Origin of the sequence: Flectobacillus rivi (assembly GCF_030056655.1) — a bacterium.
Classification (GTDB): Bacteria; Bacteroidota; Bacteroidia; order Cytophagales; family Spirosomataceae; genus Flectobacillus; species Flectobacillus rivi.
Window position 1 is genome coordinate 173,015 of sequence record NZ_JASHIE010000010.1, and the last position, 57,671, is coordinate 230,685.

A 57,671-nucleotide genomic window follows, 5' to 3' on the forward strand; every position below is an offset into this window, starting at 1 on the left:
AAAATGAATATTTGGTAAGGTAGTATATTTGAGAGGTATTAGGCTCATGGCTATTAGCTTATGGGTTCAGTATTTCCTTAAACTTAAATATCATAGCTAAAAGCTCAAAGCCGTAAGATAATCTTATACAATAAAAGGGGAATAAATTGCAGTAATTTATTCCCCTTTTTCATTTCTGAATGAAGGTTTTACGTATCTTTGCGGAAAAATTCAGAACCTACAATGTTACGCATCATCATACTGACTGTTATAGTTGGTCTAATCTTCTTTTTGGCTCCATACATTGGTTTATCAGAATATATCCATGCTGATAAGTGGTTCATGTTGGCATTTTATGCCACACTTTCCTATTTCAATCATTTATTGATGCAACAAGGTTTTGCCAACGACCGAAAGCATTTTATTGAGTTTTACATGGGAAGTATTGGTGCTCGCTTAATTTTGAGTCTAGCATTTATTGGATTCTTCATATATAAGAACACTCCTGACATATATACATTTATTAGCAACTTTTTTGTACTCTATTTATGTTACACAGGTTTTGAAATCTACGATTTGTATCGTAACTTGCGACACTTTTCATAGGCCCTGTGTTAATAATTAGTATAAGTTGTTGATTTTCAGGTGGAGTAAAGCATACGAATAAGAAAGTCAAAATCATAAACCATTATACGTTCATCCCCCACGTCGAGATGAGAAAATTATATTTTTCAAATATTGTAGCATTTTTATTTTTATTTGCTACTTCAGTATTTGCACAATCCGAGCATCACTCAGCAACTTCCGCTACGGCTGATTCAACAGTAGCAGTTCATGGCGTAGAGGCAACAGCCGAACATGCTCCAGGTGCTGAAGCCCACGCAGAGGGCAAAGTTGACCTAGGTCACATGATTATGCACCACATTGCCGACGACCACAAGTGGGAGTTTGCACATGGCATCGGTGTACATCTTCCTGTGATTGCTTATACAAAGGATGGTGTAAAAGTATTTTCTTCTAGCAAATTGGAAGATGAGCACGGAAATCCAGTAGCTTATGAAGGATTAATCTTAGAGCACGGCAAGTTGCATGCTGAAGATGGTTCTCATGTATTGGATTTGTCAATTACCAAAAACGTAGCTTCTTTGTTGGTTAGTGCTGTATTGTTGCTTTTGATTTTTATTAGTGTTGGTAACGCTTATAAAGAAAGAGGAACTAAAGCTCCAAAAGGATTGCAGTCTTGGTTAGAGCCAATCATCATCTTTATTCGTGATGAAGTTGTTAAAAACAGCATCGGAGAAAAACATTACAGAAGATTCCTTCCGTATTTGTTAACATTGTTCTTCTTTATTTGGATTAATAACCTTTTGGGTCTATTACCAGGTGGAGCAAACGTAACAGGTAACATTGCTGTAACATTAGTATTATCAGTACTCACTTTGTTGATTACCAACTTAAATGGTAAAAGCACTTATTGGGGACACATTTTTGCAATGCCTGGCGTTCCGAAATGGTTGTTGGTGATCTTAACTCCAGTAGAAATTATCGGTGTATTTACAAAGCCAGTATCATTGATGATTCGTTTGTTTGCTAACATTACAGCAGGTCACATCATCATGTTGAGTTTTATTGGTTTGATTTTCATCTTGAAGATTTGGACGGTAACACCAGTAATTAGTGCATTTGCAGTATTTATGAACATTATCGAATTGTTAGTAGCATTCTTGCAAGCATTCATCTTTACGTTGTTGACTGCAAGCTACATCGGTTCAGCAGTTGAAGAGCATCACCACGATGATCATCACTAAGATTTAAGTTAGTGGGCAAAATAGAATTATTATATGCTTTAAGCGTAAGTTCGTATATTATAGTAGTTTTTTTTTGACCTAATGCCTACGGCATATAGCCTAAAGCACATTAATACTTAAATTCATATTTTTAATTAGTAAATAATTTTTTTCACTTACATAAACAAATAACAATCATGTCACTTTTGTCAATTTTAGCTGAAGTTTCTTTAGGTACAGGTTTAGCAGGTATCGGTGCTGGTTTAGTAGCTATCGGTGCTGGTTTAGGTATCGGTAACATCGGTGGTCGTGCAATGGAATCAATCGCTCGTCAACCAGAAGCTTCTGGCAAGATCCAAGGTGCGATGTTGGTTGTAGCTGCTTTCGTTGAAGCGGTTGCTCTTTTCGCAGCAGTTATTTGCTTCTTGGTAGCTAACAAATAATTCGTAGCTAACCAAGGATATCGGAATAGCCGTTTGATTGAAAATTAGTTTCTATCTCATTCTATTTTGATATAGCACAAAATTATCTTCGTGTTATTACGCATTAGGCCGATAGCACGAAGTTTTTTGAGAAAATTCATTTTCCAAATCATATAGTAAACCCTGATAAAAGCACTTCCTAATTACACAATACAAGAAATGCTTTTCAATCGCAAAAACATTTATTTAATATGGAATTACTTACTCCTGATTTAGGTCTGATCTTTTGGCAGTTGGTAGTTTTCGGCCTTTTGTTCTTCGTGTTAGCAAAATTCGCTTGGAAACCAATCATTGCTTCTTTGCATGAGCGTGAAGAGTCTATCGAAAGCGCTTTGGCTTTAGCTGCAAAAACTCGTGAAGAAATGATTGAGTTGAAAGCTGGTAACGAAAAGTTGTTGGTTGAGGCTCGTGCTGAACGTGATGGTATCTTGAAAGCTGCAAAAGAAGCTTCTGATAAAATGATTGCTGATGCTAAAGCTGAAGCTCAAAAAGCAGCTAGCGCTGAAATCGAAAAAGCTCGCGTAGCGTTCGAACAAGAAAAAGCTAGTGCTGTAGCTTCAATCAAGAAAGAGACTGCTGCTCTTTCATTGGAAATTGCTGAGAAAATTCTTCGTACTCAATTGGCAGATCGCTCTGCACAAGAGAAATTGGTTACGGATTTATTATCTGATGCTAAATTAAACTAATTCAGTGATGAGCTTAACAGCTCGCAACTCAAAGCGTAAAGAGAAATGTCAGAACAAAGTGTAGCTTTCCGATATGCTAAATCATTGATTGGTTTGGCCGCTGAAAAAGGTGTAGTTGAAAAAGTTCATGAAGATATGAAATTCTTCGACCAAGTTTGCGACGAAAACCGCCAGCTTGTTTTAACCTTGAAAAGCCCAATCGTAAAACACTTACAGAAATTAGGTATTTTGACTGCTATCTTCAAAGATAAAGTTGACCCTGTAACGTTTTCGATTTTTGAAATTATCACTAAGAAAAACCGTGAAAAACTTCTTCCTGCTATCGCTGAAGAGTTCCAACGTCAATATGCTCTCTATAAAGGTATCCAAAAAGCTGAGGTTACTACGGTATCTCCTTTGACAGATGCTCAAAAAGCAGAATTTATTCGTTTGGTAACTGAAGCTACAGGTAAGACTGTTGAATTGGTTGAAAAAGTGAACCCTGAATTGATTGGTGGTTATGTACTTCGTATCAACGACCGTCAAATCGATACTTCAGTAAAAGCAAGATTAAACGACTTGAAAGTATCTTTCCTTCAATAGTTTTAGAAAGAAAGTACTTATTAATATCAAAAACGACAGCTTCTGTGATTCACGGAGGCTGTCGTTTTTTTATATTTGAGGTAAAATTAATAGAGGCTGAATGTCTTTTGTTTTTCTTCAAAATTCTAAATCATCCCCAACACGATGACAGTTCTAGACGAATTAAGTCAGGTTTCGATATTAGAGGTAGCGCAAGATCTAGGATTGGAGGTAAACCGCAATCGTATGGTTTGCCCTTTTCATGAGGAAAATACCCCATCTTTGGTATTGTATCCGCATACCAATAGTTTTTACTGTTTTGGCTGCGCCAAGACGGGTAACTCTATTACGCTATTTTCTGAAATTCGACAGTTGAGTATTAAAGATACAATTCAAACGATGGCTCAGACGTATTTGTCTGGATATTCGCCTCAACAGTATCAGAAAAGTGCTAAACCTCTTCCTGCAAAGAATACATTACAAACTGTAGATGTCAAAAAGTTACAAGAGAAAGAAAAGCCTGTAGAAGAAATACACTCCCAGATTTATGAGGCTTTCAGAGATTGTTGTTTGCAGCAACCCTCCAACGAGCTATCCAAATCGGGTCTGGAATATATAAAGTCAAGAGGATTTACGGATAAAACAATTCAGGATTTTAGGCTTTTTATGGTTAAAGATTATGCAAATGTAAGTTGGTATCTTAAACAACGTTTCTCGACGCTAGACTTGCAAGAATCAGGGCTTTTTAACGATAAGAATAACTTAATCTTCTATGCACACCCCTTGATTATTCCGTACTACCGAAATGGTAGGATTGTGTATCTTCAAGGGCGCGTATTAGGTCCACCGCCCGAAGGGCACGGACGTTATCAGTTTTTGTACAAACATCCTCTTACCTTATTTAATGCTGATGCTTTAGACAAAATCAAACTAGACCAAGATGTTTATATTACCGAAGGAGCTTTTGATTGTATGCGATTGGTGCAGGCGGGCAAAACTGCCGTAAGTTTAGGAACAGCTAATGTTTTCAAGAAAGACTGGGCAAAACTATTTAAGCGTGCGAATGTGATTTTTTATCTGGACAATGATAAGGCTGGACATAAAGCCGCCGATGAACTAGAGAAGATATTTAGCCACTTTGGACTTACTTGTTCGCGAAAACAACTTCCTGACGAGTACAAAGACGTAAATGACTATTATACCGATAAATTGGGTAGTAATGAACAGTTAAACCTTTTCTAAGATGAAAAACTAAAAATCCGAAAGCATCGTAGTGCTTTCGGATTACTTATTACTTTGTTGAGTCTTTTTTGGCAGGTTGAGGTTTTTTGAAAATACCATCAAGTACTCCTTTCTTCTGACTTTCTAATAGCTTTTTGGCTCTTTCTAAGGCTGCTTTTTTCAAGCTATCTGCCGTTGCCTTGGCTTGCGCTTGAATATCTCCTTGACCTGTTTTAAGCTTATCCTGTGCTTCTTTTAAAAGCTTTTCTTTTTCTGCCTTTAGTAAATCTTCCGCTTGTTGGACTGCTTGATTTTTGGCATTATCAATTTGAGATTTGATTTCGGAGGTAACAGCATCTTTCAAATTTTGTGCTGTACTGCTGTTATCAAAACGGACAATAGGCGATTTTAGCGTGCCTATTAATGACAAATCAAACTTGACTCTAGGAACATTATTCAGGGCTTTTCCTGTCCATTGTGTGAATAAATTATTAAAGCTTTGTCCAGCTTTGCCACTAGGTATATCGAAGGCTAATTTGTAGTCCATATCGCCAACGATGCCATGTTGTCCGCCAATATTAACTGCATAGTCATTCCACTTAACAGTAAATGGCTTAATTTTTAGAGTACCGTGGTCGATTTGAACCTGCATAAGTGCATTGTTCAATTGCAGGTCTTTTAATTGGGTCAATTTCGTATTTGCTACTAACTTTTCGATTAATGGACTATTTTGTAAGCTTGCTTTCAAGAGTTTTAATAAACCTGAACCGTTTAATGTGGCAAAATTCGGCATCATATCTTGTGTTAACTCACCATTGATTTTAAATTGAGAAGATACCTCTCCAACCATAAACTGCGCTAAAGGCATAAGGTATTTCACGACACTTAAATGCTGATAAGCCTCCGTGAAATTTACTTTCTCCAAATTTAATCCAAAATCAAATTTAGGGTGTGAAATATCACTTGGGTCATAGCTACCTGTTGTGGCAAAACGTCCTCCTAATGCATCAAAATTGGTATTTTCAAGACGAATAGTACCGTTATTGATTCTGATAATCCCTTTTGCATTATTCATGGCCATTTTGTCATAAACAATCTCGTTAGCTTGTGTATTGAGGCTTAATTGTAGGTTTTTAGGAACCTCCACGACACTAGGATGTGCATTGGGATTTGGTGCTTGACCCGAAGTAGTGGCTTTGGGCTCAGAACTCATCCATTCATTGACATTAAAATGATTTGATTTGACCTGAAAATTTCCTTTCAAAACATCATTCGTAAGTGCATAAGCCATGTAGTTATTCATCGTACCTGTTGCCTCGAAATCACTACTTCCTAGATATCCTTTGGACTGAGTAATAGTAAGACTGTTGGGAGAAAGCTTCGCTTGTCCTTGATCGATTTTAATACCTTGTGGTAATTCTTTTGAACGGTATTCAAAATTGGATACAGCCATTTGTCCATTTGTATTCAAACTACCATATCGTTTCGCTTTCAAATCTTTGAGATTCCCTTGCGTACGAATATCTGCATCGATTTTGCCTTTGAGTGTTGTGTTTTCTACAGGAAAAATCTTTGTGATTTGTGTTAAATCAAGCTTGCCTTTAGCAGTGATATCCCACTTAAATGCATCAAAGTCTTGTACCGAACCTTTAGCTTGGAAAGTTTCATCTAAAACATGAAAAGTTGCTTCCTGAATTGCTAATAGGCTATTTTTAAGTGTTCCGTCTTGGTTGGTTAAGTTTGCTTTAAAGTGAATATCTTCAATGGGCTTGGCAAATTGCTTTGAAAGGATATACCCATTTTCTAAAAGCATTTGAGCATTTGTTACAGGAAATTGCCCTGTAAGTGAGTCATACGTGCCTTTACTATGAAGATCAACACCAAAGCGACCTTTCAGCTGAGTACCTTCGATAGGGAATAATTTTGTGAGTTCTTCTAGCTGAAACTCACCCTTTACGTCAGCATCAATGATACTGCGAGATAGCCCCTTGATTTTAGCTTTTGCTTTGATAGGATTTTTACCAAAGTATAAATCAAAACGATTAAGAGCAATTTGAGTACTATCAAGTTGATTACTGGTGTTGTTAATGTCGCAATCTACCCAAACCTGACTAACGCCAGTTGGAAGAGAAGGATATTGGAAACTGCCATTTTTTACCTGTACATTCAAATGGAATGACGGAATTGATTGAGAAGCATATAACCCCTTCACTTGTCCAGTACACTGAATATCTCCCTCTGCTTTCAACGCATCAAACTGATTTTGATAAATCATAGGAACGAGTGAAACCAGATTTTTAAAATTAGTTTCAGGAGTCTGAAATGCTACATTCATCGTGTAGGTAGAATCCTGTTGTTGAACTTTTCCTGAAAACGATAATTCAAAATCGTTGAGACGAATGCGAGTATCTTGAAAAGAATAACTTTTGGCAGATTGATCAACCTGAATTAATGATTGCCATGCTAGCTTACGTTGGCTAAAATAGTTTTTCCCTTCCCAAACTACCGAGGCCTGATTGATTTCAGTATTGGTAGCCAAGTCAAAAATCTGTTTGTTGATATCGCCACTACCATTGTGTTCAATATCTGTCAGCAGTATTTCCGAGTCTTTTTGAAGGTCTTTGTATAAAATCGTTCCTTTTACAATTTGCCAATTTTGGATTTGTAACTGAACCCCTTCCGAAGGTTTTTCTGAAGTAGTACCTGTATCTTTAGAAGGCACAAAAATGTCATAATTCGCCTGACCATTTTTTAGGATTTTGACGTAAATCTTAGGTTGCTCTAGGCGGATGTTTTGTATGATTTTTTGTCCTTTGATTAAACTCATTACATCAAAAGATAGCCCAAAACCTTTAGCCTGAGCTAACGTATCCTGAGAAAATGGGGCAAGACCAACGATTCCAAAATCTTCGATAGTGATAGCCAAGTAGGGAAAATGACGAAACAAAGATAGGTTCAAGTCTGAGTAATAAACTTTACCCTTTACCTGTTTGATAATGGCTTTATTGACTTGTTCCTGAATCTGATCCTTAAAAAAATAGGGTAAGGTATAGGCAAGACCTAACAATCCTGTTAAGACGGCCAATAGGGTAAGGCTTAGCTTTTTCATAGTTGTTAGATAAAAACATGTACTTCGTTGTACATGCAAAGTAAGTAATAATGATTATGTGTTAGGCAAGAAGCCATAAACCTTAGGCAAAATGAATAAAAGGACTAAATTTTGCCTATAGTGATACTGAATAATTGAAGCACTATTACTTTACAACGAATCATAAGTTAAAAATTGTGAGTTAATTGAGCAAATGGACGCTCGATATTTAGTGAATTAGTGATTGGCGAATGAGTGATTATTTTTACTTGTAGAGACGCAATGTTTGCGTCTAAGGAAGTATCAGGTTAAAACCATGGAATCAAAAAAGCGGTCAGAAAATATTTTCCAACCGCTTTTTGATGTTACTATGCTAGATTTCACTTGGCTTGAGACTCAAACATGGCGCATCGACTGCTAGCGTACAAATTTTTCGAATAACCACTAACAATTAACAGATAACTACTGCCCAATAACCAATTTCTCGATAAGTAAAATCAAAATATGAATTACCTTGATATGTACTTCTTGAATACGGTCGGCATAGCCAAAATGCGGAACAATGATTTCTACATCTGCTTGTCCTGCTAGCTTTCCACCATCTTTTCCTGATAAAATCACGATTTTCATGCCTTTGGCTTTGGCAGCTTCTACGGCACGAATCACGTTGGCAGAGTTGCCACTGGTAGAGATACCCAATAGCACATCTCCTGTATTACCCAAACCTTCTACAAAGCGAGAAAAAATATATTCAAAGCCATAATCATTACCTACGCAAGAAATATGGGAAACATCTGATATAGCAATGGCAGGCATCGAACGGCGTTCGTTACGATAACGACCCGAAAGTTCTTCAGCAAAGTGCATGGCATCGCAATGCGAACCACCGTTTCCACAAGAGATAATCTTGTTATTTTGCTTAATAGCATCAGCCATTAATTGTGCTGCGGCTTCAATTTGCTGAATATTATGTTCGTCCGATAAAAACTTCTGGAGAACAAGTTGAGCTTCGTTAAGCTCTTGTGATATGATATTTTTTAGCACTGATTCTCAAAAATTTAATGAAGCCTAATGGCAATTTGGAGACTGATTTGGGATTTTTGAGAAATATCCGTAGCCCTGTGGCTAGTTACATTTCTCGCATAATTTTATTTTGTGTACAAAATTACAAATTCCCCATCGAGTGGTCTACGAAGGATTGAAAAAATTTCGGATGTCGGATTAGGGTTGTACGAAGGATTTCCAATAATTGCGGATTTGGGATTTCTGATTTCGGAAATTAAGGAAAATACCTTTGCTTTTACAAAATAAAAAAGATTACACTTCCGAAATCCAACATCCGATATCCCCAATAAACGGTTTTTAAAATCCTTCCTAAAACCCTAATTCACAACTCACAATTCAACACTCATACTTAATAGTCTCCGCCAGCGCCACCGCCACCGAAGTCACCACCGCCGAAGCCTCCGAAGTCAAAACCACTGTCGCCTCCGCCACCACCGCTACGATTACCCCATGACGAGCCGCCAGTAATGATAATTGGAGGTGTCCAGCCACCGCCTCGGTAGCCTCCACGACCACCGCCGCCGCCACGTTTTGAAATAATGATAGAAATAACGATAAATATAATGACGAGAATAACAATGATAAAAAAGCCCAATGGACTGTCATCATCTGAGGTCGCATCAGATTTGAATTCACCGCTTGCACGCTGAATCATTTCATCGGTAGCCTCGTTTAGACCTTGATACCATTGTTGTTGCTTGAAATTCGGAACAATAATCGTATTGATGATTCTTTTACAGATAGCATCGGGCAAAACATCTTCGATACCTCTACCTGTTACGATGCGAATTTTACGAGTTTCGGTAGCCCACAAGAGCAATACCCCATTGTTTTTATCTTTAGCCCCAACTCCCCACGTTTTGGCAATTTTCATGGCATAATCATACGGATCAGACTCACCTGTATTTTTTACAATGACAATTGAAATTTCTGTAGAGGTCGAATCACGATAGCCTCTAAGTTTTTGTTCTAATGCGTTACGCTCTTCTGGCTTGAGTTTCATCACGAAATCACTTACCATAAGAGGAGGGTTAGGCTGTGCAGGAATATCTTGTCCAATCGCTTTTACAAAAAATGATAAAGACAAAATAAGTACTGCCAAATATTGTTGTATTTTTCTAGACATGACTGATTAGATAGGATGGCATGTTATAATTAATCACCAAATGAAATTTCATCAGAAATCTCATTAATATCATCCGATTGATAGGGAAAGAATTGCTTGAGCGCAACTCCCGATTTTTGAATACCTACAGCAAAACCTGCCGCAAACTGATTCATGACAAAATGAGATTGCATATCATTACGTATGTCTTGCCAAAAATTGGCAGGAACAACGTCATTAATGCCTTTGTCTCCCAAAATAGCAAATTTGCGGTCAACGATAGCTAAGTAAAACAACACCCCATTTCGTTGTGCGGTTTTGTGAAGTTCGAGCTGAGCAAACACGGCTTTAGCTCTCTCGAGCACGTCTCCAGGACAGAATTGTTCAACATGAACTTTGATTTCGCCCGAAGTTTCTTTCTCAGCAGCTTTGATAGCTTCGACAATGATACTTTGTTGTTCTTCAGAAAGTAGCATAAGAATATTGGAAAAAAGAAAACAGCTAAATTTAAGCACTTTCTCAACAATAGTATAGCTGAGAAGTTACTTAAATTTAGCTGTTTCGGAGGATTATTTAGAGAAATCTACCGATGGTGCTTTTTGAGCAGAAGCATCAGCTTCGAAATAGCCTTTTTTGCTAAAACCAGAGAAACCTGCAATTAAGCTGTTCGGGAATGTCACCACTTTATTGTTGAATTCCTTTACAGTATCATTAAAACGGTCACGTTCTTCTTTGATTCTATTTTCTGTACCTTCCAATTGTGCTTGTAGCTCAGAGAAGTTTTCAGTTGCTTTCAACGTTGGATAGTTTTCAGCTACTGCCATTAATCTTGAAAGAGCACCGCTCAATTGGCTTTGAGCTTCTTGGAATTTCTTCATGTTTTCAGGCGAAAGATCACTTGCGTCTAACTTGATTTGAGTCGCACTAGCACGAGCACTGATTACGTCTGTTAATGTACTTTTTTCAAAATTTGCTACTCCTTGTACTGTTTTTACAAGGTTTGGAATAAGGTCAGCACGGCGCTGATAAGCAGTTTGTACTTTTGCCCAAGATGCTTCTACATCTTGTTCGCTTGTAGCCATTCCGTTTCTTACACCGATTCCCCAGAATACTAAAACTGCTGCAACAACTAATGCAATGATGGTTCCTTTTGACATAGTCTTGGTAAATTTTAAAGTTAAAATTGTGGATAAACTCCGAGTGGATAGGTTACCCCTTGGAAGTGCCTCTTAGACGACACAAGCCAAATATAAGTCTCGATTTAGATTTGACAAGTTAAGTATTTTATATCAGGAAAAAAAAGCTTTCTCCAAAACCTAATGTCATATTAATCTCGATTCTTTGTCAAATGTATAGTAAAAAAGACTAGCCAAAACGATTTCTAGTTGAGACGCTTTTTTTGTGGATGAATGGTAACCTGTTTATTTGAAATGCGAGAAATACCAACAACCTAACTAGGAATCTCAACTACTTTTTTCGCCAACGATTTACATCAAACAATGCTTTTGGAAAGTTTACACCTATATGTACTTGATACTTTTGTTGCTCTAAAGGTGGCAATGCCGAAATCAAGTGAACCTTATCAGCTGGAACCGAAGCTAATGCTGGTAGCCAATGTTTCACATATTCACCTTGGCTATCGTAACGAGTAGCTTGTGTCAAAATATTAAAATAGCGATTTTCGCGAGGATCATTGCCTACGCCTGCTACATAATTCCAGTTGCCCCAGTTAGAGCATACATCATAATCGAGTAGTTGACTCTCAAACCAACTAGCGCCCCAAGTCCAATCTATTTTTAAATCTTTTACCAAGAAACTAGCCACATTTTGTCGTCCGCGGTTTGACATAAATCCTGTAGCAAGGAGCTCTTTCATATTAGCATCAATCAAAGGAATACCTGTCTCTCCGTTTTTCCAAAGCTCAAATATTCTCTTATTTCGACTCCACTGCACGTGCTGATCTTGTTTGATACCTTTTGCCGAAAAAATTCTATTGCCATATTTCATCGAAACAAAACGGAAGTAGTCACGCCAAAGAAGCTCAAAAATCAGCCAATACGTTGAATCATTTTTGACACGCTGGTATTCATACTCTTGGACTTGCTGATAAATATGCCTTGGCGAAATACAGCCGTTTGCTAGCCAAACAGAGAACTTTGACGAAAAGTCCATACCAAGCATTTCGTTGCGGGTTTCTTTATAAACCTTTAGTAAATCTTGTTCCCAAATGTATTCTTTCAAACGTTGATTTGCTGCATCTTCACCACCTACATAATGAGTAGTAGCATCAGAGGAGTATCCTAGCAGACTTTCAGCCGTAGGCATAGTACCAATGCTTACATTAGTTTTGAACAAAAGAGCATAAGGGGTATCAAAGCAAGAGCGTACGTTACATGACTTTTCTACTCTATTTCTAAATTGTGTAAAAACGTCTGGCAACTGGTCAATATCGAAAGGTAAATCATCAATGTGAAATAAGGTCGAAGTCCAGAAAAAGGACATTGATTTACCCATCGTCTGCAAGGCTTCTTCTACTTTAGCATCAACATCTGTTTCTTCGGAAGTTACTTCTTCTGAGCAGTAGACCGCCTCTGCTTCTAGTTCAACTGCCAACTGAGGGAGAATTTCTTCTGGCTTTCCAACTCTGACAATCAAACCTGAGCTGATAGATTGAAGGTTTTTTCGAAGATTTTGAACGGATTCTATTAAAAATTGGGTTCTAAGCCATCCTGTTTTCGAAAAACCTACAGATAGCTCCTCAAATTGCCTAGGGTCAAAAATATATACAGGGAATACGTTTGTGGTTTTTTGAGAGGCTTTCCACAAAGGCTCATGATCGTGTACTCTTAAATCGTTGCGATACCAAACTATAATACTCATTTTAATATGTTTTTTAGTGTATAACTTTCTGCGGGAGTTTTAGTTTTAGGAAAATTATTATTGGTTAGTTTCCACGACCACTTCCCAGCGAAATGCCCAGCGCCATCGGATACGGTAATGACGAATGCCAGCTCTTTCAAGCAATGAAACTATTTCCGACTTTTTGAAGGCTCGCCAGACAGAAAGTTTGGCATCATGCTTCACAAGATAAGATTTGAGGAAAAGCTTAGTAATCCAAGCAATCGAATGATAAGCAAACCAATGGCGATGAATATCATTGATGACAAAACCCAAACGGCATTGTTTTTTGAGCAATTCAAAAAGTCGAATGAGCTGTTCGTCTGTAAAATGATGACAAAAAAGCGTCATACCCACAATGTCAAAAGTATGTTGTTGAAAACTTTCAGCAAAAACGTTTTCATGTAAATAGCTAATGTCGTGAAAGGATTGAGTTCTTTTTTTTGCAAAATCAATCATAAAATCGTTGGCGTCTATACCAATGAGCTTACTATTATATCCCTTTTTCTGAAGCCATCGCGCCATTAATTTTAGCATATCACCACCGCCACAGCCCAAATCACCAATTACCATAGTTTGAGCTTTATCATGATTTTTCAAAAGGGCTCGTAACCCTCCAATAGTAACTTGATTTCCCCCTAGGTATTGATTGATGAGTGCCAATTCCTCTAAATTCTGGCGAAGAGCATCGTTATCAAGCTCAAAATCGTCGATGAGTTCAGGCTGATTGCTTCGATATGATAAGTCTGGCATAAGGGAAAGGATGAGTTTTTGGTAGAGACCGAAGTCTTTTGGACGATAGTCACTTGAAAAGAATTTCTATAGGTAATTATCTAGTAAACGTAAGATATATTGTATCTACTGTATAAAGAGATATTTGCCATTTTTGTTTTGTAAAAAGAGCTAAGAATACATCAGCATTTGTAACAAGAATATTGGAATGCTAATTTCAACATCATAAACTGTAACTAAAAGGAAACGAGAATGAATTTAGATTTAAGACATAAAAATGCCATCGTATGCGGAAGTACACAAGGCTTAGGCAAAGCGTCGGCAATAGAGTTAGCATTATTGGGTGCCAATGTAACGCTCGTAGCACGTAACGAAGCTTCTTTACAAAAAACACTTATTGATTTAGATACTAGCCAAGGACAACAGCATCATTATTTTGTAGCTGATTTTTCTAATCCTGAGCAAGTAAAAGTAGGAATACAACAGCTCCTAGACAAGTTTCCAGAGGTACATATTCTCGTCAATAACACTGGAGGACCTAAGGGTGGTCCTATTTTAGAGGCGACCATTGAGGAGTTTACTCAAACGTATTCCAATCATCTGGTTTGTAATCATATCCTCGTACAAGCATGCGTACCTGCGATGAAAAAAGCAGGATTCGGGAGAATCGTCAATATTATTTCTACCTCTGTCAAACAACCCATCAGTGGACTTGGAGTATCAAATACTACAAGAGGAGCTGTAGCATCATGGGCAAAAACTTTAGCAGGTGAGTTAGCCCCCTTTGGCATTACTGTCAATAATGTATTGCCTGGCTCAACCAAAACGGCTAGATTAGACTCGCTGATAGAATCGAGAATGAATCTTACAGGAGCACCTAGAGAAGAAGTAGAAAAGATTTTGCAGGTAGATATACCAGCCAAAAGGTTTGGCGAACCAGAAGAGTTTGGCGCTGCTGTGGCATTTCTATGTTCACCAGCAGCTTCTTATATTACAGGGGTAAGTTTACCTGTAGATGGTGGAAAAATCTTAGGACTATAACCTTAAAGAGTGCTGAGTTTTGAATTTTGAGTGCGGAGTTATAAAACCATATATTGGGGATTTCGGATGTTGGATTTCGGAAGTGTAAATTTCTATATTTTGTAAAAAATAAAGGTATTTTTCTTTATTTCCGAAATCAGAAATCCCAAATCTGCCATAGCTTGAAATCCTTCGAGCAGTCCCAACTCCACACTCAAAATTCAAAACTCAACACTAATCAGTGCCACTTCTGGTTTATTTTGCCAACGTATTTCCCTAGTTGATTCTGAAAAAGGACGTCTTGTAATTCTGCTCCAACGTTAGGGTACATTTCTAATTGGTTGATCTCAGAAAGAGGAATCCATTTGATTTCTAAAGCACTGGTCTCTGAAGGGTTCAATATCGGAATTCCACCAATAACCTGCGCGATAAATACACAGTGCAACACATCTGTTTTTTGTTGGGGTAGAATTACCTCTCCTGTTAACAACATTGGACCTACCTCTATTTCTATCCCTAGTTCTTCTCTCAGTTCTCTTTCCAAAGTACCGACCAATGTTTCACCGGGGTCAGTATTGCCGCCGGGTAAATTATAAACTTGGGTACTACCATATTCATAACGCATTAATAGTAGGTGGTTGTTTTCGATAATTGCTACACTTGGCCTTACTTTCATAAACTACTTGTTTTAAGATATTGAGATTCAGTATGAATAGAGGTATGTTTTGACTAATGAGAAGAAAAGCCCCTATTCACTTTTTTCTTAATGAAATGTTAACGTATAAAATATTCTAGGGGTAAAATACGATTGATTTGTCAGTAAGACAAATGAACCTCAGAAAAACTTCTTAATCAAAACGCCCTTAAAAAAGGCATAAACACGTATAGTTATTATGAAAACTTCAAAGAAAACTCTATTCCTAAGTCTGTTAAGTCTGATGATACTAACCTTAACAGGATGCTTTGTTCGTGTGGATGACGTAAACCCTCGAGGCTATGAAGTTGAGCAGGAAGTTCGCCTCCGCAATTTTGATGGTGTTGAAATGGGTAACGCATTTAAGGTAAATGTAAGAGCAGGAAATACCTATAGCATATATGTTCGTGGAGATGAAGTAGATATAAACGACCTCGATATTTATGTGAATAACGGGGTACTCATGGCCAAATACCGCAACTATCGCAGTCGTCGCTATCAAGTAACTTTCGACATAGTAATGCCATCCTTGCGCTCTATTGAATTGTATGGTGCAAGCACTGGCAAGGCGTATGGTTTTGACGAAAGAGATATGTATGTAAATCTTTCGGGTTCATCGTATCTGGATTTAAACTCAGACGCACAATATTTTACATTTGATTTATCGGGTGCATCAACTATGGATTTATTAGGAGATACCCAAAAAATCTCTGGTGGAGTCTCTGGCTCATCATTAGTAAATGGCTTTTCGTTCCGAAGTGAGGAAGCCTATTTAAATGTATCTGGAGCTAGTAAAGTAAGAGTAATGGCCTCTCGTTATCTCAATGTGGTAGCATCAGGAGCAAGCTCGGTATATTTTAGAGGCACTCCAGTCGTAGATGCTAAAACTTCGGGAGGCAGTGTCGTGAGACAAGACTAGAAATCTTCATTTGACAGTATATATTTGTGGCGATTTAAAGAAGGCGGGATTTTCTCGCCTTTTTTCTTTGTTGATAGAAGTAGATGAATTTTCCAGTAATTTTGAAAAAGAAATACTCTCCATTTAAGTTATTATGACTTTTGGAGAATAACTTACTCTTAGATAGTCCACTTAGTGAGTGAATTTATTCACCCGTGACGAAAAAGATTAAACTGCTTTTTGTAAAACAACTTGATATGAATCAACACATTGCCCATATCGCTATTGTCGTGGATGACTACGACCAAGCGATTGAGTTTTATACCCAAAAATTACACTTCGATTTAATCGAAGATACTGTCATGAGCCCAGAAAAACGTTGGGTTTTGGTAAAACCAAAAGGAGCTAAAGAATGTGTCATACTACTAGCAAAAGCAGCCAATGAAGAGCAGCAGACTAGAGTAGGCAATCAAACAGGAGGACGAGTATTTATGTTTTTATATACCGATGATATTGAAAGAGATTATCAAAACCTATTAACACATCAAATCAAAATCGTAAGAGAACCAAAACAAGAAGTGTATGGAACAGTAGCCGTATTTGAAGACTTGTATGGTAACCTCTGGGATTTGATACAGCCCAAAAGCTTGATTGTATACTAGTTGTATACGAAGGATTATGAAAACCATTATTTCGGATATTGGATTTCGAAACTGTAACCTTCTGTATTTTGTAAAAAACAAAGATGATTTTCTTTAATTTCCGAAATCAGAAATCCCAAATCCGCAATAGTTGGAAATCCTTCGTACAGCCCTAATTCACAATTCATCACTCGTACTTAATATGACTTTAATAAAAGATATTACCAATTATATGGAGCAATTGGCTCCACTGTCCTTACAAGAAAGCTATGATAACGCAGGGCTTATCGTGGGCGATCCTAACGAAGAAGTAAAAGGTGTTCTAAGTACACTCGACTGTACAGAAGCTGTGGTTGAGGAGGCGATTCAGGCAGGCTGTAATTTAATTATTGCGCATCATCCGATTGTTTTTAAAGGTTTGAAAAAACTAAATGGTAAAAACTACGTTGAAAGAGTAGTCATCAAGGCCATCAAAAATGATATTGCTATCTATGCCTCACATACCAATTTGGACCATGTAGAAGGAGGCGTAAATTTTAAGATTGCAGAAAAATTAGGCTTACAAAATGTAAAAATATTACAGCCTAAAAAAAATCTTCTTAAAAAGCTGGTAACCTTTGTGCCTGTAGAGCATGGTCAAAAAGTGTTGGATGCTTTGTACGAGGCAGGAGCTGGACAAATTGGGGATTATAAAAACTGTAGTTTCAGAGTGGAAGGAACAGGTACCTTTCGTCCTACAGGCGGAGCAAACCCCTTCATTGGTACTGTAGACAAAGATGAGGAGGTAAAAGAGTTTAGAATAGAAGTCATTCTACAAGCACATCAGGAATATGCGATTTTGCATGCATTAAAAAAAGCGCATCCTTATGAAGAGGTTGCTTATTATTTGTCTAACTTAGAGAATGATTTAGCACAAGTGGGAGCTGGTGCCATCGGAAGTTTGGATGAAGCCTTAGAGGAATCATCTTTTTTACAATACTTAAAAGAGTCGATGGCTTTATCTACTATTCGCCATACGCCACTTTTAGGAAAAAAAATCCAGAAAGTAGCGGTATGCGGTGGAGCAGGTGGCTTTTTAATCAATGATGCCATTCGACAAGGTGCAGACGTGTTTGTGACGGCTGATTACAAATATCATGAGTTTTTTGATGCCGAAAACAAGATTATCATCTGTGACATTGGACATTATGAGTCAGAAGTTTACACAAAGGAATTAATAATTAGTTATTTATCTGAAAAATTTAGTAATTTTGCGATTCTCAAAAGTCAGGTAAATACGAATCCTGTACAGTATTTTTGAACAGGCGTTAGGAGTAGAGGGTAATCATTACAACATAGAACTTAACAAATAACGTTTAACGCATAACGAATAACGTATAACGAAAATGGCAGTAGTAGCTAACGAAACAACCATTGCTCAGAAATTAGAAGCACTTCTGAAACTTCAGACCATAGATTCATCTTTAGATAGTATCAAAAAAATGCGTGGCGACTTGCCAGAAGAGGTTCGTGATTTGGAGGATGAGATTGCTGGTATCGAGACACGTATCGGAAAATTCAATCGTGAGATTGCTTCATTAGAAGATGAAATTTCGAAGAATAGAAATACGAAAAAAGAATCAGAAAAGCTTGTAAACAAATACAAAGACCAACAGATGAACGTTCGTAACAACCGTGAATACGACGCCATCTCGAAGGAAATCGAATTACAACAATTGGAAATCGAATTAGCAGACAAACGTATGCGTGAATTCGAATTCAAAATCTTAAACAAACGTGATGATGTTTCTGAAACTGAAACTCGTCTTTTCCACCGTCAAAAAGACCTTGATGCAAAACGTAAAGAATTGGACGTTTTGATTTCTGAAAGCGAAGACGATGAGCAACGTTTGTTGAAAGATCGTGACAAGGCAGTAAAATTCGTTGAAGAACGTTTGTTGCGCCCTTACGATAAATTAAGAACAAACTATGCAAACGGACTTGCAGTAGTATTGGTTAAGCGTGGTGCTTGTGGTGGTTGTTTCAACGTAGTTCCTCCACAACGTCAGGCAGACATCAAAGACCACAAACGTATTATCGTATGTGAGCACTGCGGTCGTATCTTGGCTGGTGTTGAAGACGTTATCACAGCTTCAAAACGCTAAGAAATCTGCTGAAAATATATCTAAAGCCCATGACTGTTGAGTTATGGGCTTTATTTGTTTATGGCAACTCTACAGGCTAGATTAACCTTTTTGCAACTTAATCATAGTATTGACGTTATAAAACTTTCAAATAAAGGTTTCCAATAAATATGCGAAGATTAATCGTTGTCTTTCTGGTTTTGATAAATTTTCAAAGTAAAGCAAATGACTTTGACTGGAATCCAGTATTACAAAGGGCTTATACTTCACTTTGGAAATTACGCTTGCAGGAAACCAGAGCCTTATTAGCTTCACAAAGAAACACGTCAGGTATTAAGTTATATCTTCAAAGCTACACAGATTTAATAGAGTTGATGGTTACAGAAGATAAGACCAATTTTGAGCAGTTCCTCGATGCTCAATCTTCTAGATTGACTTTACTGGAAGATTTCCCTGATACTGCTCCCGAAAAACAATGGATTATTGCCGAAATGTATCTTCATTTGGCTACTGCAAAGCTCAAATTTGGGCATGAGGTAAAAGGGGCTTGGAATTTGATAAAGGCCTCTAAATTGCTCGAAAATAACTACAAGAAGTTTCCCAATTTTATTCCACAACAAAAATCACTTGGTTTGATTCATATTATGGTTGGGTCTATGCCTCAGAATTTTTTGTGGGTAGCCAAACTATTGGGACTTAAAGGTTCTGTTAAGAATGGTTTGCAGGAATTGAAAAATGTAAACAAAAATGAACCTCGCTATGCTACCGAAGCCAGCGTAATGTATTATTTGACACATGCTTATATTCTTGGTTTTACCCCCGTAGTTTTTCAGGATTATGAGCAGTTTTTGGATAAAAATGATGAAAGCCTTTTAATACAATTTTTAGGAGTCACCACCTACATGAAAGAGGGCAATAGTAGCCAAGCCAATGTATTGCTCAAAAAATGTGACACCTTGAATGCTCAAACAGGTTATTGGGCGTTTCCGTTTTTGCAGTATCTACATGGTGAAATAGAGATTCAGAAAGGGAATTATACTTTGGCAAGTCGACACTATCAAGTGTTTTTACAGCAATACAAAGGCTTTAATTTTATCAAGGATACCTATTACAAACTGTTCTTATGTTTATGGCTTAGTAATGAAGATTCTAAAGCGGTAAACTACTTAGAAAAAGTAAAAACACAAGGTTCAACCATTGTGGAGTCTGATCAGTCTGCGTTACGATTTGCTGAAAAGTTTAAACTCTCTACCAAAAGCAATGCTTCAAAAATCTTAATGAAAGCTCGCTTAGCTTTTGATGGAGGGTATTATCAAAAAGCAAAAGAAGGAGTTTTAGACTTGAAAGAAAGCTATTTTTTTGATAATGCCGAAAAAGCAGAATATAATTATCGCAAAGGACGAATACATCAGAAATTACATGAAATAACCTTGGCAGAAGAACACTTTGAAAGAGCTATTGTACTTAGTCAAAATGCCTCGATAAGTTATGGCGCATTAGCTTGCTTACAGCTTGGATATATCTTTCAGGAGAGCGGACAAAAAGTAAAAGCAAAGTATTACTTCGAAAAAGTACTGACTTATTCAAAACATGAGTATAAAAACTCGGCAGATAACAAGGCCAAAGCAGCCCTGAATACTTTAATTTAGTACTTTGTGAAGGATTAAAAAAACATTCATTTCGGATATTGGATGTTATAGGCAATTATAGACGATGGCAATATTAAAAAAAATAGAAGGCAATGAACTGTATTTGTACATGAACGGAAAGCTCATATACAAACGCTGGCTTGACACTGGACAATCAAAAATATTTGATGTAATGGCGTATGACAAATATACTTTGACAAGCATAAGAGACTTAGAATATGAAAACAACGGTGGACTGTTGACTGTCAAGGCAATATTAAAACTCAAATCGACAGAAGAAGGTGGACGACAAACTGGATTTATTAGCGGTTATAGACCCAATCATGTTTTTGAATACAACGACAAAGGACAATTATTACAAACTTATATTGGCGATATAGTATTTCAAGACAAACCGACTATTGAACCAGGAGAAGAAAGAGAAGTAACGGTTCGCTTCTTAATGAATCAACCAATTGAAAAATATTTAAATAAAGGACGAGTTTGGTGGATACACGAAGGCGACAGCCAAATTGGACAAGCTGAAATAATATGATGACAGAAATAACTGCCAATAACAGCACCTACCCACAAGGCGGGGTTTCGTTTTCCAAAGACAGCTTTGTAGTCAATCAAATATTAGTTTTTCAAATCAAATTTTGTGGTAAAAATCCCGCCCTTCGTGTAGTTGCAAACCGTTAGTTAAATATAGTATCAAAAAAGGCGTTCGAAAAACTAGTTTCGAACGCCTTTTTTGATACTATATTTCGAATGACACATCTTTAGACGCAAAGCATTGCATCTCTACTAGTGAAATTCATCTTAAAATAATCACTCAATAAAGTAATGTTTATTTCAACATATTGAACAAAGCTGTAAGCTTATCTTTCAAATCTTTTCTATCTACGATAAAATCCAAGAAGCCGTGTTCTAATACAAACTCAGCACTTTGGAAACCTTTTGGAAGGTCTTTACCGATAGTTTCGCGGATAACGCGAGGACCCGCAAATCCAATTAAAGCACCTGGCTCAGAGATATTGAAGTCACCCAACATTGCGTAAGAAGCCGTAACACCACCAGTGGTAGGGTCTGTCAACAACGATACGTAAGGGATTTTTGCTTCAGCAAGTAACGCTAATTTGGCTGATGTTTTAGCCATTTGCATCAATGAGAAACCAGCCTCCATCATACGAGCTCCACCAGATTTTGAAATCATCAAGAATGGAATTTTGTGCTTTAGAGAATAGTCAATCGCACGAGCAATTTTTTCGCCTACTACTGAGCCCATCGAACCACCAATAAATGAAAAGTCCATGGCTGCGATTACAACCTCAACATCATTCATTTTACCGTGCGCAGTACGAACAGCATCTTTCAAGCCAGTTTTCTTTTCTGTAGCTTTGATACGATCAGGATAGCGTTTGGTATCTTCGAATTTGAGAGGGTCGCCCGACGACATAAAGGCATCTAGCTCTGTATAACGTGATTGGTCGAAAAGTAGCTCGAAGTAATCTTGTGAACCGATTTTTTCGTGGTAGTTACACGACGAACAAGTCCAAGCAAATAGGCGATGTTCGCGCGTATGCATTACTTTTTTACAAGAAGGACACTGATACCATAGACCATCTGGTGCTTCTCTTTTAGCTTCGGTTGGGGTCAAAATCCCCTTATCTTTTCTGGTAAACCAAGACATATTTCTTTTTCAATTAAAGATTTTACGTGTTTTTTAGGAAAAGAAACACTAGGTAAAATACTCGTTGTGAGTGATAATGAATCGCAAAGATAAAACTTAAGCAATCGAGAATTAACAAAAACTTGAATTTTATCTAAGCTTTTTCGTTTTAGTAGTTGATTTTAAGTCCAGAAATTTACAGATAAAGTGTTGATTTTGACAACATTTTCCGTAATTTATTGGTCTATATAACTAAAAACACAACAATCTAAGTTCTTTTGAAATGAAAAAAATAGCCTCATTTTTGATAATCTGCTTTTTATCTTATCATACTAAAGCCCAATCCTACCTTGAAACTCCCGATGGGAGAGTCTTGTTCGATGGACATGAAGTCAATGTAGAAGGTACGGTTTATATTCCTCAGGAGTTTAAAAAAGGATATTTGAAGTTTTCGAACGAAAGGAAAATGACAATCCCTCAAGTCCGATTTAATTCTTACGACAATCGCATAGAGTTTAAAGAGGGTAAGGAAGAAAAGGTCTTGACCTTACCAATTGTAGAATTTGGGTTTGAGGAGGCTGCTGGCAGTATGCGTGTATTCAAAAAAGGATTTCCTGCTATTGACCGCCAGACTGATGGTACTTTTTATGAAGTGGCGTATGATGGAAAATTCAAATTACTAAAATATTTTAAAGCCCATAAGTTTGATGTTTCGGGCTATAATTCGGCAACTAAAACGATGAAATTTGATATTAATGAGACCTTATATCTCTTGAAGTCAGATAATACCATCGTGAAAGTAAAGAAAGACAAAAAATCTTTACTGGAAGCTTTAGGCAAAGATGAGAGTGTAGTGAAAGAATGGTGGAGTAAGGAAAAGCCTAATCTAAAAAATGAAACAGACTTAAAAGCATTCTTAACTTATTTGGATACTTTGTAAAGCATGAGTCATTCCTAATTTAGCGATTTAGTGATTGAGCGAATGAGTGATTATGTTAAAATTTGTATTCCATCAGTCTCAAGCCATTCATATCTAGCATAGTAGCATTAAAAAAGGGGTCGAAAAATATTTTTCGACCCCTTTTTTGATACTATATTTCAGAATGACACTTCCTAAGACGCAAATTATTAGGTTGTTACAGGTGATTTTTCTTAAAATAATCACTCATTCACTGAATCTCAATTCACTAAATTTAGCGGTGGCTAATCAATTTTTTGACATACAATTTATCATCAACCATCATGCGGAGGATATATGTGCCTGAGCTTGCTGAAGATAAATCTATGATTTGAGAAAATTCCGTTCCTACTTTTTCGAAACTAGCTTGTGATATTTCCTGACCAAGCATATTAGCTACACTCAAGCGTAATTTTGTTGCTGGTTTTTCGAAAGTAGCTTTCAGTAAAAATTGACCCGTATTGCTTGGATTAGGGCTTACCGTGAACAATTGAGTTTCATCAAATTCTGTTCCTAGCACTACCACTTTAGGAGGATTTGGGTTAGGACCTTGGATATTTAAATTATCAACAGCCCAGCCCCAGCCGTGTGCACCAACATCAGCCAACAAACGGAAGCGAATCAAGACTTGGTCTCCAGCTTTAAAATCGCCAGATTTGAGCATATCGATTTCACGAGGCTTGAATAAGGATTGAGTTCCTGCTGCTAATGAATTACCATTGGCATCCGAAGAGCTATTCCAAGCAGCTAGCCATGCCGAATTACTTGCTGCATCCCATCCGTCTTGAAACCATTTCCAGGTATTTCCTCCATCTTTAGAGCCTTCGACAATTACATAATCATAGAAGTTTCTATTAGGAACACCATTACTTGCAAAAGAAACACCTTTGTCTCCTGGCTCAACAAGCGCAATTTCATCGAAATAAATTTTGGCAGTATCACCTCTTAAAATGATAGGCTTTTGCAAGTTGAAGGTAAAGTTGCTATAAGTATCTGAAGGATCAGAGGCCGTAAATGGAAATTCTGTTCCGTCTTTGTAAGGATGGTCAGAGTGCATCCCTTTACTAGTAAAACCAGAAGGCTGTGTTACGCTAAAGCCTTTGGTATAAAAATCGTCCGTAGCAACACTTTCAAAGGTTGTAATATATGAGTTAACAGCAGCAAGAATTTTTTGTACACTAAACTCATAGTAACCTGTGCTAGGAGAGTAGGTTGTGTTTTTTGCTTTTGTTTTATCTTTTACCACAATTCTGTATTGAATCTTTTCACCCCCTTTAAACAAGCCACTTGCAAAAGCAAACTTACCCGTAAAAGGATAAGCAATACCACCGCTCAACAAATCACTAGATTGACCTCTTGTTAGACCAAAGGCTGTTTGAGCTTTTCCGTCAATCAAATATTCAACATAAACCGTATCAATATCGATATTATCGGCTACGGTTAATGACGGCAAAGTTACTTGTGTATCAGAAGGCTTTACCAATGAGATATTATTTACAAAATCGATAACTGGCTTAACGGTATCTGCTGCAATTTTAACTTTATAGAAATTAATATTGGCAATATTTCCCGATGCTTCTGCTGGTGTGGTAAATGTTTTCTTTTTACTATCTATAGCAGTAAAATAATAACTCAAAGTTTGGTCACTGCCCTTGTTGGGTAGCGTAAAATTATAAGTGCCTGTTGTACCACTTTTAGTCATTAATACTTCCGTTTTGTCTTTGGTAATATCACCATAAGAGTAAATTAATTTGACGGAGGTAGAATCATAACCATTATCACCAAAAACCTTTACCGCGAAAGAAAGCGGATTAACTAAGTCTTCTGTGTCTTTTAGGCGTTTATGGCTAATGGTATTGCCAATCCATCCCATGTCATTGAAAAAGCCTAACATAATTGGGCCAGGGTTGTGAATTGCTTCAGCTCTGGCAAATTGTGGAGACATCAAGGCATTGACTGTGCCTGTACGGTAAGTAACTTCATCCCAGTGGCTATAGCTAGAACCTTGGTCATAAGGGTTTGGTGCATATAATCTGGCTCTCAAACTATCATTCACAGCAATAATAGAAGGTGAATTCATATAAAGTTGCCCTCCAACCACTTGCTGATGAAGTTCTACTGAGGGATTTTTGAAAACACTTGAATTGAGTAGTCTTTGTCCACTTTGACTCTCTGCAAATACATCGTAGATATAAGGAATACCACCATCCGTAATAACACCAAGCGTTGCATCTGAGCTTGCTTCGCGCAACGAGCCAAAAAATCCTAGACCATGCCCAATTTCGTGGAGAACAACAGAAATGAGGTCATATTTATTAGCAGGAACGACTCCATCTGTACCATAATACCATGCAAAGTCGCCATTGAATTGAGCAACAATATCAGGATTATTACCATTAAGGTTGGTATGTGCCATTTTTTCAGCTAATGCAACGGCGTACCAAGTTTGAGCTTTGGTAGCTCCTGGGAAGTCTCTATAGGCACCTGTGGTAGAGGCAGAGCCTAAAACACTAGTTCCTAAACTTTGCCAATTAGCAGTTATGCGAACAGGTACATCTGAAATCAGTATAGACTGCCATATATCTACAGCCTTTTGAAAAGCGGCTTTTGCATCAGCAGGAAAGTCATTATAAGTAACAATAAATTGAGATTTGTCTGCTGTAACTTTTGCAGCCCTATTTTGCTTGAGCAAATACTCAAGTGGTGGAGCTACATAGCTTTTTACGGCAGGCGCATTTGGATCTGAAGGAGGGCAATAAATGCTTCTGCCGGGGCCTACAAATTTGTCAAGCTTTGATTGAGCCCGAATAAAAGGAATTGAAAAAAGCGTCAACAAAAGTAGTAAAAGTTGCTTTTTCATAAGTCTAGGATTAAGTGAGAATGGACAAATGTTTTCAAGTGGAATCAATGTTGATTACAAAAATTAAGAAGATATTATACTTATTGTAAAGACCAACTTAAGAAGAAATTAGTTGCACTAAATCACAAGGATAGCATAAGGTCATCAAAGCAACATTTCAAACTTGAATAGTTTAAAATTAGTTTTTTTTATATAAAAAAAGAAGCTTCCTTCTTGATAAAGGAAGCTTCTTTCAAAGATTATAGTATTCATGATTAAATCAAATAAATAATCATGATATATATATCAAAAATTGATTAATACCCTGGGTTTTGAGTCATGTTAGGGTTTGAATCTCTTTCTCTTTGTGGAATTGGCAATAATGCTTGTGTACTTGCCCAGTTGCTAAGTGTAGCCGCTGCACGACCAGTACGAACCAAGTCAAAGAAATAATGACCTTCCAATGCTAACTCTAATCTTCTTTGTGTAAAGATTTCGGTTTTCAATGCTGTTGGGTTCGATACCAATGTTGCATCTGCATCACCAATACCAGCACGGTTACGAATCAAGTTCAAAGCTGTTAAAGCTTCAGCATTTCTTCCTAATTCTGCTAAAGCTTCAGCTCTGTTCAAAATAACCTCAGCATAACGGAAAAGTACAGGGAAGTCAGTACCATTAATTCTGAAGTATTTCAACTGAGCATCGTAAGAAGTCGTCAAAATACGACGAGTATCTGTTGCTGAATAAGCAGACGCCAAAGTGGTATTTGGACGAATCTCATTTCTACCACCCAAAGCCGTAGAGAATAAGAAGAATGCCAAAGTATTACTGTTTGTCGTTTCAAAACTAAGCTCCCAGATACTTTCAGACGTTCCTTGTGTTGCAAAAATATTAGAGAAAGTAGGCACCAAAGAGTGCTGTCCTGAAGCAATAATTTGATCACACAATGACACTACCGCAGCATAATCTTTTTGGTAAAGAGCAGCTCTTGCTTTCAATGCCAACGCTGCATTTTTCGTAGCTTTTCCTTTATTTGTTGTTGGCAAATATGGAAGTGCTGCATCAATATCAGCATAGATTTGCTTGTACACATCGGCAGTTGAGCTACGAGATACTTTCAACGTTTCGTTTGCTTGCTCAGTTGGATCTAATACCAATGGCACATCGCCCCACCATCTTACCAAGTTGAAATAGTTAAACGCTCTCAAAAATTTAGCTTCTGCTACAATTTGGTTTTTAGCAGCGTCAGTAAAGCCTGATTCGTTAATCGATGGAACATACTTAATCAAGAAGTTGTCACGCAAAATAGACGTATAAATTTGCGTCCACATACCTGTTACCGACGTGTTGTTGGTAAGGATTGAGCGGTTAGCAATCTCAGCAAAATCAGAGAAAGTACCAGTGTGACGAAGGTTTCCTGATTGCAAATCTGGTAATAATTGGTAGCGAGTTCCAATATAGTTAGCAGATTGTAAACCATTGTAAGCACCGTTAAGTGCAGCACGTGCCGTCGAAGCATCCTTAATTTCGGATACTACGGAAGTTTGGGGAAGTTGGTCTAGTACTTGTTCACAAGCTGTACTGCCCAAAACAAGAGTACTAAATATAAATATTTTTAGTTTATTCATGGCTTCAAAATCTTTAAAATGAATAACTTACTGTAAAACAATAATACCTACAAATCAAGTGGTTGTACTACTAGAAAGTTAAGTTTACACCAAATGTGATTGTTCTAGGTTGTGGGAAAGTCAAGAAATCTGTACCTAAAGCAGCATTGGCTGATGAGTTACCATTTGCACCTGCTGTAAAAGTACTTACTTCTGGGTCTAAGCCTTTGTATTTAGTAAATGTCAACAAGTTTTGTGCTTGTGCATAAACTCTTACACGCTCAATACCAACTTTGTTTGTTACAGATTTAGGTAATGTGTAACCCAAAATCACGTTTTTCAAACGCAAGTATGAACCATCTTCGATGAAACGGTCAGATACACGACGGTTGTTGTTAGGGTCACCATATACAGCTCTTGGAATATCTGTGTTTGTATTAGTTGGAGTCCAACGGTTCAATACAGCATCTGTTTGTCCAAATACACCGTTCATACCTTCAGAGAAGTTACGAGTATAATTCAAGATTTTGTTGCCATACACAAACTGCGCGAAAATTTTCAAATCGAAACCTTTGTATGTGAAGTCGTTTGTTAAGCTACCAAAGAATTTTGGTTGAGCAGAACCCAAAACTTGCTGATCAGCCGAATTGACAACACCATCTCCGTTCAAATCTTTGAACTTAATATCACCAGGAGCCGTAGCTGCTACTTGATAGTAAGTAAAACCTTTTGCTTTTGCCGCAGCGTTAGCAGCAGCTACTTCATCAGCAGATTGGAAGATTTTGTCTACAACATATCCTCTGAATGCACCTAGCTCTTCTCCTTCAGCCAACCAGCTCGCAAAACCGTAAGGAGTTGGTGTTCCGTTGAAGATTTTCATCACTTTGTTTTTGTTGAAAGTGATATTGAAGCTAGTGTTCCAAGTGAAGTCTTTACCTTTGATATTTTCAGTAGAGATACCCAATTCAAAGCCATTGTTCTGCATTTCACCAATGTTTTGGAGTACCGAAGTAAAACCAGAAGTAGCAGGAATCGTAGCATTCAACAACAAGTCATTAGTGTATTTGTGGTAATAACCAGCATTGATTGTAATACGGTTTTTAAGTAAACCTAAGTCCAAACCAATTTCTGAAGTAGTTGTAGTTTCCCATTTCAAATCAGGATTTGATAATTGAGAAGGAACTAATGCACCGTTTAACTGGTACGCAACACCACTACCAAATAGACCTAAAGAACCAAAGTTAGTGATTTCAGAGTTACCTGTTTTACCATAACTAGCACGGATTTTTAAGTCACTAACAGCTGGTACTGATTCCATGAATTCTTCTTTAGAAGCTCTCCATGCAAACGAGATAGAAGGGAATGTTCCCCAACGGTTGTTAGCACCAAATCTTGATGAAGCATCTGTTCTGAATACCCCTTGTACTAAGTATTTACCATCGTAGTCATAGTTCAAACGACCATAGTAAGATACCAAGCCCCAAGATGTAGCAAATGATGTAGCATCAGTTTTGTTTGCACCAGCAGATACTTTTTTAATCGCATTGCCTGGGAAGTTTGTTGCAGAAGCCAATACATAATCATAAGAAGATTGTTGGTAGTCTGCACCTGCCGTAGCCGAAATAGAGTGGATATTGTTGAATGAGCGATTGTATGTCAAGTAGTTACTTGTTGACCAGTTCAATTCACCACCATTAGTAGCTGTAGCCGAACCATTCAAACCTGAAGCTGCGTTCAATGTGTTTGGCAAGAAACGATCTTCTTTGAATGACACTTGGTCCATATTCCAGTTTGTTCTTACTTTCAACCCATCTAGAATAGTTGCTTCTGCAAATACAGTTCCTAACAAACGACCACTAGTTGACAAGTTATATGGTTCAACAGCTGCAGCCAATGGGTTTTCTGTAGATGAAGAAGCATCTTTACCATAAGAACCATCAGCAAAACGAACAGGAATATCAGATGCCATCAAAATAGCAGTACTCAATACACCATAAATGTTGTTATCGTTGTTGATACGGTTTTGCAATGAACGAGTATATGCCATTTGCGCACCTGTTTTTACTCTTTTGCTGATTTGGTGCTCTAAGTTAATTCTACCTACCAAACGCTTGTAGTCAGAACCCAAGATAATACCTTTTTGGTCAAACAATGAACCCGATACAAAGAAGGTTGTTTTGTCGTTACCACCCCTTGCTGAGATATCGTATTGGCTAATTGGAGCATTTCTGAAAATCAAGTCTTGCCAGTTAGTACTAATTGCTTGCGATGGGTTTTGGAATACATTTACCGTACGAATTCCTCTAGCTTTTGATGTTGCAGATTCGATGGTATATAATTGTCCTCCTGCATTTACACCAGCGTTACTATCTGATTGCCAGAACCAAGCTGCTGCATCAGCTGCCGATGCCCATACACTCGTACCAGTACCAAAACCTGGAGTTGTTAAACCACCTGCACTGTTGTAAACACCATAACGGTTGATTACCATTTCTTGCAATAACTTTGTTTCTTCAGCACCAGAGATAGGACTTAATCTGTTGCTAGCTTTCTGACCAAAACCAGTGTAGTAGTTAAAGTTAACTTGAGTTTTACCAGCTTTACCTTTTTTAGTCGTAATCAATACAACACCGTTCGCTGCACGAGAACCATAAATAGCTGCTGCTGCTGCGTCTTTCAAAATGTCGATTGATTCAATATCGTTTGGTGCAATATCATTCAAGGCATTTGATGATTGGTTACCAAATCCTAATTGAGAGTAACTACCTGTGTTGATTGGAATACCATCTACAACATATAAAGGCTCGTTACTTGCAGTAATAGAGCTACCACCACGAAGACGTACCGTAACACCACCACCAGGAGTACCTGAGTTTGACGTAACCAATACACCTGCCGCACGACCTTGCATAGCTTGGTCAACCCCTGTAACAGGAAGGTTTTTTAATTCATCACTTTTGATTGAGGATACCGAGTAAGTAGCTTTATTTTTTGCCTGAGTACCATAACCTACAATTACAACCTCGTCAAGGTCAGTAGTAGATGATTTCAAAGTAACATTGATGATAGTTTTTGAACCAACTGCAATTTCTTGAGAGTTGAATCCTACAAAACTATAAACCAAAACAGACTTTGCTGGAGCACTGATACGATAAGAACCGTCTGAAGCAGTGGTGGTTCCTTTCGAAGACCCTTTGATAGTAACATTGACACCTGCTAGTGTCGAACCATCTTCTGATGAAGTTACCTTTCCTGAAATTGCTATGTCTTGGGCGATTGTGCTAAATATAAGCGACAACACCAAAACAAAGCTCATTAGTAGCTTTCTTTTCATGTGACAATTTTTTAGTTTGTTAATACTAAACTGACAGTGGATTAATTTCCAATTTAAACAAAAATACAAACAGAAAAACTTTTAAACCAAATTTTATATGTTGGAACATTAGATTTCGGTCAGTAACGTTTCACATATTTTACGTTTCGCCTAAAAAAGTGATTCTCCTTTCATAACACTAATAAATAATATTTTGTTTACAAAAGCCTCTGATAAAAGATAAATATATCTTTTTAGAAATAATGACCAATTAGCAAGAATTTACATTTTATAATACAATTAAGAGGATAATTATTGGATTTTTCAAATGTAATGCCATTTGCAATTCCTCTAATGTAACACCTGAAAATTTAGAGTTAAAGCTTTACAGAGCCTTGAAAAAGTACTATTCAAAAGGATATTTATTTTTTTTGAAAAATTTGAAATGTGTAGACGTAACTGTAATGAACTGTTGATTAATATACGTAAGTTTTTAGTCTCTGATGCTTAATTAAGCCTATTAAAATAGTATGCTTCTGGGGCACAGTAATCCTTAATATGCTTTATTCTCAAATGGATTCTTCTTGGAATATTCTTAATAACTTCTTAATTTCATAAAAGTGTAGTACCCAAATTTGACATTGCACATGGTATAATTGTCATCACACAAACCTTAACACATTTCATGAAAAAAATAGTACTTTCTGGTGCTTTGCTCTTAGGCGCCTATATGTCATTTGCCCAGACCGCAGCCCTCAAAGCTAAAGTGGCACAAAAAGCTCAGTCGCTTGAGTCTAAAGTTGTAACTTGGCGTCGTGACTTTCACCAAAATCCTGAATTGAGTAATCGTGAATTTAAGACCTCAGAAAAAGTTGCGGCTCATCTTCGTTCGCTGGGTATTGAAGTACAAACGGGCGTAGCAAAAACGGGTGTTGTGGGAATTTTGAAAGGAGGCAAGCCAGGTCCTGTAATTGCATTACGTGCCGATATGGACGCTCTTCCTGTAAAAGAAAGAGTGGATATCCCTTTTGCTTCAAAAGCAATGGGTGAATATAACGGCCAACCTGTAAGCGTGATGCATGCCTGTGGTCATGACTCGCACGTGGCCATTTTGATGGGTACTGCCGAAATTTTGGCTAGTATGAAAAGTGAATTGAAAGGTACCGTAAAATTCATTTTCCAACCTGCCGAAGAGGGCGCTCCTGAAGGGGAAGAAGGTGGTGCTGGTTTGATGGTAAAGGAGGGTGTACTTGAAAATCCTAAAGTTGATGCTATTTTCGGACTTCATATTAGTGCACAAGCACCTGTTGGAACGATTCGTTACCGCCCTAAAGGTACAATGGCTGCTTCTGACTGGTTCAAAATCAAATTGAAAGGCAAACAGGCTCATGGTGCTACTCCTTGGCAAGGTATCGACCCTATTGTAACTGCCTCACAAATCGTGATGGGTTTACAAACAATTGTCAGCCGAAATGCTCCCCTTACAGAATCAGCGGCTGTTGTGACGGTTGGTCAAATTAATGCTGGGGTAAGAAGCAATATCATTCCTGAAGAATTGAATATGAATGGAACCATTCGTACGCTTGATACGCAGGTTCAGGACATGATTCATGCTCGAATGAAGCAAGTGGCTACAAATATTGCCGAAAGTGCTGGTGCCATCGCTGAAGTAAGTATTACTAAAATGTGCCCTGTAACTTTTAATGACCCTTCTTTGACAGAAAAAATGGTTCCAACATTAGAAGCGGTTGCTGGAAAAGAAAATGTATTCTTGACATCGGCGGCTACTGGCGCAGAAGACTTTGCATTTTACCAAGAAAAAGTACCGGGATTGTTCTTCTTCCTTGGAGGTGCTCCAAAAGGAAAGAAAGAATCCGAAACAGCCTCGCATCATACGCCTGACTTCTATATCGACGAAGGTGGTTTTGTGTTAGGTATGAAAGCCATGACAAACTTGACGCTTGACTATATGGAAATGAATGCTGGAAAAGCTGTTAACGCAACAGGAAAGTAAATTCATGAATTCGAACAATCGATAAAGAAAAAGGGGATAATGACATCATTATCCCCTTTTTCTACTTTATGATTTTTTTAATCGTAAAGTCTTGTAAACGAAATTTGGAAAGAAGCGTTTGAGATACACACCCATTACTTCGTACCATCCACCGATATATACTTCTGATTTTTTAGCAATAATCGCTCGGACAATTTGGCGAGCACATTCATCTGGAAGCATTCCTTTTGCCTGATTAGCATCCATTTGATTATGTTTACTACCATCTCCCGAAAGCGCATTAAACGAAATTTGCGTTTTGATATAGCCCGGACAAATAACAGTCACATCAATATTGTCAGGAAAAACTTCTGCTCTCAACGAGTCAAAAAAGGCAATTACAGCATGTTTTGTGGCGCCATAACCACCACGTAATGGAGTTCCAATTTTACCTGCCACACTACTGATTGCTACAAAATGTCCTCTTTGTCTTTGAGTAAAATGCGGTAAAACAGCCTGTGTCAATGCTACAATGCTAAAGAAGTTAATTTCCATCAAATCTCGATATACCTGAAAAACGGTATCCTTCACCATCGAACGCTGAGACACTCCAGCATTTTGTATTACGATATCAATATTCCCAAAACGTTGTATTACATCCTCTACTTTTTGCGACATCGAAGATATATCCAACATATCCATGGGTAATACAAAAAGGTCTTTGGAAGACAACCCTGTCAGTAATGCCACTCGTTCTAGCTCATCTTTTCGACGAGCCGACAGAACTAATTTGACTGGAAATTTTGCTAATTCTAGCGCTAGCGCTTCTCCAATTCCTGAAGAGGCTCCTGTTATCCAAATGACTTTCTGATCGAGATACATAGTTTTGTATAGGTTAGCGGGTAAAATTGAAAGAGTTTTACCTGCCATAGGCATTAAGCTATATGCCGTATGCTGAAAGTATAAAAGTGTTTATAATAAAACCATGAATACATTTTTGCCTAATGCCTACGGCTTATAGCCTAATGCGTATTAATGCAATTTTATTTTACATTAATATATAATAGTAGTAAGCATATAATTGAATTGAGCTGTCACAAAATACTAGAAGCATTTCTCTCTTATATCAAGCTATTAGTATCTAAAAACTATTTCCTTACCTTACACTAAATTCAAAATAAAGGCATAATCTCTGGCAACTTCTTTAAATCTTTGGAAGCGTCCTGATGCTCCTCCATGCCCTGTCGACATATCGCAGTGCATAAGCAAGATATTATTGTCGGTTTTCAACTCTCTTAGTTTAGCTACCCATTTGGCCGGCTCCCAATATTGAACTTGCGAGTCATGCAAACCTGTTGTGACCAACATATTTGGATATTGCTGTGCTACCACATTGTCATAAGGAGAGTAAGATTTCATATAATCATAATACTCTTTTTCTTTAGGATTACCCCATTCTTCCCATTCGCCTGTGGTAAGTGGAATTGTTTCATCCAACATGGTCGTAACAACATCGACAAAAGGAACAGCTGCTAGTATACCCTTATATAAGTCTGGGCGATAATTGATAATAGCGCCCATCAATAAACCACCAGCCGAGCCACCATTGGCAAAAAGTTTATCTTTCGAAGTCCATTTTTCTTGAATCAAATACTCTGAAACATCGATAAAATCAAAGAAAGTGTTTTTCTTTTGAAGCATTTTCCCATTTTCATACCAAGGACGCCCCATTTCTTGTCCCCCGCGGATATGGGCAATGGCAAAGGCAAACCCTCTATCTAATAAGCTCAAACGTGCAGCCGAGAAATATGGGTCAATAGAATAGCCATACGAGCCATACGCGTATTGCAACAAAGGTTGTGAGCCATCTTTTTTGAATCCTTTTTTATAAACAATCGAAATAGGTATCTGTACGCCATCACGCGCAGTTGCAAAGAGTCTTTCTGTCTGATAATCTTCTTTATTAAATACTCCAAGGACTTCTTGCTCTTTCATAAGCGTTTTCTCTTGCGTATCCATATTATAATCGAATACCGAACTAGGGGTAGTCAATGAAGTATAATGAAAGCGGAGTAAATCAGTATCAAAGTTGGGATTGTATCCAACACCTGCATCGTAGGCAGGTTCGCCAAAATTCAAATAATGTTCTTTTTGTGTACGTTGGTCGATTACTCTTAAATGAATTAGCGCATTACTACGTTCTGTTAATACCAAATGATGACGAAAAACATCTATGCCCTCCAAATAAGTATCCTCACGGTGTGCGATTACTTCTTTCCAGTTTTTAATATCATACGACTCATTTTCAGTAACTTCCATTAGTTTGAAGTTGGTCGCATTACCCACATTTGTTCGGATATAGAATTTGTCCTCAAAATGTTCTATCGAATATTGTAAGCCATGCTGGCGAGGGTAAAATGCCTTGAAGTCACCATCAGGGCTTGATGCCTCTAACAAGCGATATTCTGTAGAAACACCATTATGATCAGAAACCGAAACAATGTATTTTTTAGATTTCATACGCCCCAATCCCATATAAAACTGAGGGTCTTCCTCTGTATATACCAAAACATCCTCTGAGGCTGAAGTACCTAATTTATGGCGATAAACCTTTGATGCTAATAAAGTTTGAGGGTCACGTTGCAGATAAAAAATAGTTTGATTGTCGGCAGCCCAAGCATAAGCCCCACCTTCGGTATTCTCAATTGTTTCTGGATATAACTCGCCAGTTTGAAGGTTTTTAAAATAAAGCGTATAGTTACGACGGCTGATAGTGTCGATACTGTAAGCTAATATTTGATCGTTGTCCGAAATATCATAGCCACCAATCGAGAAATACTCATGTCCTTCGGCAAGAGCATTACCATCTAAAAGAATTTCTTCTTCTGCTTCCATTGAGTGTTTTTTGCGACAATACAACGGATATTCTCCACCTTCGATATAGCGAGAATAATAGTAGTAATCTCCATCACGGTAAGGAACAGATTCGTCCTGCTCTTTTATTCTCCCTTTCATTTCTTCAAAAAGCTCTTCTTGAAAAGCTTTTGTTGGAGACATAACCGTTTCTGTATAAGCATTTTCTGCTTCAAGGTAGGCAATTACTTCTGGATTTTCACGGTCATTTAGCCAATAATAATTATCAACACGAGTATCCTCGTGGATGGTCATAGGATAAGGTTTGATAGGAGCCTTTGGCGCTGGAATACCTTGAATGTTCATAGAATTTATGGAATTGTCAGACTGAGTAAAAACGGTAATGTTTTCGATAAATAAAATAATTTGTATTTAACCTCAACGTAGGTCATTAGCTAAACGCATTGCTCAAAGATAAAGTTTTCTTAGAGAAATCTTAAACTAGATACAGGCAAGTTCCAATTACACAATATTTGGACCTAATATTTTAAAGATAAATTGACTACTAAAAAAATGACCTTTAGGGCTTAGTGATTAGTCTAAAGAGGTGCAAATCAATCTAGAAGAAAAATTGAAAGAATAGGCTTTTATACGAAAATTTTCCTTGTAATTATTTGTATATCGTCATGATATTCAGTAATTTTGCATTCCCATTTTCGACTGGATGCCCGTTCAGAAAGGAAATAAGGCAAAATCATTGAAAATCAGGTGTATTCCGTCATCTGTAAAAGATGATTCATAACATTAAAACTTAGAACAAAAGTGGATACTTTAAGTTACAAAACCATCTCAGCTAACAAAGCTACCGTAGAGAAGGGATGGGTAATCGTAGATGCAGAAAACCAAATCGTAGGTCGTTTAACTTCTGAGATTGCTAAAATCTTACGTGGTAAACACAAGCCAAGCTACACTCCGAATGTTGACTGTGGTGATAACGTTATCGTAATCAATGCTGATAAAATCCGTTTTACTGGCAAGAAATTAACTGATAAAGTTTACACTCGTCACACTGGTTATCCAGGTGGACAGCGTTTTGCTACTCCAAGAGAAGTGTTGAGCAAAAACCCTAGAGGTGTAGTTGAAGCAGCAGTAAAAGGTATGCTTCCAAAAAACCGTTTAGGTCGTCGTTTGTTCACAAACTTGCACGTTTATGCAGGTACTGAACACCCACACGTAGCTCAACAACCAAAAGAAATTAAATTCTAATAATCGTTATTAGTTGTAGTTGGGAGCGCCACTATGACCGATAACTTCTCTATAAAACAATGGCAGAAGTAACTAATACATTAGGAAGAAGAAAAACGGCTGTTGCGCGTCTTTACATGACTCCAGGTAAGGGCGAAATCATCATCAACGGTCGTGAAATTAAAGAATATTTTCCATCAGAAATTTTACAAATCATCGTTAACCAACCTTTCGCTTTAACAAAAACTGAAGGTGCTTATGATGTTAAAGTAAACGTTGATGGCGGTGGTATCAAAGGACAAGCAGAAGCAATCCGTTTAGCTATTTCTAGAGCATTGCAAGAAATCGATAGCGAATTGCGTCCTCCATTGAAGAAAGAAGGCTTCTTGACTCGTGACCCTCGTATGGTAGAACGTAAGAAACCAGGTCGTCGTAAAGCACGTCGTAGATTCCAGTTCTCGAAACGTTAATATTTTTACGGCTTTTGGCTTACGAATTTCAGCCCAGCAATGGGCTGCTTGTTATTCGTATGCCAAATGCTTATTGCTGTTAGGCTTGCAGTGACCGATGCCGCAGCGATTATTTACTCATATTTTTTTCATCATTTAGTGTTGAATTTATTTCAACAATACACAAATGGCACAATTAGAATACAAAAACTTATTGGATGCTGGTGTTCACTTCGGACACTTAACACGTAAGTGGGATCCAAGAATGGCTCCATACATCTTTATGGAGAAAAATGGCATTCACATCATCGATTTGAACAAGACTTTGGCTTGTTTGGACGAAGCTTGTACTGCTATTAAAGCAATCGTTCGTTCTGGACGTAAAGTAATGTTCGTTGCTACAAAGAAACAAGCTCAAGAGATCGTTTCTGAAGAAGCACGTCGTTTGAAAATGCCTTTCGTTACTGACCGTTGGTTGGGTGGTATGTTGACAAACTTTGCAACTGTTCGTAAATCTATCAAGAAGATGGGACAGATTGAAAAGATGTTGAAAGACGAAGAAACTTTCAAGGCATTGGCTAAACGTGAGCGTTTAATGATGACTCGTGACAAAGAGAAAATGGAAAGAGTTTTAGGTGGTATCACTGATTTGACTCGTCTTCCTGCTGCTTTGTTCGTAGTTGACGTAAAGCGTGAGCACATTGCAGTTGCTGAAGCAAAACGTTTGGGTATCCCAGTTTTCGCTATGTGCGATACTAACTCAAACCCTGATTTAGTAGACTTCCCAGTTCCAGCAAACGATGACGCTTACAAATCAATCGCATTGATTACTTTAGCTATCGGTAAAGCTATCGAAGAAGGTTTGATGGAGCGTAAGCAAGATAAAGACGATGCTCGTATGGCTGAAGAAGAAGAGGCAAAGAAAGTTGCAGAGGAAGAAGAAGCAGCGCGCGAAGCAGCGAAATTAGCAGCTAAATACGAGAAAGAAGAAGAAGCTTAGTAGCAAATGGGGCTATTAGCCTATAAACTTTCTTTCGTAGATTGACACCAATACTCTTAAGTTGTTAAGTGTCAATGAAATAATTATTACCATTTGAATAGCCCATAGTTTTCTGTGGGCTATTCTGTTAGTTTTGGGAGGCTATTAAGAAATGAGTAATTGTTGCAGATAAGCTATTACCAATAGGTACTAGTACTTTCAAAGCTTAGAAGTTTAATAGAAATTTTAATCTTAAAATATACAAAACGATGGCTATTACAGCAGCAGACGTTAATAAACTAAGACAAATGACAGGTGCGGGCATGATGGATTGCAAAAAAGCCCTAACTGAAGCTAATGGCGATTTTGAAGCCGCTATCGATATTCTTCGTAAAGCTGGACAAAAAGTTGCAGCTAAACGTGCTGACAATGCTACTAATGAAGGAGTTGTATTGATCTCTATCAGCGAAGATGGTTCAAATGGTAAATTGCTTGCTTTGGCTTGTGAAACTGAACCAGTATCTAAAGTAGCTGATTTCAATAACTTGGCTTCTGCTTTGTTGGAAGCTGCAGTATCAAACAATGCTGCTACTAAAGAAGAAGTATTGGCTGCTACATTGTCTGACGGACGTACTGCAGAAGAAAATATTATCGAGTTGACTGGTAAAATTGGTGAAAAAATTACTATCGCTGGTTACGAAAATGTAACTGCAGAGAAAGTAGTTTCTTACATTCACTCAAACAACAAAATTGGTGTATTAGTAGCATTTACTAACACTTCAGGTATTGATGTTCAAGAAGTAGGTAAAGATATCGCTATGCAAATCACTGCAATGAAACCAGTTGCTTTGGACAAAGACGGTGTTGATGCTGCTACAATCGAGCGTGAAATCGAAATCGGTAAAGACCAAGCTCGTGCTGAAGGTAAGCCAGAAGCTATGTTGGAAAAAATCGCAGTAGGTAAATTAGAGAAATTCTACAAAGAATCTACTTTGTTGAACCAACAGTTTGTGAAAGATTCTTCTATCAACATCAAACAATTGTTGGAACAAACTCAAAAAGGTTTGACAATCACAGAATTCAAACGTATTGCTTTAGCTTAATCGCTTGAATACCATATTTTTAATAAGAGCCTCTCAAAAAGAGGCTCTTATTTTTTATCATAAAGACTAGACTTATTTATATAAAATTCAGAGTTTTTATTTCTTTTATTCTACATTTATCAGTTATATTCAATGATCAACTACTTTGTTAGATATAATTGTAGCATAATTGGTATTTTTAACGTCAATAGCTTTATAATCAGTAAATTAGGAGTTGCTTAGTGATTAAACAACAGGTGTATTTGATTATTTTCATGTGAATACTCGTAGGATAGAGTGACGATTAATAAGATTTAGGGAACGCCACCCTATTTATATAAAGTTTTTTGTTAACTTGCCTACCTTAATATTATGTAGACAAATGATAATAATTAAGTAATAAACACTATCTTTTTCAGTAAAACTATATGAAACCCGCCTGAGCTAAATCAAAGTCTGCTAATGAAAGCTAACCTTAAAAAAGAAACGGATGAAAAGCTTGTGAAGCTTTTTATCGAAACTCAGAAGAATATCTATTTCGAGCATTTATATGATAGGTATTCAGATAAAGTATATCGCAAATGTCTCTCATTTGTAAAAGATGAAGCACGTGCCGAAGACTTCGCACATGACATCTTTCTAAAGCTAGTGATGAATATATCATCGTATAAAGAAACTGCGAAGTTTTCAACGTGGCTATATTCAATCACTTATAACTACTGTATAGACCAAACTCGTTTGGCTAAGCGCTATTCAGAAACCTTAATGGATGAAAACTTCGATGTAGAAGATTACGACGAAGGAGCAGAATTGGCTGAAATGGAGGCAACAAAGCTTCGTAAAGCCTTATCTCAGATGCAACCAGAGGAGAAATCTATTCTGATGATGAAGTATCAGGATGATTTGTCTATTAAGGAAATTTCATCTACCCTAGACATATCTGAAAGTGCCGTGAAAATGCGCTTGCTTAGAGCCAAAGAAAAAATCAGAAAGGTTTACCTTGAATCCACTCTCATTTGGGGAATAATTATCGCCAAAGCACTTAGCTTGCTGTTTGGAAATGACTAAATTTGGTTCCAAATACGCTAATTACTTAAATAGATATGGCTGAAAACCCCTTTAAAGATTTAGAATCTTCAGAAAAGGCTCCAGAAAGTCTCAAGCGAGCTCTTGTATCAGAGATAGATACAATTCGCAACACTTCTATAATTATAGATTTGTATGTTGGTAATTTCATCAATACCATAACTGCTTCGTTGAACACACAACGTGGCGAATCTACTATTACACCTGAAGATGAATTATAGCTCTTTACTTTCATTATTATAATCGCATTTATTGATCATGCCAAACATCCAAGACATTTTAATTGATACATTTCGCAAATTATTAGAGCAGTTAACGGGTTTTGTACCCAAGTTATTAGGAGCTACTATCTTATTGATCGTAGGTTCAATTGTGTCAAAACTAGTAAGTCGAATTTTAAAAACAGCCCTTGAAAAATCAGGATTTGATCGCTTAGGAGACAAACTAAATAAGATTGATGTTATCGCCCGATTTGGTGAGTTGAAATTAAGTTTAATCGTGTCTAAAGTATTACAGTACTTTATCATGTTAGTGTTTATTACGGCCTCTACCGAAACGTTAGGCATGCAAGTACTGACAGATATGGTAGCATCTTTAGTTAATTTAATCCCCAAATTAATAGCTTCTGCTATTTTGCTGTTTGCAGGGTTAATGATTGCAGATACATTAAAGAATACTGTAGTAAATCTATGTAATTCGTTTAAAATCGACTCAGCAAAGCTCCTTGGCAATATTGTATTTTTCTTCTTCTTTGTGATTGCGTTGATCGCCTCTCTTAAACAGGCTGGCATCGAAACTAGTCTATTGGAATCAAGCTTCAACCTAATCATCGGAGGAGTCGTTTTAGCATTTGCGATTGGATATGGCTTTGCTTCGCGTGACGTTTTAACAAATATCCTGTCTAACTTCTATAGCAAGAACAAATTCAAAGAAGGACAAGTCATTGAAGTGAATGGTGTAAAAGGTATCATCGTTTCATTTGACACCACCTCTTTAACATTACAAACTGGCGAAACACAGACAATTTTACCTTTAAATGTCTTACAAAAGGAAAAAATTGAAATTTTTGCACATGACTCAAAGGTAGAATCAGACCTGTAGCGCCAGATTTGTGTTGAGAAAGAGAGTGGAAATTCTACAATCAATACATATTAGAGCCATGCTGAAAAAAATTTTATTAACACTCTCAATTTTAAGTGTAGGTTGTGCTACAATAGCACAAGAGGCTAAAAAGGATACTTCTTACTGGAAGAAGAAAACTGCTTTTGGAGCCAACTTTAACCAAGCTAGTTTTAATGGAGCTTGGAGTTCTGTTCAAGGTGCGAAAGGATCTGTTGGATTCAACGTATTTTTTAATGCAAAAGGTGAATACAATAAGGGTAAAGTCAACTGGGTAAATGATTTACAAATGCAGTATGGCTTACAAGATAATGGAAGCGGATTAAGAAAAACCATAGACAGGGTATTCTTTGATACCAAACTAGGAAATAAAATTTCTCCAAAATGGTTGTTTATCGCCAATCTTAACTTTCAGTCTCAATTTTCTAAAGGCTATAACTATGGAGCTGGGGCTGATGTGACACTTCCAGATGGAACAACCTATAAGCCTGACATTCTGGTTTCTAATTTGTTTTCTCCTGCGTATATAACCGAATCCATAGGTCTTGAATGGAAACCCTCAAAAGTATTTAATATGTCTTTTGCACCAGGAGCCCTTCGTCAGACTATCGTTGCAGATAATAAGATTGCGTTTACAAAAACAGGAGAACGATATGGAGTGCCAGATGGTAAAACCATTAAGAATGATGTAGCCTTGATGCAGATTGTTGCGACGTTAGATAAAGATGTAGCAAAAAATATTAATCTAAAGGCACGTTATGCACTGTTTATTAAATACAATGACCTTGCGGCAATGGATAATCGCTTAGATGCTAAATTTACAGCGAAGGTAAATAAATACATAAGCACTACTTTCGATATAATCGCGATGTATTTCCAAGATCAGAGTGCTAATTTACAAGTAGCTCAAAACTTAGGTATTGGTCTTTTATATACTTTTCCATGATTTCTAAACTAAACTACCGATGTTAAAAGAATTTAAAAATTTTATCTCGCAAGGTAATGTGCTTGATTTGGCAGTGGGGGTTGTAATAGGTGGAGCATTTAGCAAAATTACTACCTCACTCGTTGAGGATATTTTGATGCCAGTGGTTGGCTTATTTCTTGGCGGAATCGATTTTTCTACTTGGAAAGTCGTACTTAAAGCAGCTAATCCTGCTGAAAACCAAGCAGAAGTAGCCATGAAATTTGGTAGCTTTGTTCAGATTTCGGTCAACTTCCTTATTGTAGCATGGGTGATTTTCTTGGTCATTAAGGCTGCAAATAAAGCAGGTTTGACAGAAAAGAAATTTGAATAGATATTCAATGGTTTCGATTTTCAACAAAAGTCTGATGCTAATGGCGTCAGACTTTTGTTTTTTATTTTTTAAAGCATATTTGGTAAAGCGCTTTTTGATTATTTTGCAACGTCAAAAAGTCTTTCATGCAGAAAGATTTGATACTAATAAAAAATGAGTACTTTTTGATGGGGCTTATATTGGTGGTTTGATACAAAAAACAAAATGAATTAAGGCTTTATCCCAAAAATAAAACTGTTATGAAAATTGTAATCTTAGGAGGTGGTGAAAGTGGCGTAGGTGCAGCTTTGTTAGCAAAAAGTAAAGGATATGAGGTTTTTTTATCTGATAAATCGGCTTTGTCTGACAAATACAAAGAGATTTTAGAGCAGAATGATATTCCTTACGAAGAGGGGCAGCACAATGAGGAGTTTATTTTGGATGCGGATGAAATTATCAAGAGCCCAGGGATCCCTGACAAAGTTGAATTAATAAAAAAACTGAAGTCTTTACGTAAACCAATCATATCAGAGATTGAGTTTGCTTCCCGATATACAAAAGCGAAAATTATTGCTATTACAGGAAGTAATGGTAAAACTACGACGACTCTTTTGGTTTATCATATTCTCAAATCGGCAGGCTTAAAGGTTGGCTTGGCAGGAAATGTGGGAGATAGTTTTGCGAAACAAGTAATTGAAGATACTTTCGATTATTTTGTGTTGGAGCTTTCGAGCTTTCAGCTTGATAATTGCTATGATTTCAAGGCTGATATTGCCATTTTGTTAAATATTACCCCAGACCATCTTGACCGTTATGAGTATAATTTCCAAAATTACGTGAATTCTAAATTCCGTATTTTACAGAATATGACTCCGAGCGACCATTTTATCTACTTTCAAGAAAGTGAAGCTTTGGCTAAAGAACTGACGCAAAAAGTGTATGCTGTTAATCATTTGCCAGTGTCGATTCAGGAAGAGGTAGCACAAGGAGCTTTTGTTCAGAATGGTGTTTTGGAGGCTAAATTTCAAGCGCGCGATTTTCAGGTAGATATTGATAAATTACCTATTAAAGGAACACATAACAGTATCAATGCGAGTTGTGCTGTGTTGGCGTCTCAAGCTATTGGTTTGAACGACGAGCAAATTATGGAGGGGTTGCTTTCATTCCAAAGTGTAGAGCATCGCTTAGAACCTGCAGGAGTAGTAAACGGAGTTACTTTTGTAAATGATTCTAAGGCTACTAATGTTGATTCGGTATTTTATGCACTAGGAAGTTTTAATGAGCCAATTATATTGATTATGGGAGGAGTTGATAAAGGCAACGACTATAGTCAAATAGATGAGCTAGTTGCAAACAAAGTCAAAGCTCTTGTATGTATGGGGACAGATAATCATAAATTATTTGATTATTTTGGCAAAAAAGTACCTTTAATTTTTGATACAAAATCCATGAAAGAGGCTGTAGAAACAGGAGCAAACTTAGCTGTTGAAGGTGATGTAGTATTGTTGTCACCAGCATGTGCTAGTTTTGATTTGTTCAAAAATTATGAAGACAGAGGACGCCAGTTTAAGCAAGCTGTCAAAGAACTACCAAACGTAAAATAATCCTTCTTTATCTTAATACCCATAGAATTCTATCAACTATGATAACTAATTGGCTGAAAAAAAACCTTGAGGGGGATTATCAGATTTGGACAATTGTGGCTTTTCTTTCGATGTGTAGTATTATCGTCGTATTTAGTGCCACAGGAAAACTGGCCATATTATCGGGTCAGGGCACTTTTTCATTTTTGGTAAAACACACGGCTATTGTCGTGGTAAGTTTGGGAGCAATGTGGTATTTTCACAAATTTGACTATCATAAGTTTGCTACCGTTTCCAACTTTGGTGTGTTACTGTCTATTGCGCTGCTACTTTATACTTACAAATATGGTGTTTCCATTAACGATGCCCGCCGTTGGGTACGTGTACCATTGATAGGAATGACGTTTATGCCATCCGATTTGGCTAAACTTTCGTTGATTACCAATTTGGCAGGCATGTTGGCTAAGCGCCAACATGTTGAATATACCTTTGTAGAATTGGTACCCATGATTGCAAAAATCCTCATTGTGTGTACTTGTATCGCCTTAACTAACGTATCCACATCTGCATTGCTGTTTTCCACTTGTTTTTTACTAATGTTCTTTGGTAGAGTGCCTGTTCAATATTTAGTGTACACCATGATGGGGCTCTTTATGATGGGAACAATCTTGGTGATGACGGGTACAGGTAGTCGTATTGAAACCGCTCGCAATCGTATTGTTAATTACGTAGATGGTATTAAAGGCAAGAAAAAACCTGGTGCAGATAAAGATAGCGATTATCAAATAGAACGAAGCTTTTTTGCCATTGCCAACGGAGGACTTACTGGTAAAGGACCAGGCAAAAGTCAACAGCGGTATTTCCTATCTCAAGCCGATTCAGATTTTGTGTATTCTATTATCATTGAGGAATGGGGAATGCTCGGAGGCATTTTTGTATTGGGTCTTTACTTATGGTTTTTGTATCGAGGAATGAAGGCTGTCGATAGTTCTGGACGAGCCTTTGGAGGGCTACTTTCGGCAGGACTTACTTTTAGTCTGGTTATACAGGCGATGGTCAATATGTCGGTAGCTACGGGTTTAGGGCCAGTTACGGGCCAACCTTTGCCATTATTAAGTTGGGGAGGAAGTTCCTTAGTTTTTACAGGCATCACAGTTGGGATTATTATATCGGTGAGTAGAGATAAAGTGAAAGATGCAGCTCTCTAACAAGAGATTTATAAGGAATCATTATCTTTAAGGTTTAATTGAAAAATAATACAACTTGTGAAAGCCATAAAAGTAATTATTTCGGGTGGTGGTACAGGAGGCCATATTTATCCTGCCATAGCAATTGCTAATGCCCTCAAAGAAATTAATCCTGCCGTTGAAGTACTTTTTGTAGGTGCTGAAGGAAAAATGGAGATGGAAAAAGTACCCAAGGCTGGGTATCCTATTATTGGTTTACCAATTGCAGGGATCAACCGCTCGAATATGCTGGCAAACTTAGGTTTTCCACTGAAGCTTATCTCGAGTTTACTACGAGCAAGAAAAATAGTAAAAGACTTTCAGCCTGACGTGGCAGTTGGAGTGGGGGGGTATGCCTCTGGTCCATTGCTTTTGTCAGCATCTTTTGCCAATGTTCCTATCTTAATTCAAGAACAAAACTCCTACGCGGGTATTACCAATAAATTCTTAGCGAAAAATGCCAAGAAGATATGTGTAGCGTATCCCAAAATGGAACAGTTTTTTCCTGCGTCTAAAATTCAGATGACAGGCAATCCCGTAAGAAAAGACATCCTCAATGTAGCAGCTAAACGACAACAAGCTTTTGAACATTTTGGACTACAGCCTGACAAACCAACCGTGTTGGTAATAGGAGGGAGCCAAGGTGCCAAAACCATCAATGAAAGTATTGATGGAGGGCTAACAAGTCTTGTAAATGAAGGTTGTCAAGTAGTTTGGCAAACAGGTAAACTCTATATTGAAAGAGCCAAAACCGCTGCCGAAGTATTCAAAGGGAAGGTATATGTCTCTGATTTTATTTACGAGATGGATTTGGCTTATGCTATGGCCGACATTGTTGTGTCGCGTGCAGGGGCATTGTCTGTTTCAGAACTTTGTTTGGCTGGTAAACCGTCAATTTTAGTGCCTCTTCCGACTGCTGCTGAAGACCACCAAACAAAAAATGCCATGAGTTTAGTAGAAAATAATGCTGCCATACTTGTTAAAGATGTACAAGCAAGAGAAGAACTCGTAAAGGTTGCTTTGGATTTATTACATGATAAAGAGAAACAAAGTACACTGATCGATAATATTCTGAAATTAGGAAAGCCTAATGCCGCTATTGAGATTGCTCAACAAGTGCTTAGCTTGGTGAAATAGACATTCTTTTACTTACTTTCGACTAGATTATGATAAATATTGCATTAGTAGGATTTGGTCTTTCTGGACGTTATTTGCAAGCACCATTCATTACCGCAAATTCTAATTATCGACTCAAAACTATTGTAACATCCAATGCCTTGGCAAAGGAGTTGTATCCTGAGGCTCAGATTGTATCTTCAATCGAAGATGTTTTGGCAGATTCGTCTATCGATTTGGTGAGTATTGCAAGTCCGAATGCAACCCATTATGAATATGCTAAAAAAGCTTTATTAGCCAATAAGCATGTTTTGGTAGAAAAACCTCTTGCCAGTACTAGTCAAGAAGCTGAGGAGTTGATACTATTAGCTAAGCAGCAAAATAAAGTACTTTCTGTGTTCCAAAATCGTAGATTTGATTCTGATTTTTTGACAGTACAAAAAATTTTGAAAGCCAAATTATTAGGTGATATTGTGAGCTATGAAGTAAGATATGACCGTTATAAACCCGTACTCAATCCTAAAAAGTGGAAAGAAACGCCATCGCCAGGAAGCGGGATTATTTATGACTTAGGGCCACATATTCTTGACCAAGCATTAGTATTGTTTGGAGTGCCTCAAAAAGTATGGGGACAAACCTACACTCAGCGCGAAGGTTCATTGATTGACGATGCTTTTGATATTTACTTGTCATATGATAAAATGACTGTAAAACTGTCGTCTAGTTTATTAGTAAGAGAGGAAAGCCCACGCTACAGAATTAATGGAACAAAAGGTTCGTTTGTCAAATACGGGATAGACCATCAAGAAGACCATTTAAAGGCAGATTTGTTGCCTCAAATGACAGGGTTTGGCGTTGAGCCAATCGAAAATCAAGGAGCAATATATTCGAATATTGGCGATGTAGTTATCAAAGGAAAAGTGGAAACGGAAGTGGGCAATTGGGGATTACTTTTCCAAAACTTATATGAAGCCATTGTTGAAGGGAAAGATTTGTTGATAAAACCAGAATTGGTACTCGAACAAATTAAGATTATTGAGGCCGTAAAACAACTATAAAGCATGGCTGTAGAAATAGAAAGAAAGTTTTTGGTAAAGCATGAATTATGGCATGAGTTGGATAAACCAATACCAAACTTCTTAAAACAAGGGTATCTTTCTACCGACCCCGAAAAAACATTAAGAGTTAGAGCTACCAATGACAAAGGCTTTATTACAATCAAAGGAAAAACTCAAGGGATGAGTCGCTTAGAGTTTGAATATGAGATACCTAAAGATGAAGCACTGGCATTGTTAGATAATTTTACAGAACAAAACATTGAAAAGTACAGATACATAATTCCTCATGAAGGAAAAACGTGGGAAGTAGATGTATTTAAAGGAGCTAATGAAGGTTTAATTGTTGCTGAAATAGAGCTTAGCTCAGAAACAGAAACATTTAACCTACCTACTTGGGTACAGACTGAAGTTACAGACGACCCTCGTTATTATAATTCAAGACTAAGTATCGAGCCTTATTCGTCATGGCAATAGGCTATGAGCTTTATGCCATAAGTTAAAAGTGAATATTTCAAATGGCGTAATGGCAACTTTTTTGCCTAATGCATACGACTGACCACTTAAGTATTAGTGCAACATAAAATTCAGCTATGGGCACTCGGTAGAATAGGACGCATATTCAAACTTTTAGCCTATTGCATAAAGCGTAATGCTTACGGCAGGTAAAATTAATTTTGCCTACTAACTTAATTAACATTAACCAAAAACTGTATCGTGAACTTACAACAACTCAAATACGTATATTTCTTAGGAATAGGTGGAATCGGAATGTCGGCAATTGCTCGCTGGTTTATTGCCAATGGCTATCAGTTGGCTGGTTATGACAAAACAGCTACGCCCCTTACCCAAGCTTTGGAAAAAGAAGGTGCAAAGGTTCATTTCGAAGACAATATCAATCTTATTCCAAGTGAATATCTGGCTGATACTACCCAAACGCTTGTCGTCTATACACCCGCTATACCAAAGAACCATACCGAGTTGAATTATTTTCAGGAAAATGGCTTTACGTTAATGAAACGCTCGCAGGTATTGGGACTTCTTACGCAGAATATGTTTACCATTGGCGTTGCGGGTACACATGGTAAAACCACGACATCTTCGATGATTGCTCATATTCTTAAAAATGCAAATCGTGATATTACGGCATTTTTGGGAGGTATTACACAAAACTACGGTACTAACTTTTTGATTAGTACTGCACCAAATCCCTTAGCATGTGTTATTGAAGCTGATGAATTTGACCGTTCGTTTTTAACCCTGCATCCCGATGTTGCGATTGTAACTTCTACAGACGCAGATCACTTAGATATTTATGGAGACCACAATCATGTATTGGAGTCTTTTAGAATGTACGTCGGGCAAATTAAAGAAGGTGGTCGATTGTTCCAGCGTAAAGGTTTAGAGTTGGAAAATTATACCAAAACCTCAGCAGAGTTTTCGCTCGAAGGTGGACAATATCATGTCAATAATCTTCGTATCGAAAATGCAGAGATGGTATTTGATATCGTATATCCAGATGGAGAAATCAAAGATTGTAAATTACTTACGCCAGGATTTCATAATGTCGAAAATGCTTTGGCAGCTACAGCAGCATGTTTAACTGTAGGTTTGAGTGCTGATGAAATTCGTGATGGAATCAATACATTTAAGGGAGTAAAACGCAGATTTGAATATCATGTTCGTCAAGAAAATGTAGTGTTTATTGATGATTATGCGCACCACCCAACAGAAATTGAGGCTTTTTTACGTTCTGTAAAAGCGCTGTATCCTACCCGTAAACTTACGGCGGTATTCCAGCCCCATTTGTTTACTCGTACAAGAGACTTTCAAGAAGGTTTTGCTGAAAGCTTGAGCTTAGCAGATGAGCTTTTATTATTAGATATTTACCCTGCAAGAGAGCTGCCGATAGAAGGAGTAACTTCACAAATTATTTTTGATAAGGTTACGATTGATAACAAACAAATGGTTGCTAAGAAAGATTTGTTAGACGTGCTCAAAACGAAAGATTTAGACTTACTAGTGACGATTGGAGCTGGAGATATTGACACTCTTTTGGCTCCAATTAAGGAGATGTTAACCGCTCAATAAAAAAAGAGGAATCTCCTATAAAAAAATATTCAATTTGAAATAGATTAATCACTTATTTGTTGCACTCTTGTAATAAATTCGTTGATTAAAATTGCTTTTTTAGGGTTATTAAAAATTTTAATAAAATCCTCTTAAGTAAAACATAAGAAAAAAATACTAATTTCGTGTAAATCTTGCAGCCTTAAGTGCTTGGCTAAAAAATAGTAATAACGTGTAAACTCTAACCCCATATTGATTTGCCACTAAAAGTACAATTAAAGAGAACTGTAGTGCTTATCGTATCAGTGGTAGCGGTGGTAGTTGCCATTTTTGGAGCTAACCTAATTCATAGCAAACAAAAATGTAAGGAGATTAAGGTTGTAATAGAGAGTGAAAATAAAAATCTACTTGTAAAAGAGTATGATGTTCAGAACGTAGTCACTGGAGTACCTAGCGAAGACCCTCAAGGCAAGCCTTTTAGCCGAATAAATCTGAAGGCAATTGAGCGAAAAGTTTTGGCAAACCCTTTGATTAAATCATGTCAGGCGCACCAAGATTTGAGTGGGCAGATGACTATTACAGTACAAGAACATACTCCTATTGCAAGAATCTTGTCGAGCAAAAGCCCCAACCATACACAATATGATAGCTACTTGGTAGAAGATGGTTCAATGATTGGGCTGTCGCCTCACCACACCGAGCGAGTTTTGTTGATTTCGGGTGCTTACTTTGTGGGTAAAAAATCGCTAAAGGATACACAAAGTAAATCTATTATAGAACTGATAAAGTTTATTCGTGATGATGAATTTTGGAAGTCTCAAATTACCCAGCTCATCGTTGAAAAAGACGGAGGAGTTACTTTGATACCCGAATTTGGAAGTCACTTTATTGAGCTAGGGCTAGCCATAGATTTAGAAGCTAAATTTAAAAAGATAAAAATTTTATATAAAGAGATTCTACCAGTAAAAGGGTGGGATTTTTATAAAAAAATTAGTGTTAAATATAAGAATCAGATTGTTTGTGAATAAGGTTTTCAGTTGTTAATCAATAGTGTTATAGAGTGAGGCGTATTATGTAGTTTTTGCTATTACATTTATATCGGGGTTTATTGACTGAAGGATCACTAAAACTTCTAAATCGCATGAGTGAGATAATTGTTGGATTGGACATAGGTAGCAAGCAAGTAAGCGTTGTGGCTGGTAGACTCGATAACATGGGAAAGTTAGAGATACTAGGCTTGGGCAAAGGTGATACTACTGGTCAAGTTTCGAAGGGTGTTGTTTTGAACGTCAACAAAACAATCGACGCCGTTCGCAATGCGATTATGCAAGTTGAGCAACAAGCTAATATCGATATCCGTGGAGTTATTGCAAGTGTTGCAGGTCCAAATATTGCAGGAATTAAGCACAAGGCCATGATTACTCGTAACACCTCAGGTGAGGAGGTTACAGTAACCGACGTGGACCAAGTGGCTAGTGATGCAGAGCGTACCTTCATTTCTCAAGGTAACTCAATCGTACATACTTTACCACAAGAATACGTGGTAGACTCTAGTACAGGTATCCAAGAGCCTGTAGGTATTAGTGGTTTGAAGTTACAAGGAGATTTTCTAATGATTACATCTCCTACACTGGCTTTGGACAAAACTAAGCGCTGTATCGAGCGCGCAAAAGAGAAAATGGAAATCGAAGGTGGTTTGGTATTTTCTCCGTTGGCGGCATCATTGGCAGTACTTTCAGAGCAAGAAAAGAAAAGTGGAGTAGCGTTGGTAGACATAGGAAGTGGTACTACCGAAATTGCTATTTTCTATAAAAATATCGTTCGTTATATTTCGGTGTTACCTTATGCTGGCGACATCATTACTGCCGACGTTGAGCAAGGTTGTAATGTTTCTAATGAACATGCAGAAGTACTAAAAGTACGATTTGGCAATGCTTTGGCTTCTCAAGTTCCTTTCGAAGAAACGATTTCAATCCCTGGTATCAACGGACGTAAACCGAAAGTCGTTTCGGTTAAAAACTTGTCTATTATTATTGAGGAGCGTTTGAAAGAAATTGCCGCACTTGTCGTTGCCGAAATTAGTCGTTCTGGCTTCGGCAATCGTTTGTCATGTGGAATCGTTCTTACGGGAGGTTCTGTACAAACGCCAAATATCTGCGAGTTGTTTGAAAAGGTAACAGGACGTGATGTTAGACTAGGCTATCCAAACGAAAATCTAGGACGTACCATCTCTGAAGAAGTGAAAAATCCTTCTTTTGCAACGGCGGTAGGGCTTGTTTGGAACGGACTTCGTTCGATTGACGAACGTGAGGATAGTTACAAAGTATTGCGTAAAACAGAGCCTAAAATTGTGCCACCAGTAGCTGTGACACCTAATACGCCAAGAAAACGTGAGCCAGAAAAAGAAAGAGAGCAAAAGCAAGCTAAGAAACAAGGCTCATGGCTAGATGGTCTCAAAAAATTCGGAAAAGGTCTTCTAGGTGATGATTTGGGCGAAGACGATAAGTATTAGTCAGATTGATTTTTGATATTTTATAAAATCCTTACAAATAAAATTTCTGAAACCTTCACATCTGATGGCCAACATCGTATGTCGAAGTATTATTCCAATTAAGATCTCAAGGACTTAATTGGAATATACGACCCGACATAAATGGCAATCCAGCTGACAATAAGCCCGATTAGGGAAGCAGGAAACTCCGTTTTCCACACAAAATTGCAAATAAACCAGGAACCAAATCCTAGTATCATTGAGGCAATACAGCCAATGGTATTTGCTTTTTTCCAATACAATCCTACAGTCAATGGTACAAAAAGTGATACAAGGCTAAAAGCTGAGGATTCGCCAACTAACTCAAAAATATTTTGTCTTGAGGTTGCCATCCATATACTCGCCAGAGTCACCACAACTATAGCGCATCGAATCACAAAAAGCAATTGACGGTCCGTTAGTTTAGGGTAAAGGGGTTTAATAATATTTTCGCCTATTACTGATGCGGGAGCTAATATAGCACCACTTGTGGTACTCAATACCGCCGAAATCAATGCGCCAAAAAATAGGATTTGTACAAATGTATTGGTGTGCTCCATGACCATGTTAGGTATAATCATGCGGGCATCTTGCTGCAAAAGTTCAGGATGAAGGTATTTTGCCATTAAAGCAATAAACAAAGGTAACATAGCCACAGACAAATAGAGAAAACCTGCTGTAACCGAGGAGCGAACAGCCGTCTTGGCATCTTTGGAGGCCATAACTCTTTGAAAAATATCTTGTTGTGGAATAGAGCCTAATCCAACTGTAATCCAAGCTGTCAGATAAGACGCTGATTCGAGTAAGGTAAATCGTTTGGGGACTACCCTAAAAAAATCTTGTGGCGTAGAAGCTATCACAGGTTGAAACCCACCTGTTTTATCAAGCATAATTGCTGTGAGAATGATTAACCCAATAATCAACAAAATGTTGTGGAAAAAATCAGTTACTGACACCGACCACATTCCGCCCATTAGCGTATAAACCATTACCAAAAGCGCACTGATTAATATCCCCATATACAAAGGCCACCCGACTACTACCTCCAAAACTGTTCCCATAGCAATAAGCTGGGCAGCAATCCAACCAAAATAAGAAGGAACCATCAAGAAAGCCGATACATATTCAGCGGCAACTCCGTATCGTAATTTGAAATAATCACAAAAAGTGAGAATGTTCAGGTTGTAGAAGATTTTTGCATAAAATAGACCTACTAAAATCAAACATAGGGCTGCACCAAAAGGCTCTTCAATAACACCTAAAATACCATTTTCAATAAACTCTGCGGGAGCTCCCATCATAGTTTCAGAGCCAAACCAAGTAGCAAAAGTAACCATCGACGAAAGTCCAAAGGATAAACCACGTCCTGCAAGTACAAAATCTTCGGTACTCGATATTTTACTTGAAGCCCACCAGCCTACCAAAAGATTCAGTGATAAATACCCAAGGATAAAGAAAAGGAGCATGTGTCGGAATTGAGGTAAATACGATAATATTTAATCAAAAAGCCTTAAAAAACAGAAGCTGTCGGTAAGACAGCTTCTGTGATTAATGTTGCATCTGAAGTGTTACTTAACAATAGCCTAGTATTGCTCAGTAGTTGCGAAGAAAAATGCACCTTCAATAGCTGCATTTTCGTCTGAATCAGAACCATGAATGGCGTTTGCACTCAAAGACTTTGCGAAGATTTTACGAATAGTACCTTCGTCAGCTTTAGCTGGGTCAGTAGCACCAATAAGCGTTCTGAAATCAAGAACAGCATTTTCTTTTTCAAGAATCATTGGTACGATAGGGCCAGAAGACATGTATTCGCAAAGATCAGCGTAGAACGGTCTCTCAGCGTGTACTTCATAGAATTTGCCCGCCTGAGCTGGAGTCAACAATGTTTTTTTCATTGCAATAACCTTGAAGCCTGCTTCCTCAATCATTTTGATAATTGCACCTGAGTTGCCATCTGCTACAGCATCTGGCTTAATCATTGTAAAGGTTCTGTTAGTAGCCATAAAATGGGTATTATATGATTTTTGTTTAATACAAAATTATATCTGATTATATCAAGTTCCAAGGATATTCTATTTACCATTCAAAGAAATAACTATACGGTTTTACATGCTTGATATACTCTTTGCTTGATTTTCAAATGATTACCTAACTAATATAGCAATTTTAAGGCTAAATCACTCGAATATTTCAAAAATCTCCAAGTGATAAATCATAAACTGTAAACTATTCTCTAACTTTGTGGGCTAATTAACTTAAAATAAAACTCTTTTAGGAGAAATCACTAATAGAATGCAAAACTTCGAAGCCTTTCGTGAGATAATCGCTACCCCACAAAGGATTGTGATTACCACTCACTACAAGCCAGATGCCGACGCTTTAGGTTCGTCGCTCGGCTTGGCAGGTTATCTCAAGAAAAAAGGTCATCAAGTACAGGTAATCACTCCATCTGATTATCCTAGGTTCTTGAATTGGATGCAGGGAAATGATGAGGTTCTTAACTTTGAAGACTCAAAAGCTCAAAAGCAAGCCATAAAATACTTAAACGAGGCAGACTTAATCTTTTGCCTTGACTTTTCTGCATTAGGTCGCATTGAAGCAATGGCCGAATATGTAGAAAAAGCAAAAGCTACCAAAGTGATGATAGACCATCACATCAATCCTGAAAGCTTTGCTACTTTTGTATACCATGACACAAAAGCTTCGGCAACAGCACAGTTGATTTATCAACTGATTGTGTTGTTGGGTGATAAAAGCCTCATCGATATTCCAATCGGTGAAAGTTTGTATGCTGGTATCATGACCGATACAGGTTCATTTAGACATCCTAGTACAACACCAGAAGTACATCGTATTGCGGCTGATATTATGGAATTGGGTGTCAACACCAATTTGGTACATCGTCGTATCTATGATAGTACCTCGGTAGAGCGTCTGAAGTTTTTAGGATTTGTATTGTCCGAAAAAATGGTGGTATTGCCTAAATATCGAGTTGTATATTTTGTACTTACCGCTGAGGAGCTAAAAAGATACAATTCTCAAACGGGTGATACTGAAGGTATTGTTAATTATGGGTTACAGGTAGAAGGCATTGTCATGTCTGTCATTATCGTAGATCGTCCAGAAGCCGTAAAAATGTCGTTCCGTTCTGTAGAGCAATTTGCAGTAAATGGCTTGGCATCTAAATATTTCAATGGTGGAGGTCATAAAAATGCCGCGGGAGGAAAAACAACAGGATTAGGTGTTGAAGGCACGGTGGCTAAATTACTCTCAATTTTACCAGAGTATCAAGAGGAATTATTAAAAGTAGAATAGAATTAAAATCAATTTTTTACAATAATCAGAAAAATGCTTAAAAAACTTACCATGGTTATGGCTGCTGCTAGCTTAGTAGTTGCATGTAACAAAAATCGTGTAGAGGTAATCGAAAATGTGAAGATCCAAATTCACAACCATGACGACAAGGCGAAGAAATTAAAAGATGGCGATATCATCACTTTTACTGCCAAAATCTATAATAGCGCAGATTCATTGTTACAAGAGTCAACTGAAGCAAACCCAGCACGTGCTATGGTTCAGCCAGCAGGTGCATCAGGCTTTAAAGGTAGCTTCGAAGATGGTTTGAGATTACTTGCTCAGGGTGACAGTGCAACAATTTATGTACCAGTAGATTCATTGTCGAAAGGTGCACAACAATTGCCTCCATTTATCAAAAAAGGAACAGATTTGAAATATTCTGTTAAAATCTTGAAAGTACAAACTCGTGCTGATTTTGATAAAGAAATGGCTGCTAATGCTCAAAAAGAAAAGCAAGCTGCTGAAGCACGCAAGACAGAACTTCCAAAATTGATTCAAGATTATATCGCAAAATCTGGAAAAACATTCAAAACTACTGCTTCAGGCTTATACTATTCAATCACAACTGAAGGTACTGGCGCTAGTCCTAAAAAAGGAGACGTTTGTAAGTGTATGTATGTTGGTAAATTCTTGGATGGTAAAGTATTTGACCAAAGCAAACAACCAATTGATATGCCAATCGGACAAATGATTCCAGGATTTAACGAAGCATTGACATTGATGAAAAAAGGTGGAAAAGCAACATTCGTGATCCCTCCAGCAATCGGTTATGGCGAACAAGGACAAGGCCCAATCCCAGGCAACTCTGCTTTGGTATTCGAGGTTGAAGTAATTGATTTCACAGCGTCAAAATAATATCAAGGTTGTAAGTAATTACGCGATAAAAGTGTAGGCGGTATTCTCGGATACATCTTACACTTTTGTCTGTTTTTGGAAATCCCTTCATTCTAAAGTGCAAAACTGCTAATTTTAACAGTTTTTAACAGCCAAGTAGCACTATTCCACAAATGCTTGTCGTTATTTTACACTATGAAAGACTGTCTATTCCAGTAAAGTGAATACTTTATGTTTAGGAGTTTTCAGTTAAAGATATTCCAAGCTAATTTTTAATCTAACAATCTGTAATTATCATCAAAGATGAAAAACATCAAAAGTTTATATGTGTTGGGGCTGTTTGCGATTGTAGTGCTATTGAGTTCATGCTTATCGACAATCGTCTTAGAAAATGACGAAATCGTAAAACAGAACGAAACCAAAATTCAGACATATTTAAGTTCACAGTCACTATCATTTACCAAAGCAACAAACGGTATTTACTATACAGCTGTGGGTGATACTAGCGGACGTGTTATGACGGCTGGTGATACTGTAAGAGTACAATACACTATTTCAAGATTGGATGGAGTGAAAATCGATAGCTCAGTTACAGGAAAACCATTCCAGTTTATTTATGGTAATAGTACCAGTATTTTTGTGAAAACGCTTCCTTTGTTGCACGAGAGCCAACAAGGGTCATTTATTATTCCATCTACTCAAGCATTGGGATCACAAACGTTTCCAAATCTACCTGCAAACTCACCGATTCGCTTAGATGTAAAATGGTTTAAAACCTACAGTGAAGCGGCTTATATTGATAACTATATCTTAGCGAATA

The 57,671-nt window shown here is 37.5% G+C and carries 53 protein-coding genes (2 of these 53 running past the window's edge); 37 read left to right on the forward strand and 16 right to left on the reverse strand.

Features of this window, described 5'->3' with window-relative positions; all coding sequences use genetic code 11:
* From QM481_RS15045 to QM481_RS15075, 7 genes are all read left to right on the forward strand, one after another.
* Positions 1-23, forward strand: the 3' end of a protein-coding gene (locus QM481_RS15045; protein WP_283382324.1) for a TonB-dependent receptor plug domain-containing protein. It extends 2,491 nt beyond the left edge of the window; only the last 23 of its 2,514 coding nucleotides appear in the window; its start codon lies beyond the left edge, outside the window; it ends in the stop codon at positions 21-23.
* A 199-nt stretch (positions 24-222) separates the two neighbouring features.
* The gene (locus QM481_RS15050) at positions 223-585 is read left to right on the forward strand and encodes a hypothetical protein (protein ID WP_166549967.1); all 363 of its coding nucleotides are present in this window, start codon (positions 223-225) and stop codon (positions 583-585) included.
* Positions 586-692: 107 nt separating this feature from the next.
* Positions 693-1,787, forward strand: a complete 1,095-nt coding sequence (gene atpB, locus QM481_RS15055) for a F0F1 ATP synthase subunit A (RefSeq protein WP_283382325.1) — start codon at positions 693-695, stop codon at positions 1,785-1,787.
* A gap of 176 nt (positions 1,788-1,963) precedes the next feature.
* The gene (gene atpE, locus QM481_RS15060; protein WP_095161318.1) at positions 1,964-2,209 is read left to right on the forward strand and encodes an ATP synthase F0 subunit C; all 246 of its coding nucleotides are present in this window, start codon (positions 1,964-1,966) and stop codon (positions 2,207-2,209) included.
* Positions 2,210-2,439: 230 nt separating this feature from the next.
* Positions 2,440-2,934 carry a F0F1 ATP synthase subunit B gene (atpF, locus tag QM481_RS15065; protein WP_095161319.1) on the forward strand — a complete coding sequence of 165 codons (495 nt, stop codon included), beginning with the start codon at positions 2,440-2,442 and terminating at the stop codon, positions 2,932-2,934.
* Positions 2,935-2,979: 45 nt separating this feature from the next.
* The gene (gene atpH / locus QM481_RS15070) at positions 2,980-3,516 is read left to right on the forward strand and encodes an ATP synthase F1 subunit delta (protein WP_095161320.1); all 537 of its coding nucleotides are present in this window, start codon (positions 2,980-2,982) and stop codon (positions 3,514-3,516) included.
* Positions 3,517-3,660: 144 nt separating this feature from the next.
* Positions 3,661-4,737: a CHC2 zinc finger domain-containing protein gene (locus tag QM481_RS15075; RefSeq protein ID WP_283345546.1), complete on the forward strand. Its 1,077-nt coding sequence runs from the start codon at positions 3,661-3,663 to the stop codon at positions 4,735-4,737.
* A 49-nt stretch (positions 4,738-4,786) separates the two neighbouring features.
* Here the strand turns inward: QM481_RS15075 and QM481_RS15080 are convergent, their stop codons facing one another.
* The 7 genes from QM481_RS15080 to QM481_RS15110 form a co-directional block, all read right to left on the reverse strand.
* Entirely contained in the window at positions 4,787-7,825 is a 3,039-nt protein-coding gene (locus QM481_RS15080; RefSeq protein WP_283382326.1) for an AsmA family protein, read from the reverse strand.
* A gap of 441 nt (positions 7,826-8,266) precedes the next feature.
* On the reverse strand, positions 8,267-8,848 hold the full coding sequence (lpcA, locus tag QM481_RS15085; protein ID WP_283382327.1) for a D-sedoheptulose 7-phosphate isomerase: 582 nt from the start codon (positions 8,846-8,848) through the stop codon (positions 8,267-8,269).
* A 370-nt stretch (positions 8,849-9,218) separates the two neighbouring features.
* Positions 9,219-9,995 (reverse strand): TPM domain-containing protein, encoded by a 777-nt coding sequence (locus QM481_RS15090; RefSeq protein WP_283382328.1) that lies wholly within the window; start codon positions 9,993-9,995, stop codon positions 9,219-9,221.
* 29 nt (positions 9,996-10,024) lie between these two features.
* Positions 10,025-10,450, reverse strand: coding sequence for a TPM domain-containing protein (locus tag QM481_RS15095; RefSeq protein WP_166549975.1), 426 nt, complete (start codon positions 10,448-10,450; stop codon positions 10,025-10,027).
* Positions 10,451-10,543: 93 nt separating this feature from the next.
* Positions 10,544-11,131: a LemA family protein gene (locus QM481_RS15100; protein WP_095161326.1), complete on the reverse strand. Its 588-nt coding sequence runs from the start codon at positions 11,129-11,131 to the stop codon at positions 10,544-10,546.
* A 310-nt stretch (positions 11,132-11,441) separates the two neighbouring features.
* Complete coding sequence (locus QM481_RS15105) at positions 11,442-12,854, reverse strand: DASH family cryptochrome (protein WP_283382329.1); 1,413 nt, start codon at positions 12,852-12,854, stop codon at positions 11,442-11,444.
* A 57-nt stretch (positions 12,855-12,911) separates the two neighbouring features.
* Positions 12,912-13,625, reverse strand: a complete 714-nt coding sequence (locus QM481_RS15110) for a methyltransferase domain-containing protein (protein ID WP_283382330.1) — start codon at positions 13,623-13,625, stop codon at positions 12,912-12,914.
* 231 nt (positions 13,626-13,856) lie between these two features.
* Between QM481_RS15110 and QM481_RS15115 the strand changes: the two genes are divergently transcribed.
* On the forward strand, positions 13,857-14,645 hold the full coding sequence (locus QM481_RS15115; protein ID WP_283382331.1) for an SDR family oxidoreductase: 789 nt from the start codon (positions 13,857-13,859) through the stop codon (positions 14,643-14,645).
* A gap of 217 nt (positions 14,646-14,862) precedes the next feature.
* On the opposite strand, the gene QM481_RS15120 is transcribed toward QM481_RS15115, so the two are convergent.
* Entirely contained in the window at positions 14,863-15,300 is a 438-nt protein-coding gene (locus QM481_RS15120) for an NUDIX domain-containing protein (protein WP_283382332.1), read from the reverse strand.
* 217 nt (positions 15,301-15,517) lie between these two features.
* Between QM481_RS15120 and QM481_RS15125 the strand changes: the two genes are divergently transcribed.
* The 7 genes from QM481_RS15125 (at position 15,518) to QM481_RS15155 (ending at position 21,310) form a co-directional block, all read left to right on the forward strand.
* On the forward strand, positions 15,518-16,237 hold the full coding sequence (locus QM481_RS15125; protein ID WP_283382333.1) for a GIN domain-containing protein: 720 nt from the start codon (positions 15,518-15,520) through the stop codon (positions 16,235-16,237).
* Between the two features lie 236 nt (positions 16,238-16,473).
* On the forward strand, positions 16,474-16,878 hold the full coding sequence (locus QM481_RS15130; protein ID WP_283382334.1) for a VOC family protein: 405 nt from the start codon (positions 16,474-16,476) through the stop codon (positions 16,876-16,878).
* Positions 16,879-17,059: 181 nt separating this feature from the next.
* Complete coding sequence (locus QM481_RS15135; RefSeq protein WP_283382335.1) at positions 17,060-18,157, forward strand: Nif3-like dinuclear metal center hexameric protein; 1,098 nt, start codon at positions 17,060-17,062, stop codon at positions 18,155-18,157.
* Positions 18,158-18,242: 85 nt separating this feature from the next.
* Positions 18,243-19,001: a zinc ribbon domain-containing protein gene (locus QM481_RS15140; RefSeq protein WP_166549983.1), complete on the forward strand. Its 759-nt coding sequence runs from the start codon at positions 18,243-18,245 to the stop codon at positions 18,999-19,001.
* Positions 19,002-19,150: 149 nt separating this feature from the next.
* Complete coding sequence (locus tag QM481_RS15145; RefSeq protein ID WP_283382336.1) at positions 19,151-20,629, forward strand: tetratricopeptide repeat protein; 1,479 nt, start codon at positions 19,151-19,153, stop codon at positions 20,627-20,629.
* Positions 20,630-20,693: 64 nt separating this feature from the next.
* Positions 20,694-21,164, forward strand: a complete 471-nt coding sequence (locus tag QM481_RS15150) for a hypothetical protein (RefSeq protein WP_283382337.1) — start codon at positions 20,694-20,696, stop codon at positions 21,162-21,164.
* On the forward strand, positions 21,161-21,310 hold the full coding sequence (locus QM481_RS15155; protein ID WP_283382338.1) for a hypothetical protein: 150 nt from the start codon (positions 21,161-21,163) through the stop codon (positions 21,308-21,310). The genes QM481_RS15150 and QM481_RS15155 overlap by 4 nt, the downstream gene beginning before the upstream one ends.
* Positions 21,311-21,458: 148 nt before the next feature.
* On the opposite strand, the gene accD is transcribed toward QM481_RS15155, so the two are convergent.
* Positions 21,459-22,301, reverse strand: coding sequence for an acetyl-CoA carboxylase, carboxyltransferase subunit beta (gene accD, locus QM481_RS15160; protein WP_095161336.1), 843 nt, complete (start codon positions 22,299-22,301; stop codon positions 21,459-21,461).
* 262 nt (positions 22,302-22,563) lie between these two features.
* On the opposite strand from accD, the gene QM481_RS15165 reads away from it, so the two are divergent.
* The gene (locus QM481_RS15165) at positions 22,564-23,220 is read left to right on the forward strand and encodes a hypothetical protein (RefSeq protein ID WP_283382339.1); all 657 of its coding nucleotides are present in this window, start codon (positions 22,564-22,566) and stop codon (positions 23,218-23,220) included.
* 253 nt (positions 23,221-23,473) lie between these two features.
* Here the strand turns inward: QM481_RS15165 and QM481_RS15170 are convergent, their stop codons facing one another.
* The 3 genes from QM481_RS15170 to QM481_RS15180 all read right to left on the reverse strand — a co-directional run bounded on the left by QM481_RS15170 (position 23,474) and on the right by QM481_RS15180 (position 31,018).
* Positions 23,474-26,098 (reverse strand): T9SS type A sorting domain-containing protein, encoded by a 2,625-nt coding sequence (locus QM481_RS15170; protein WP_283382340.1) that lies wholly within the window; start codon positions 26,096-26,098, stop codon positions 23,474-23,476.
* Positions 26,099-26,394: 296 nt separating this feature from the next.
* Positions 26,395-27,705 (reverse strand): RagB/SusD family nutrient uptake outer membrane protein, encoded by a 1,311-nt coding sequence (locus QM481_RS15175; RefSeq protein WP_283382341.1) that lies wholly within the window; start codon positions 27,703-27,705, stop codon positions 26,395-26,397.
* A gap of 70 nt (positions 27,706-27,775) precedes the next feature.
* On the reverse strand, positions 27,776-31,018 hold the full coding sequence (locus tag QM481_RS15180; protein ID WP_283382342.1) for a SusC/RagA family TonB-linked outer membrane protein: 3,243 nt from the start codon (positions 31,016-31,018) through the stop codon (positions 27,776-27,778).
* A 664-nt stretch (positions 31,019-31,682) separates the two neighbouring features.
* Between QM481_RS15180 and QM481_RS15185 the strand changes: the two genes are divergently transcribed.
* A complete protein-coding gene (locus tag QM481_RS15185) occupies positions 31,683-33,011 on the forward strand; it encodes an amidohydrolase (RefSeq protein ID WP_283382343.1) in 1,329 nt (442 codons plus the stop codon).
* A 66-nt stretch (positions 33,012-33,077) separates the two neighbouring features.
* On the opposite strand, the gene QM481_RS15190 is transcribed toward QM481_RS15185, so the two are convergent.
* Together QM481_RS15190 and QM481_RS15195 are read right to left on the reverse strand one after the other, a co-directional pair.
* Positions 33,078-33,872, reverse strand: a complete 795-nt coding sequence (locus tag QM481_RS15190) for an SDR family oxidoreductase (RefSeq protein WP_283382344.1) — start codon at positions 33,870-33,872, stop codon at positions 33,078-33,080.
* Positions 33,873-34,151: 279 nt separating this feature from the next.
* Positions 34,152-36,209, reverse strand: coding sequence for a S9 family peptidase (locus tag QM481_RS15195; protein WP_310589670.1), 2,058 nt, complete (start codon positions 36,207-36,209; stop codon positions 34,152-34,154).
* A 456-nt stretch (positions 36,210-36,665) separates the two neighbouring features.
* Here QM481_RS15195 and rplM point away from each other — a divergent pair, with 456 nt between their 5' ends.
* From rplM to ftsA, 17 genes are all read left to right on the forward strand, one after another.
* A complete protein-coding gene (gene rplM, locus QM481_RS15200; protein WP_095161345.1) occupies positions 36,666-37,109 on the forward strand; it encodes a 50S ribosomal protein L13 in 444 nt (147 codons plus the stop codon).
* 59 nt (positions 37,110-37,168) lie between these two features.
* Complete coding sequence (gene rpsI / locus QM481_RS15205; protein ID WP_166549993.1) at positions 37,169-37,558, forward strand: 30S ribosomal protein S9; 390 nt, start codon at positions 37,169-37,171, stop codon at positions 37,556-37,558.
* 166 nt (positions 37,559-37,724) lie between these two features.
* Positions 37,725-38,537, forward strand: coding sequence for a 30S ribosomal protein S2 (rpsB, locus tag QM481_RS15210; RefSeq protein ID WP_166549994.1), 813 nt, complete (start codon positions 37,725-37,727; stop codon positions 38,535-38,537).
* A 248-nt stretch (positions 38,538-38,785) separates the two neighbouring features.
* Positions 38,786-39,619 (forward strand): translation elongation factor Ts, encoded by an 834-nt coding sequence (gene tsf, locus QM481_RS15215; RefSeq protein ID WP_283382345.1) that lies wholly within the window; start codon positions 38,786-38,788, stop codon positions 39,617-39,619.
* A gap of 441 nt (positions 39,620-40,060) precedes the next feature.
* Entirely contained in the window at positions 40,061-40,666 is a 606-nt protein-coding gene (locus QM481_RS15220; RefSeq protein ID WP_095161349.1) for an RNA polymerase sigma factor, read from the forward strand.
* Between the two features lie 35 nt (positions 40,667-40,701).
* Complete coding sequence (locus QM481_RS15225) at positions 40,702-40,905, forward strand: hypothetical protein (RefSeq protein ID WP_166549996.1); 204 nt, start codon at positions 40,702-40,704, stop codon at positions 40,903-40,905.
* Positions 40,906-40,942: 37 nt separating this feature from the next.
* The gene (locus tag QM481_RS15230; protein ID WP_166549997.1) at positions 40,943-41,785 is read left to right on the forward strand and encodes a mechanosensitive ion channel family protein; all 843 of its coding nucleotides are present in this window, start codon (positions 40,943-40,945) and stop codon (positions 41,783-41,785) included.
* Positions 41,786-41,843: 58 nt separating this feature from the next.
* Complete coding sequence (locus QM481_RS15235) at positions 41,844-42,749, forward strand: DUF3078 domain-containing protein (RefSeq protein WP_283382346.1); 906 nt, start codon at positions 41,844-41,846, stop codon at positions 42,747-42,749.
* Between the two features lie 19 nt (positions 42,750-42,768).
* Positions 42,769-43,101, forward strand: coding sequence for a large conductance mechanosensitive channel protein MscL (gene mscL / locus QM481_RS15240; RefSeq protein ID WP_166549999.1), 333 nt, complete (start codon positions 42,769-42,771; stop codon positions 43,099-43,101).
* Positions 43,102-43,340: 239 nt separating this feature from the next.
* Positions 43,341-44,684 (forward strand): UDP-N-acetylmuramoyl-L-alanine--D-glutamate ligase, encoded by a 1,344-nt coding sequence (gene murD / locus QM481_RS15245; RefSeq protein WP_283382347.1) that lies wholly within the window; start codon positions 43,341-43,343, stop codon positions 44,682-44,684.
* Positions 44,685-44,722: 38 nt separating this feature from the next.
* Positions 44,723-45,871: an FtsW/RodA/SpoVE family cell cycle protein gene (locus tag QM481_RS15250; protein WP_166550001.1), complete on the forward strand. Its 1,149-nt coding sequence runs from the start codon at positions 44,723-44,725 to the stop codon at positions 45,869-45,871.
* Between the two features lie 66 nt (positions 45,872-45,937).
* Positions 45,938-47,026, forward strand: coding sequence for an undecaprenyldiphospho-muramoylpentapeptide beta-N-acetylglucosaminyltransferase (gene murG / locus QM481_RS15255; protein WP_166550035.1), 1,089 nt, complete (start codon positions 45,938-45,940; stop codon positions 47,024-47,026).
* Between the two features lie 29 nt (positions 47,027-47,055).
* Entirely contained in the window at positions 47,056-48,063 is a 1,008-nt protein-coding gene (locus QM481_RS15260; RefSeq protein WP_283382348.1) for a Gfo/Idh/MocA family oxidoreductase, read from the forward strand.
* A 3-nt stretch (positions 48,064-48,066) separates the two neighbouring features.
* Positions 48,067-48,537, forward strand: a complete 471-nt coding sequence (locus QM481_RS15265) for a CYTH domain-containing protein (RefSeq protein WP_283382349.1) — start codon at positions 48,067-48,069, stop codon at positions 48,535-48,537.
* Between the two features lie 240 nt (positions 48,538-48,777).
* Positions 48,778-50,151 carry a UDP-N-acetylmuramate--L-alanine ligase gene (gene murC, locus QM481_RS15270; protein WP_283382350.1) on the forward strand — a complete coding sequence of 458 codons (1,374 nt, stop codon included), beginning with the start codon at positions 48,778-48,780 and terminating at the stop codon, positions 50,149-50,151.
* Between the two features lie 236 nt (positions 50,152-50,387).
* Positions 50,388-51,158 (forward strand): cell division protein FtsQ/DivIB, encoded by a 771-nt coding sequence (locus QM481_RS15275; protein WP_283382351.1) that lies wholly within the window; start codon positions 50,388-50,390, stop codon positions 51,156-51,158.
* 113 nt (positions 51,159-51,271) lie between these two features.
* Positions 51,272-52,642, forward strand: coding sequence for a cell division protein FtsA (gene ftsA, locus QM481_RS15280; protein WP_166550006.1), 1,371 nt, complete (start codon positions 51,272-51,274; stop codon positions 52,640-52,642).
* Between the two features lie 98 nt (positions 52,643-52,740).
* Here the strand turns inward: ftsA and QM481_RS15285 are convergent, their stop codons facing one another.
* Positions 52,741-54,126 carry a high affinity choline transporter 1 gene (locus tag QM481_RS15285; RefSeq protein WP_283382352.1) on the reverse strand — a complete coding sequence of 462 codons (1,386 nt, stop codon included), beginning with the start codon at positions 54,124-54,126 and terminating at the stop codon, positions 52,741-52,743.
* A gap of 117 nt (positions 54,127-54,243) precedes the next feature.
* Positions 54,244-54,663, reverse strand: coding sequence for a nucleoside-diphosphate kinase (locus tag QM481_RS15290; RefSeq protein WP_095161360.1), 420 nt, complete (start codon positions 54,661-54,663; stop codon positions 54,244-54,246).
* Between the two features lie 289 nt (positions 54,664-54,952).
* Between QM481_RS15290 and QM481_RS15295 the strand changes: the two genes are divergently transcribed.
* The 3 genes from QM481_RS15295 to QM481_RS15305 form a co-directional block, all read left to right on the forward strand.
* Positions 54,953-55,975: a DHH family phosphoesterase gene (locus QM481_RS15295; protein WP_283382353.1), complete on the forward strand. Its 1,023-nt coding sequence runs from the start codon at positions 54,953-54,955 to the stop codon at positions 55,973-55,975.
* 33 nt (positions 55,976-56,008) lie between these two features.
* Positions 56,009-56,872, forward strand: coding sequence for an FKBP-type peptidyl-prolyl cis-trans isomerase (locus QM481_RS15300; RefSeq protein ID WP_166550009.1), 864 nt, complete (start codon positions 56,009-56,011; stop codon positions 56,870-56,872).
* A 282-nt stretch (positions 56,873-57,154) separates the two neighbouring features.
* Positions 57,155-57,671, forward strand: partial view of an FKBP-type peptidyl-prolyl cis-trans isomerase gene (locus QM481_RS15305; protein WP_283382354.1) — the 5' portion only. Its footprint extends 356 nt past the window's final position; only the first 517 of its 873 coding nucleotides appear in the window; the start codon lies at positions 57,155-57,157; its stop codon lies off the right edge, out of view.

Excerpts from the sequence above, each read along its gene's own strand:
- QM481_RS15050 (WP_166549967.1), top strand. The coding sequence starts at position 223 with ATGTTACGCATCATCATACTGACTGTTATAGTTGGTCTAATCTTCTTT.
- atpB (WP_283382325.1), top strand. The coding sequence starts at position 693 with ATGAGAAAATTATATTTTTCAAATATTGTAGCATTTTTATTTTTATTT.
- atpE (WP_095161318.1), top strand. The coding sequence starts at position 1,964 with ATGTCACTTTTGTCAATTTTAGCTGAAGTTTCTTTAGGTACAGGTTTA.
- atpF (WP_095161319.1), top strand. The coding sequence starts at position 2,440 with ATGGAATTACTTACTCCTGATTTAGGTCTGATCTTTTGGCAGTTGGTA.
- atpH (WP_095161320.1), top strand. The coding sequence starts at position 2,980 with ATGTCAGAACAAAGTGTAGCTTTCCGATATGCTAAATCATTGATTGGT.
- QM481_RS15075 (WP_283345546.1), top strand. The coding sequence starts at position 3,661 with ATGACAGTTCTAGACGAATTAAGTCAGGTTTCGATATTAGAGGTAGCG.
- QM481_RS15080 (WP_283382326.1), bottom strand. The coding sequence starts at position 7,825 with ATGAAAAAGCTAAGCCTTACCCTATTGGCCGTCTTAACAGGATTGTTA.
- QM481_RS15090 (WP_283382328.1), bottom strand. The coding sequence starts at position 9,995 with ATGTCTAGAAAAATACAACAATATTTGGCAGTACTTATTTTGTCTTTA.
- QM481_RS15095 (WP_166549975.1), bottom strand. The coding sequence starts at position 10,450 with ATGCTACTTTCTGAAGAACAACAAAGTATCATTGTCGAAGCTATCAAA.
- QM481_RS15100 (WP_095161326.1), bottom strand. The coding sequence starts at position 11,131 with ATGTCAAAAGGAACCATCATTGCATTAGTTGTTGCAGCAGTTTTAGTA.
- QM481_RS15105 (WP_283382329.1), bottom strand. The coding sequence starts at position 12,854 with ATGAGTATTATAGTTTGGTATCGCAACGATTTAAGAGTACACGATCAT.
- QM481_RS15110 (WP_283382330.1), bottom strand. The coding sequence starts at position 13,625 with ATGCCAGACTTATCATATCGAAGCAATCAGCCTGAACTCATCGACGAT.
- QM481_RS15115 (WP_283382331.1), top strand. The coding sequence starts at position 13,857 with ATGAATTTAGATTTAAGACATAAAAATGCCATCGTATGCGGAAGTACA.
- QM481_RS15120 (WP_283382332.1), bottom strand. The coding sequence starts at position 15,300 with ATGAAAGTAAGGCCAAGTGTAGCAATTATCGAAAACAACCACCTACTA.
- QM481_RS15125 (WP_283382333.1), top strand. The coding sequence starts at position 15,518 with ATGAAAACTTCAAAGAAAACTCTATTCCTAAGTCTGTTAAGTCTGATG.
- QM481_RS15130 (WP_283382334.1), top strand. The coding sequence starts at position 16,474 with ATGAATCAACACATTGCCCATATCGCTATTGTCGTGGATGACTACGAC.
- QM481_RS15135 (WP_283382335.1), top strand. The coding sequence starts at position 17,060 with ATGACTTTAATAAAAGATATTACCAATTATATGGAGCAATTGGCTCCA.
- QM481_RS15140 (WP_166549983.1), top strand. The coding sequence starts at position 18,243 with ATGGCAGTAGTAGCTAACGAAACAACCATTGCTCAGAAATTAGAAGCA.
- QM481_RS15145 (WP_283382336.1), top strand. The coding sequence starts at position 19,151 with ATGCGAAGATTAATCGTTGTCTTTCTGGTTTTGATAAATTTTCAAAGT.
- QM481_RS15150 (WP_283382337.1), top strand. The coding sequence starts at position 20,694 with ATGGCAATATTAAAAAAAATAGAAGGCAATGAACTGTATTTGTACATG.
- QM481_RS15155 (WP_283382338.1), top strand. The coding sequence starts at position 21,161 with ATGATGACAGAAATAACTGCCAATAACAGCACCTACCCACAAGGCGGG.
- accD (WP_095161336.1), bottom strand. The coding sequence starts at position 22,301 with ATGTCTTGGTTTACCAGAAAAGATAAGGGGATTTTGACCCCAACCGAA.
- QM481_RS15165 (WP_283382339.1), top strand. The coding sequence starts at position 22,564 with ATGAAAAAAATAGCCTCATTTTTGATAATCTGCTTTTTATCTTATCAT.
- QM481_RS15170 (WP_283382340.1), bottom strand. The coding sequence starts at position 26,098 with ATGAAAAAGCAACTTTTACTACTTTTGTTGACGCTTTTTTCAATTCCT.
- QM481_RS15175 (WP_283382341.1), bottom strand. The coding sequence starts at position 27,705 with ATGAATAAACTAAAAATATTTATATTTAGTACTCTTGTTTTGGGCAGT.
- QM481_RS15180 (WP_283382342.1), bottom strand. The coding sequence starts at position 31,018 with ATGAAAAGAAAGCTACTAATGAGCTTTGTTTTGGTGTTGTCGCTTATA.
- QM481_RS15185 (WP_283382343.1), top strand. The coding sequence starts at position 31,683 with ATGAAAAAAATAGTACTTTCTGGTGCTTTGCTCTTAGGCGCCTATATG.
- QM481_RS15190 (WP_283382344.1), bottom strand. The coding sequence starts at position 33,872 with ATGTATCTCGATCAGAAAGTCATTTGGATAACAGGAGCCTCTTCAGGA.
- QM481_RS15195 (WP_310589670.1), bottom strand. The coding sequence starts at position 36,209 with ATGAACATTCAAGGTATTCCAGCGCCAAAGGCTCCTATCAAACCTTAT.
- rpsI (WP_166549993.1), top strand. The coding sequence starts at position 37,169 with ATGGCAGAAGTAACTAATACATTAGGAAGAAGAAAAACGGCTGTTGCG.
- rpsB (WP_166549994.1), top strand. The coding sequence starts at position 37,725 with ATGGCACAATTAGAATACAAAAACTTATTGGATGCTGGTGTTCACTTC.
- tsf (WP_283382345.1), top strand. The coding sequence starts at position 38,786 with ATGGCTATTACAGCAGCAGACGTTAATAAACTAAGACAAATGACAGGT.
- QM481_RS15220 (WP_095161349.1), top strand. The coding sequence starts at position 40,061 with ATGAAAGCTAACCTTAAAAAAGAAACGGATGAAAAGCTTGTGAAGCTT.
- QM481_RS15225 (WP_166549996.1), top strand. The coding sequence starts at position 40,702 with ATGGCTGAAAACCCCTTTAAAGATTTAGAATCTTCAGAAAAGGCTCCA.
- QM481_RS15230 (WP_166549997.1), top strand. The coding sequence starts at position 40,943 with ATGCCAAACATCCAAGACATTTTAATTGATACATTTCGCAAATTATTA.
- QM481_RS15235 (WP_283382346.1), top strand. The coding sequence starts at position 41,844 with ATGCTGAAAAAAATTTTATTAACACTCTCAATTTTAAGTGTAGGTTGT.
- mscL (WP_166549999.1), top strand. The coding sequence starts at position 42,769 with ATGTTAAAAGAATTTAAAAATTTTATCTCGCAAGGTAATGTGCTTGAT.
- murD (WP_283382347.1), top strand. The coding sequence starts at position 43,341 with ATGAAAATTGTAATCTTAGGAGGTGGTGAAAGTGGCGTAGGTGCAGCT.
- QM481_RS15250 (WP_166550001.1), top strand. The coding sequence starts at position 44,723 with ATGATAACTAATTGGCTGAAAAAAAACCTTGAGGGGGATTATCAGATT.
- QM481_RS15260 (WP_283382348.1), top strand. The coding sequence starts at position 47,056 with ATGATAAATATTGCATTAGTAGGATTTGGTCTTTCTGGACGTTATTTG.
- QM481_RS15265 (WP_283382349.1), top strand. The coding sequence starts at position 48,067 with ATGGCTGTAGAAATAGAAAGAAAGTTTTTGGTAAAGCATGAATTATGG.
- ftsA (WP_166550006.1), top strand. The coding sequence starts at position 51,272 with ATGAGTGAGATAATTGTTGGATTGGACATAGGTAGCAAGCAAGTAAGC.
- QM481_RS15285 (WP_283382352.1), bottom strand. The coding sequence starts at position 54,126 with ATGCTCCTTTTCTTTATCCTTGGGTATTTATCACTGAATCTTTTGGTA.
- QM481_RS15290 (WP_095161360.1), bottom strand. The coding sequence starts at position 54,663 with ATGGCTACTAACAGAACCTTTACAATGATTAAGCCAGATGCTGTAGCA.
- QM481_RS15295 (WP_283382353.1), top strand. The coding sequence starts at position 54,953 with ATGCAAAACTTCGAAGCCTTTCGTGAGATAATCGCTACCCCACAAAGG.
- QM481_RS15300 (WP_166550009.1), top strand. The coding sequence starts at position 56,009 with ATGCTTAAAAAACTTACCATGGTTATGGCTGCTGCTAGCTTAGTAGTT.